A 57512-nucleotide genomic window follows, 5' to 3' on the forward strand; every position below is an offset into this window, starting at 1 on the left:
CGCTGTCGTGCAAGCCGCAACTCTTGATCGCCGACGAGCCGACGACGGCGCTGGATGTCACGATCCAGGCGCAGATCCTGCAACTCATCCGCCAGCTCCAGGAAGAGATGGACATGGGCGTGATCTTCATCACGCACGACATGGGGGTGGTGGCGGAAGTGGCCGACCGCGTGCTGGTGATGTACCGGGGCGACAAGGTCGAAGAGGGCGGTTCGGACGAGATCTTTGCGCGTCCGCAGCATGCCTACACGCGGGCGCTGCTGTCGGCGGTGCCGCGCCTGGGCGCGATGCAGGGCACGGACGAGCCGGCGCCGTTTCCGCTGTTGAAGGTGGACGAGGCCGCGCGCGTGCCGGATCCGGCCAAGTTGGTGGATACGCCGGTGGCCGCGCCATCGACGGTGCGGCGCGAGAACGGGCCGGTGCTGAAGGTGCGGGATCTGACGACCAGCTTTGACATTACCGGTGGCATTCTGGGCCGGGTGCAGAAGCGCGTGCATGCGGTCGAGAAGGTCAGCTTTGACCTGTATCCGGGCGAGACGCTGTCGCTGGTGGGCGAGTCGGGGTGCGGAAAGACGACGACTGGCCGTTCGCTGCTGCAACTGGTCAAGAGCAAGAGCGGGTCGATCGAATTCGACGGCAAGAATATCGGTGCACTGCGCGGCAGCGCCATGCAGACGCTGCGCCAGCATATCCAGTTCATTTTCCAGGATCCGTTCGCGTCGCTGGATCCGCGGATGACGGTGGGCTATTCGATCATGGAGCCGCTCTTGATCCACAAGGTGGCGCGCGGTAAAGCGGCGCAGGATCGGGTGCGGTGGTTGATGGACAAGTGCGGGTTGCTGCCGGAAATGATCGACCGCTATCCGCATGAGTTTTCAGGCGGGCAGCGTCAGCGGATCTGCATCGCGCGGGCGCTGGCGCTCAATCCCAAGGTGGTGATCGCGGATGAGTCGGTGTCGGCGCTGGATGTGTCGATTCAGGCGCAGATCGTGAATCTGCTGCTGGATCTGCAGCGTGAACTGGGTGTGTCGTTTTTGTTTATCTCGCACGATATGGCGGTGGTGGAGCGGGTGAGCCATCGAGTGGCCGTGATGTATCTGGGGCAGATCGTGGAGATCGGGCCTCGGCGGGCGATCTTTGAAAATCCGCAGCATCCTTATACGAAGAAGCTGATGGCGGCGGTGCCGATCGCGGATCCGCAGCGGCGGCATCGGGAGCGGTCGCTGCTGGTGGATGAGATTCCCAGCCCGATGCGCCGGGTGGGGGATGAGCCGCTGGTTGAGCCGTTGGTTGCCGTGGGTGAGGGGCATTTTGTGGCGCGGCATGCCATTGGGGTTTATTGAGGCGGTGTAGGCTGGTTTGCTGGTTTGCTGGTTTGCTGGTTTGCTGGGTTGCCTCTGGCTTTGTTTTTTGTTTGCTGTATTCGCTGTATTGGCTGGCGGTGCTGTCGATGCCGGTGGTGCTGTCGATGCCGGCGGTGCTGGCGGTGCTGGCGTCGGGCGGGGTTCTTGAGACGCGGCCGGCGCCGGGCCGGGTGCGAGCGCGGGGCCACGATTGCGGTCCGGAGCCTTCGCTCCGGACTTGCCCCTGCGTCATCCTCGTGGGCGCCCTTCGGCGCCTGCCTTCGGATTCCCTTGGGCGCATCGACGCCCCGCGCTCGCACCCGTCCCGTCACCAGCCGCTCCGTCAGTTGCTGGCGCGGGGCGGCGGGGCGAGTTGGGTTCTTGCGTTTTTGTCGCGGGTGGGGTGGGGCGGAAGATCTTGCGGGGCCGCCAAAATCGGCCGCGCGGGCGGCCTTCTTTGGCGTTTGGGTGTCTTGCGTCGTGGTGATGACGCTGCGCGCTGGTGACGCGGTATTTGATCGCCGTCGGGTCGCCGTCGGGTGTCTGAGACCCTTACGAGATGCGCGTGATAGTGCAGCCGGCCTTCCCGGGTGTCTGACACCCATCCTCCGTCAGGTGTCTGACACCCTTACGAGATGCGCGTGATAGTGCGGCCGGCCTTCCCGGGTGTCTGACACCCATCCAAGCGCGGGTGTTCAAACAACCCGCCATTCATCAGCGCTTTTCCAGCGCCAACCTCAATCCAAACGCGATAAACACCGCGCCGGTCACACGGTCCAGGCCGCGGGTGACTGCGGGCCGGGAAAGCCAGCGGGCCAGGGGGCGGGTGGCGGCTACCAGCAGGACGAACCAGAGCATGCCGACGATCGCGTGGACCGTGGCTAGCAACAGGCTGAAGCGCAGGACGTCGGCGCCGGCGGGGATGAACTGGGGCAGGAAGGTGATGTAGAAGACGCCTACCTTGGGATTCAAGGCGTTGGTGAGGCAGCCGCGGACGAACCAGGCGGTGGCGGTGCTGTCGGGGCGCGTGGCGGCGGCGATTCTGGAGGCGGGGGGCGCCGTACAGTTGCCGGCGCCGGTGCCGGTGCCGATGCCGATGCCAGTGCCGATGCCAGTGCGGGTGCCAGTGTCAATGTCAGCCTCCGTGCCCGTACCACTGATCTGCTTGGCGGCCTGGCCCGAGTTCTTGCGCACGGCGCGGGTGCTCCACAGCAGCTTGATGCCCAGATAGAACAGGTAGATCGCGGCGCAGATGCGTAGGGTGTCGTAGGCAAGCGTGGACACGGCCAGCAGCGATCCGAGTCCGAAGGCCGCAATCGCGCCCCATAGCAGGCAGCCTGCGCTGATGCCCAGGCCGGCCATGAGGGCGCGGCGGCTGCCTTCGACGGCGGCGGTGCGCAGCACCAGGGCGTTGTCCAGACCGGGGGTGATGGTCAGGATGGCGGCGGCCAGGGTGAAGGCGAGGAGGGCGGCGGTGGCTGTCATGGCGCGGGAATGGTGAGTGGCGCTGCCGGCAGGGTTGGCGCGGCGCAGGCCCGGCAAGTGTAACGCCGGGTCCAGCCGTGAGGCTTGAGCCTTGAGCCTTGAGCCGTGGCCTGTGGCGCTTGGCCTGCGGCTTCCGGCGGCGGCAATGCCTGCCGGCATGGGCGATTCACGAATGCTGAGGCGCGTGGCGCCCCGCAGCGGGCGGTTATCATGGCGGCCTTCCCGCAATTCGCTTTTGAACGGACCTACGCCATGGCCCTGCGCGCCACCATCTACAAGGCCGACCTGAACGTCGCCGATACCGATCGCCATTATTACGGCAGTCACGGGCTTACCGTGGCGCGTCATCCCTCGGAAACGGACGAGCGGATGATGGTGCGGCTGGCGGCGTTTGCGTTGCATGCGCAGGAGGAGCTCTCGTTCACGAAGGGGCTGAGCGATACCGATGAGCCGGACCTGTGGGTGAAGGACCTGACGGGCGAGATCAAGCTGTGGATCGAAGTGGGCCAGCCCGAAGAGCGCCGCATCCTGCGCGCCTGTGGCCGGGCCGACGAGGTGGTCGTGTACTGCTATGGCGGCTCGGCCAGCAAGATCTGGTGGGACGGCGTGCGCAACAAGCTGGAGCGTACGCGCAACCTGAAGGTGATCAACCTGCCGGCCGAGCAGAGCCGGGCGCTGGGCCAACTGGCCGAACGCACGATGCAGCTGAACGCCAATATCTCGGACGGCGTGGTGTATTTTTCGGCGGCCAAGGGCGAAGTCACCCTCGAACCCGAGGCGTGGCGCTGAAATAGGGGCCGGGGCTTGCGCTTTGGAACAGGGCGGGCTTAATATGACGATCATCATATTTCGGGCGTCCCGGTCATGTCTGCCTCCCGCAAGGAACAATCCCACGAACGCATTGTCGATGCGGCGGCGCGCGCGATCCGCCGCGCCGGGTATTCCGGGGTAGGCGTCGCGGACGTCATGAAGGAAGCCGGTCTGACGCACGGCGGCTTCTACGCGCATTTCCCTTCGCGCGACGCGTTGCTGGCGGCGGCGATGGAGCGTGCCGGGCAGGACGGCGCGGCGCGCCTGTCCCAGAACATGGCACGCCGCCGCGCCGAAGGCGCCAGCCCGTTGCGCGCCTGGGTCGAAGCCTATCTCAGCGACGCGCATCTGGCCGGCTGCGAGCGGGGTTGCCCCGTGGCGGCGTTGGCCTCGGAAATTCCCCGCCAGTCGGACGATGTGCGCGAGGTGGCGGCCAGCCGGGTGCAGCGGCTGATGGAAGCCGTGCAGCAGGTGCTGCCCGCCCAGGCGGGCGAACACGCGGCCGCGGCCGTGCTCAGCACGCTGGTCGGCGCGTTGCAACTGGCGCGGGCGTTGGGCGACAACCCGCGCGGACGCGCGGTGCTGGCCTCCGCCCGCCAAGCGGTGCTGGACCAGTACGACCACGAGGCTGCCGCAACGTCTCACTGATTCGATTTTCTCCGGCCGCATTGCGCGGCCGTTTTGCTGCCCTTAAATATGATGATCATCATATTTTGATTTGCCGAAGTCCCTACATCCACATCAATTCATCCTCAGGAATGCGCATCATGGAACTGAAAAACGCCGTTGTTTTCATCACGGGCGCCAATCGCGGCCTTGGTCTGACTTTTGCCCGCGAGGCGCTGGCCCGGGGCGCCCGCAAGGTCTACGCTGCCGCGCGCGATCCGTCGGCCATCACGCTGGAGGGCGTCGTGCCTGTCAAGCTGGACGTGACGCGCGCCGAAGATGTGGCCGCCGCCGCCGAACTGGCGGGCGACGTGACGCTGGTCATCAACAATGCTGGCATTGCGGACTTCGGCGGTTTTTTCGCGCCGGGTAGCGTGGAGTCGGCGCGCCGCCATCTGGACGTCAATCTCTTCGGGCCGCTACTGGTGTCGCAGGCCTTCGCGCCGGTGCTGGCCGCCAACGGCGGCGGCGCGATCCTGAATGTCCTGTCGATCGCCAGCTGGCTCAACAGGCCGATGCTGGGCGTGTACGCGATGAGCAAATCCGCCGCGTGGGCGCTGACGAACGGGCTGCGCCAAGAGCTGCAGGCCCAGAACACGCAGGTGCTGGGCCTGCACATGGGCTTCGTGGACACCGATCTGACCAAAGACATCGATGCGCCCAAGTCGTCGCCGCAGGCCATCGTGGCCCAGGCGCTGGACGCGCTGGAGGCAGGCGAGCGCGAAGTGCTGGCCGACGAGCTGACGCGCCAGGTCAAGCAGGGCCTGACCGCCAGCCCGGCCGTCTATCTGTAAGCGGAGACCGGACAGCCATGCGTATCCCCACAACTTCCGCCGGGTCCGCGGCCGGCCTGGGCGCCAACGACCCGGCCTACGTCGCGGCGGATACCGCCGGCGACAAGGCTGCGGCGGTCAGCCTGATCGCAACCGGCGTCGCCCCGTCGCAGCCCGCCGCGCCGCAAGCCTCGCCCTGGCCCGTCTTCTGGATCGCCAGTATCGCGGTCTTCCTGGTGTCGCTGGACAGCACGATGCTGTATGCCGCCTTCGGCGCGCTGCGCGAAGGATTCCCGACGGCCTCGGCCGCGGACATGTCCTGGGTCCTGAACGCCTATACGGTGGTCTTTGCCGCCATGCTGATCCCCTCGGGCGGACTGGCCGACACGCATGGCCGCAAGCGCATGTTCATGGGCGGGGTGCTGCTGTTTCTGGCGGCGTCGGCGGCCTGTGGGCTGGCCGCCACGGAACAGTGGCTCATCGCCGCGCGCGTGCTGCAGGCGGTCGGCGCGGCGCTTTTGACGCCGGCATCGCTGTCGATCGTGCTGGCGGCCTTTCCGGCGTCGCAGCGGTCCGTGGCGGTGAGCCTGTGGGGCGCGGTGGGCGGACTGGCGGCGGCCGTCGGGCCGAGCCTGGGCGCTTTTGTGGTGGACGTGGCCGGCTGGCCGTGGGCGTTCTACATCAACCTGCCGTTGGGCGCGGTGTCGCTGTGGTTCGGCGCGGGGATGCTCAAGGAGTCGGTCAGGCCCGACGCGCGGCGGCGCGTGGATGGGGTAGGCATGGCGTTGCTGATGGTGGGCGTGGGCGCGGTGGCCCTGGCCATCGTGCAGTCGGAGTCGCCAACGTGGCAGCGCGGCGAATTGACGGTTGCGGCCGCCGTGGGCGTGATGGCGCTGATCGCGTTCGTGGTCTGGGCGCGCGTGACGCCGCACCCGCTTGTCGATCTGGCGCTCTTCAAGCACCGGACGTATCGCTACGTGAATCTGGCGACGCTCAGCTTTGGCATTGCCTTTGCCATGATGTTCTTTGCGTTCTTTTTCTACATGACGGGTGTGTGGCACTACAGCCTGCCGCGCGCGGGGCTGGCGGTCACGCCCGGTCCGCTGCTGGTGATGCCGACGGCGATCATCACCGGCCGGCTGGCGGCGCGGATGGGGCACCGGCCCTTCCTCGTGGGCGGCGCGCTGGTGTATGCGGCCAGCGGGTTGTGGTTTCTGTTGGTGCCGGGCGCGGAACCGGCCTATGTGCGCGAATGGTTGCCCGGACTGCTGCTGAGCGGCATCGGGGTGGGCATGGTGCTGCCGTCGCTGTCCGGCGCGGCGGTGAACCGGCTGCCGGCGCAGCATTACGCGGTGGGCAGCGCGGTCAACCAGGCGACGCGCCAGATCGGCGGCGTGCTGGGTGTGGCGGTCACCGTGGTGCTGCTGGGGCATGGCGCCGCCAGCCACGCGGATTTCTCGCCCATCTACCTGGCGCATGTGGGTCTGGCCCTGCTGACCGCCTTGCTGTGCCTGCCGGTGGACACCCGGCCGAAAGCGGCCTGAGCGGGTGGGCGCAAGGGCGGGGGAACGACGCCGCAGTACGGAAAACGGGGACGCGATCTGCCTGATCAACCCGCCGAAATGATGCAATTTTGGTGCGGAACGTGACAGAATGTCAGCCACCACGCGCTGGCCGGCTGTACCGGTGAATTCCGTATTGATCAGGTTTCGAAATGCCCGCTTCCGGAGATGCGTCCCCCATCCCTCCGCCTGGCCCTAACGAGGCCGGCGCGCCACGCGAACCGGACGGTCCGCTGGACAGGTTGGCGCGGCTGGCCCGGCGCACGATAGGCGTGGACACGGTCATCATCGCGTGCACCGACGCCGACGGCGCGTGGCGGGCAGTGGCCGGCGCCGCGCCGGGGCCCGCGCCATGTCCCTGGTCCCTCGACCATCCGGTGCGCGCCGCCGATGGACGCCTGCTCGGCACGCTGCGCCTGCTGCACAGCCAGACACGCAATCTATCCCCCGACGATCAGCAAACCTTGCAGGATCTGACGGGCCTGGCGGCCACGGCCATTGAAAAGCGCCACGCGCTGGCCTGCGAGCGTGCCGACGAAGACACCTGGCGCGACGAAGCCCGCAAACTGTCGCTGGCCATTGCCGGCAGCGGCACCGGCGTGTGGGACCGCAACGTGGTGACCGGCGAGATCACCTATTCGCCGGGCTGGAAAGCGTTGCTCGGTTATAGCGAAGCCGAGCTCACAACGCGCATCGAAGACGCCTACACCCGCCTGCATCCGGACGACCGGGACTATGTCCAGGCCGCCATGCAGGCGCACTTCGATGGCAAGACCGACAGCTACGAAGTCGAGCACCGCATCCGCTGCAAGGACGGCAGCTACAAGTGGATCTGCAGCCGCGGCAAGGTGGTCAGCCGCGACGAAACGGGCCGCGCGCTGCGCATGATGGGCACGACCACCGACATCAGCACCCTGCGCGCCATGTCCGAAAGGCTCAAGCGCACCGCGGATCTGGTCGTGAACCTGACCGACGCCGTGCCCGGGCTGGTGTTCCAATGCCGGCCGGTGCCGGAGGGCGGATCGTGGTTCTCGTATGTCAGCGCGGGCATCTGGGACATGTTCGAACTGACCGCCGACGACGTGCGCGCGAGCACCACCGCCATCGAACAGCGCATCCATCCCGACGACCTGCCGGCCTACCGCGCGTCGCTGCAGGCAGCGGCCGCGGCGCAGATGCCTTGGCATCTGGAATTCCGCGTCTGCCTGCCGCTTCAGGGCGTGCGCTGGCGGCAGGGCGATGCCAGCCCGCGCCGCGACGCCGACAACGGCGTGGTCTGGCACGGCTTTGTCACCGACATCACCGATCGCAAGCGGGCGGAACTTGAATTGCGCGAACTGGCCGCGACCGACGCGCTGACCACCTTGCCCAACCGCCGCCACTTCATGTCGCGCATCGCCGCGGAGCTGACGCGAATAAAGGGGCAGGGCGGTCAGGGGGCGGCCGTGCTGATGTGCGACCTGGACCACTTCAAGCACATCAACGACACCTGGGGCCACGCCATCGGCGATGGTGTGTTGCAGCATTTCGCGAACATGCTGCGCGCCCAATTGCGCGAAATCGACCTGGTGGGCCGCATCGGGGGCGAGGAGTTCGCCGTCGTCCTTCCAGACACCGACTTCGAACGCGCGCACGTCTTTGCCCGCAACGTGCAGCGGCGGATCGCCGACACGCCGTATTCCACGGGCGGGTGCCCCATCCCGCTGACGGTCAGCATCGGGATTTCTGCGCTGCACAATAACGACGACGATGCGGGGCTGGCGCTCAGCCGCAGCGATCGCGCGCTGTATTACGCCAAGCAGCGGGGACGGAATCGGATCGAGTCGGTGTTTTCCCGATAGAACAACCGCCGGGACCCTTTGTTCCATTGACCGTACATTAGGACACCCCTAGAGTTCCCGTCATGGGAACCTCATTGCCACTTCCGAAATACCACCAGATCTATCTCGTCCTGCGCGAACAACTGCAGGAGGGGCGGTTCGACCAGGACGGCGTGCCGGGCGAGCATGCGCTGGCGGACCAGTTCGACGTCGCGCGCATCACCATTCGCAAGGCGATGGAAATGCTGGTCGCCGACGGCCTGGTGTCGCGGCGCCCCGGCCTGGGCACCTGGCCCCTGCGCGGCGCAGCCGCCGCGCACAGTGCGCCGGCGCCCGATTCGCAGCAGAAGGCGCACCTGACCGGCCTGCTGGAAAACATCGTCAACATGGGCTTGCGCACGTCGGTGCAGGTGCTGGACAGCACGCTCGTCTGTGCGCCGCCGTCCGTGGCCGACGCCTTGCATATCCCGCCCGGCACCCCCGTGCACAAAAGCCTGCGCGTGCGCAGCACCGAGGCCGGGCCGCTCTCGCATATCACCACCTACGTGCCGCAGTCCGTGGCCGATTTCACGCGCGAAGACCTGGAACGCGAACCCCTCCTGATGCTGCTGGAAGCCGCGGGGGTGGAGTTCGGCGGCGCCACGCAGACGATTTCCGCGCGCCTGGCCGATGCGCAGGTCGCGCGGCTGCTGGACGTCGCGGTCGGTTCGGCGTTGCTGGCCGTCACGCGTCTGGTGCGCGACGTGGGCGACCGGCCGGTGCAATTGCTGCAGGGCCTGTACCGGCCCGACCGCTACCAATATCAGTTGCAGCTATCGCGCGTCGGCAGCATCGACGCCAAGGTCTGGGTCAGCGAAGAGCTGTCGGCCCAATTTCATTGAACCCCTCGGAGATCCGCCCATGAATTCGCGCCGCACTTTCCTCTATCAATCCGCCGCCGCGGCGGCCCTCGTGTCCGCCCCGTGGGTGGCCGGGTCGCAGGGCGCCGCGCCCATCAAGGTGGGCGTGCTGCACCCGGTGACGGGCGCGCTGGCGTATTCGGGCCAGCAATGCCGCCTGGGTGCGCTGCTGGCCATCGAGGACATCAACAAGGCGGGCGGCATCAAGTCGCTGGGCGGCGCGCCGCTGCAGGCGGTGCTGGGCGATGCGCAATCGCGTCCCGAGGCGGGCTCGGCCGAAGTCGAGAAGATGAACGAGGCGGGGGTGTCGGCGATCGTGGGGGCGTATGCCTCGGCGATCTGCCTGGCCACGACGCAGACGGCCGCCAAGTACAACCTGCCGCACGTCGTGGACGTGGGTGTGGCCGACCAGATCGTCGAGCGTGGCCTGAAGAACACCTTCCGTTTCGGTCCGGGCTACCGTGCCTGTAGCGAACGCGCCATCCTGGACCTGGCCGCGCTGAACGACGCCGCCGGCAAGCCGGCCAAGACCGTGATGATCGTGCACGAGGACTCGCTGTTCGGCACGGGCACCGCTGCGCTCCTGTCCAAGGCGCTGCCGGAGCACGGCTTCGAGGTCAAGGAAGTCGTCAAGCATCCGAACCCGACGCGCGACTTCAACAACATCGTGCTGCGCATGCGGTCGGTGAATCCCGACATCGTGATCCCGGCCAACTACTACAACGAATACGCCTTGCTGCTGCGCGCCATGAAGCAGCAGAAGGTGCAGCCCAAGGCCATCTATTCGGTGCTGGGCGGCGCGGCCTCCAGCTACAAATTCCTGAAGGAATTTCCGGACATCGCCAACGGCATCATCGACTGCAACCACTGGTTCAACCCGAAGGATGCGCGCGTCGCGCCGCTGAAGGCCCGGGTGGAAGAGAAGGGCGCGTACTTCAGTTACGAGGTCTTCATGACCTACACCGCGATGCTGCTGCTGGCCGATGCGCTGGAGCGTGCCAAGTCCGCCGACCGCGCCGCGATCATCGAGGCACTGGCGTCCAGCACCTTCCAGGACAACCTGATGCCCTATGGCCCGACCAAGTTCGTCAATGGCCAGAACACCGGGGCGCAGCCGCTGCTCACGCAGGTGATCGGCGGCGACATCAAGGTGATCTTTCCGGCCGAATACCGCCAGGCCGATGCCGTGTTCCCGCTGAAGGCCTGACAAGACCCATGCTCGATCCCGCCATCCTCTTTTCCTCGGTGCTGAACGGCCTGACGACGGGCGCGGTGTACGCGCTCATCGCCCTGGGCCTGACCCTGATCTACGGGGTGCTGCACATCATCAACTTTGCCCACGGCGCGGCGCTCATGGTGGCGCTGTACGCCGTGTATCTGCTCAAGGACCGGCTGGGCATCGACCCCTATGCCGCCTTGCCGCTGGTCGTGCCCGGCATGTTCGTGCTGGGCTACGCCTTGCAACGCGTCGTCATCAACCGCGCCAGCCACGGCAAGGACGAGAACATCCTGCTCGTGACGCTGGGCCTGGCGATCGTGCTGGAGAACCTGGCGCTGGTCTGGTTCAAGTCCGACACGCGCAGCATCGACACCGCGTACACGCTGTCCACGGTCGAGATCGGCCCGGCCATGATCGCGCTGCCCAAGGTCATCGCCTTCTGCGGCGCGCTGGCGGTGGCGGCGGTGCTGTTCTGGATCATCCGCAGCACCGACCTGGGCCGCGCCATCCGCGCCGTCGCCCGCGAAAAGCAGGGCGCCAAGCTGATGGGCATCGACGTGGAAAAGGTCTACGCGGTGTCGTTCGGCATCGGCATGGCCTGCCTGGGCGCGGCGGCGTGCTTTCTGCTGCCGGCCTACTACGTCAATCCGCAGGTGGGCAGCGGCTTCGTGGTGGTCGCCTTCACCATCGTGGTGCTGGGCGGCATGGGCAGTTTCGTGGGGGCGCTGGTGGGCGGACTGCTCATTGGCGTGGTGGAGTCCATCGGCGGCCTGTTCCTGGGCGACTCGCTGGGACAGATGGGCATCTTCGCGATCTTCATCGCGGTGCTGCTGTTTCGCCCGCAGGGGCTGTTCGGGGCGAGGGGCTGAGCATGAAACGGGATCTTTTCGCTATCGCGCTATTCGGGGTGGTGCTCGTGGCCTTGGCCGCGCTGGCCCAGTCGGGCGTGCTGCTGACGTTCGTGATGATGTCGCTCTACGCGGCGCTGCTGTCGCAGGCCTGGAACATCCTGGGTGGATACGGCGGCCAGCTGTCGTTCGGGCATGCGCTCTTTTTTGGCGTGGGCGCGTACGCGCAGGCGCTGGGCCAGTTGAACCTGGGCCTGAACCCGTGGCTGGTGCTGCCCATGGCGATTGCGCTAGGCGCGCTGGTCGGCGTGGCGGTGGGCGGGCTGACGTTCCGCTACGGGCTCAAGGGCTCGTATTTTGCGCTGGTGACGCTGGCATTCGCTGAAGTCTTTCGCATCCTGGCGCTGTCGGCCTCGTTTACCGGCGGCGGCGTCGGGCTGATGGTGCCGCTGCAGGAAGGCGTGGCCAACATGCAGTTCGGCTCGCGCCGCGGCTACATCTACCTGCTGCTTGCGTTCGTGCTGCTGGCCCTGCTGGTGACCGCGTGGCTGCGCCATTCGCGCTTCGGCGCCTACCTGCAGGCCGTGCGCGACAACGAGGACGCGGCGCGCGCCATCGGCGTGAATCCGCTGCGCGTCAAGCTGGGCGGCATTGCGCTGTCGGCCGCCTTCATGAGCGTGGCCGGCGCCTTCTACGTGCAGGTCTTCCAGTACATCGACCCCGGCATCGCCTTTGGCTCGGCCGTATCGGTGGAGGCGCTGGTGGGCGCCATCGTGGGCGGCATGGGGACCCTGTGGGGACCGCTGCTGGGCGCGGTGACGCTGCATGCGCTGGCCGACCTGACCCGCAACCTCTTCGGCGAGCTGCCGGGCATCAGCATGGTGATCTACGGCGTGGTGCTGATCCTGATCGTGATGTTCATGCCGCGCGGCATCACCGGCGGCGGGCAGTCGCTTGGCCGCCTGTTTGGAATGAAGGAGCGCGCCCGTGTCTGACATCCTGCTTCAAGCGCGCAATTTGTCCATCACGTTCGGCGGCCTGAAGGCCGTGCAGGACGTGAGCCTGGATGTGCGGGAAGGCTCGCTGACCGCGCTGGTCGGCCCCAACGGCGCGGGCAAGACCACGCTGTTCGGCCTGCTGTCGGGTTTTCTGAAGCCCGGGTCGGGTTCGGTGCACTTCGCCGGCCAAGACATCACCGGGCAGGCGCCGCACGAATCCGCGCGGCTCGGCCTGACCCGCACTTTCCAGATCGTGCAGCCATTCGGCGCGCAGACCGTGCGCCAGAACATCGCCGTGGGGGCGCATCTGCGCCTGGCGGACCGCGACGAGGCGCTTGCCGCGGCCGAGGCCGTGGCCGCGCGCGTCAACCTGCAGGCCTCGCTGGATAAGCCCGCCGCGGATCTGACGGTGGCCGGACGCAAGCGCCTGGAGCTGGCGCGCGCGCTGGCCACGCGGCCGCGCCTCCTGCTGCTGGACGAGGTGCTGGCGGGCCTGAATCCCAGTGAGATCGACGAGATGATTCCGGTGGTGAAAAAACTGGTGGACGATGGCGTCACCGTGCTGATGATCGAACACGTGATGCGGGCGGTGATGAGCCTGGCCGAGCATGTGTGGGTGCTGGCGCAGGGACGCCTGATCGCCTCGGGCACGCCCGGCGAGGTCACGCGCGACCCGAAGGTCGTGGAGGCCTATCTGGGCCACGGCGCGGCGGCGCGGCTTGCCGCGCAGGGAGCGCCGGCATGAGCGCGCTGCTGGAGGTCAAAGGCTTGCGCGCGGGCTACGGGCGCATGGAAGTGCTGCGCGGCGTCGACCTGGACGTGGGCGCGGGCGAGATCGTGGTGCTGCTGGGCAGCAACGGCGCGGGCAAATCCACCCTGAACAACACGGTGTGCGGCCTGTGCCGGCCGTGGGGCGGCACGGTGCGCTTCGAAGGCCAGGACCTGACCGGCCGCCACTACCGTCAGGTGGTGCAGGCGGGCCTGATCCAGGTGCCCGAAGGCCGGCGCGTGTTCCCGAACCTGAGCGTGCGCGAGAACCTGGAACTGGGCTCGTTCACCCGGGCGCGCGAGCGCCGCGCGCAGAACCTGGACAAGGTGCTGGACATTTTTCCGCGGCTGCGCGAACGCCTGGATCAGCTGGCCGGCACGATGTCGGGCGGGGAACAGCAGATGCTGGCCATCGGCCGCGGCCTCATGGCCGAGCCGCGCCTCTTGATCCTGGACGAACCCTCGCTTGGCCTGTCGCCGTTGATGGTCGAGGAACTGTTCGGCCTCATCAAGCGGTTGCATGGCGACGGACTTGCGATTTTGCTGGTCGAGCAGAACGTGGGCCAGTCCCTCGAAACCGGGCAGCGTGCCTATGTGCTGGAAAACGGCGCCGTGCGCTACAGCGGCAGCTGTCCCGACCTTTTGGCCAGCGACGACGTGCGCCGCGCCTATCTGGGGATGTAATCATGGCCCAGCCTCAAACCCTGGCCCAGAAGCTGATCGCCGCCGCCTGCGGGCGTGAGACGGTGGCCGAGGGCGAAATCGTGACCTGTGCGGTCGACCTGGCGATGTTCCACGATTCCAGCGGTCCCCGGCGCCTGCAGCCCATGCTGCAAGAGCTGGGCGCCACGTTGTGGGATCCGTCCCGCATCGTGCTGGTCATCGACCACTACGTGCCGGAATCGGACGACGAATCGCGCCGCATCGTGCGCATCGCGCGCGACTGGGCCGCGGAGCAGCAACTGCCCAACGTGTATGACTCGGTCGGCATCTGTCACGTGGTGGTGCCGCAGCACGGCCACATCCGCCCCGGCATGTTCTGTGTGGGCGGCGATTCGCATTCGCCGACCGGCGGCGCGTTCGGCGCGTATATGTTCGGCATCGGCAGCACCGAAATGCTGGGCGTGGCGGTCACCGGCCAGATCTGGGTCAAGGTGCCCAAGACGCTGATGATGCACTGGCGCGGCCGGCTGGCGGCCGGCGTCACCGCCAAGGACATGATGCTGCACATGATTGGCCGCTACGGCATGAACGGCGGACGCTACCAGGCGGTGGAATTCTGCGGCGAGGCCGTGCGCGCGCTGTCCATGCAAGAGCGCATGACGCTGTCGAACATGAGCGCCGAGCTGGGCTCGCAGGTGGGCCTGATCGCCCCGGACGAGACCACCGCGGCCTATCTGCGCGAGGCGGGCGTGACGGCGGACCTGGACCTGGCGCGTTGGCAGAGCGACCCGCAGGCCGACGCCGAATGGCACGAGTTCGATGCCGCGGCGCTGGCCCCGCAGGTTGCCGCGCCGCACAGCCCGGCCAACGCGCGCGGCGTGGACCAATACAACGACGTGCCGGTGCAGGTGGCCTACATCGGCGCCTGCACCGGCGCGAAGCTGGACGACCTGCGCGCCGCCGCCAGCGTGCTGCGCGGCCGCCGGCTGGCGGACGGCATGCAATTGATGGTGGCGCCGGCCAGCCGGGTGGATCAGGAACAGGCCGACCGCGAAGGCGTCATGCAGGTGCTGCGCGACGCCGGGGCCCAGGTGCTGGCCACGTCCTGCGGCGCCTGTGCGGGCTATGGCGGGTCCATTCCGGACGGCGCCAGCGTCATTTCCACCACCGCGCGCAATTTCAAGGGGCGCATGGGCTCGGAGACCGCGCAGGTTTACCTGGCTTCGCCCTACACCGTCGCGGCCTCGGCCGTGGCAGGCCGCGTGGCCGATCCCCGGGAGTTCCTGGCATGAACGCAGACACCACGACGCACCGCGTCTGGCGCGTGGGCGCGGACATCGACACCGATGCGCTGGCGCCGGGCGCCTACATGAAATTCGGCATCGACGAGATCGCGCGCCACTGCCTGCAGCGGGTCCGGCCCGACTTTGCCGGCCAGGTCCAGCCCGGCGACGTGCTGGTGGCCGGCCCCAACTTCGGCATCGGCTCGTCGCGCGAGCAGGCGGCTGCGGCGCTCGTGCGCCTGGGCGTGGCCGCCGTGATCGCGCCGTCCTTCAACGGCCTGTATTTCCGCAACGCGTTCAACGTGGGGCTGCTGCTCCTGACGTGCAGCCAGGCCGACACCCTTGCCGAGGGCGAAGGCATCACGTTCGACCCGGCCGCCGGCCGCATCGGCCGTCCCGGCGGTACGCCCGCCGAATTGCACTGCGAGCCCGTGCCCGGCTTCCTGCTTGACATGGTGCAGGCCGGCGGACTGCTGAATCTGCTGAAACAGCGTCAAACCTCTTAGGAACAACATCATGCTTGACCCCGTTACCCTGGCGGTCCTGAAGGGCCGCCTGGAACAGATCGCCGACGAAATGGACGCGACGCTGTACCGCAGCGCGTTCAATCCCATCATCGCCGAGGCCCATGACGCCTGCCACGGCATGTACGACGCCGCCACCGGCGCCACGCTGATCCAGGGCAAGTCGGGCCTGCCCGTCTTCGTGGGCGCGATGGCGTTCGCGGTGAAGGCGGCCGCCAAGGCGGCGGCCGGCCGTGGCGGCATGGTGGATGGCGACGTGTGGCTGTTCAACGATCCGTACGAAGGCGGCACGCACGCCAACGACTTCAAGCTGGTCAAGCCGGTGTTCCGCGGCGGCAAGCTGTTCTGCTTCCTGGCGTCGGCAGCCCATTGGCATGACGTGGGCGGCGCGGTGCCCGGCAACTACAACCCGGCCGCCACCGAATGCTGGCAGGAAGCGGTGCAGATCCCGCCCGTGCGCATCGTGCGCGCCGGCGTGCTGGACCAGGACGTGCTGGCCATCCTGAAGGCCAACACCCGTCTGCCCGACAGCCTGTGGGGCGACCTGAACGGCCAGCTCGCGGCGCTGGAACTGGGCGCGCGCCGGCTGGACGGCCTGCTGGACGAGTACGGCGATGCGACGGTGCTGGAGTCCCTGGACACCCTGCGCGAACGCGCGCGCCGCCTGATGCGCGATCACATCGCCCGCCTGCCTGATGGCGAGTACGCCTTCGAGGACATGCTGGACAACGACGGTGTGCGCGACGCGCCGTTGCGCATCGCGCTCAAGCTCACCATCGCCGGTGACCGCCTGGGGCTGGACTTCACCGGCACGTCGCCGGCCTGCGCGGGTCCGGTCAACATCTCGCGCGCCACCGCCATCGCGGCCTGCTATGTGGCGCTCAAGCACCTGTTCCCGGATGTCCCAGCCAACGCGGGCGTGCTGGACGCGGTGGAGGTGACGCTGCCGGACGGCCTGGTGATCTCGGCCGACCGTCCGCGTCCGGTGGGCGGCTACACCGAGACCATCCTGCGCATGATCGACGTGATCTTCTGCGCGATGTCCCAGGCCGCGCCGGACCGCGCCATGGCGCAGGCCTACGGCACCATCAACGCGCTGTCGATCGCCGGCTACCGCAGCGACGCCGCCCGCAAGGGCCAGCGCTGGGTGATGTTCAGCTTCTTTGGCGGCGGCCACGGCGGGCATTCGGACGGCGACGGCCTGAGCCACGGCAACGCGCCGATCTCCACCGCCACCATTCCGCCGCTGGAAATCCTGGAAGCGGCGTATCCGGTGCGCTTCACGCAATGGGCGCTGCGTCCGGATTCGGCGGGCGATGGCGCGCATCGCGGTGGCCTGGGCGCCATCTATGAAATTGAATTACTGGAAGACAGCGCCGAGGCCTTCATCTTCGGCGAGCGCGGCCGCAGCGCGCCCAAGGGCATCGCGGGCGGCGGCCAGGCCGCGCTCAACGTCTTTCGCTATCAGCAGGACGGCCAGTGGCTGTCCCCGCCCATGAGTTCGAAGATGCTGGGCATCCGGCTGCAGCGCGGCGACCGCGTGCGCCTGGAAACCCCGGGCGGAGGCGGCTATGGCGATCCCGCGCGGCGTGACCCCGCGGCGCGCGAGCACGACCGCAAGATGGGCTATGTGAGCGACATTCAGAAGGAGCAGTCGGCATGAGCGCGGCGCAAGGTTTGGTGGTGGGCGTGGACGTGGGCGGCACGTTCACGGATCTGTTCGTGCTGGACGAGGCGGGCGGCAGCGCCCGCGTGGTCAAGGTGCCGTCGACCCGCGGCGAGGAAGCGCGCGGCTTCATGAACGGCATCGCCCGCGTGGCTGACGGCGCCGGCGACATCGCGACGATCGTGCACGGCACCACCGTGGGCACCAACGCACTGCTGGAGCGCAAGGTCGCGCGCACCGGCATCATCACGACCGAGGGCTTTCGCGACGTGCTGGAAATGCGCCGCCGCGACCGGCCGCAGACCTGGGGCCTGCGCGGCAACTATGAACCCGTCGTGCCGCGCGATCTGCGCCTGGAAGTGCGCGAGCGCGTGCTGGCCGATGGCGCGCTGCACACGCCCGTGGACCTGGACCAGGTCGAAGCCGCGGCGCGCACGCTGCTGGCGCAAGGCTGCGAGGCGGTCTGCGTGTTCTTCGTGAACGCCTACGCCAATCCCGTCAACGAGGCCCAGGCTGCCGCCCGCGTGCGGTCCATCTGGCCCAACGGCAACGTCACCGCCGCCACCGAGGTGCTGCCCGAGATCCGCGAGTTCGAGCGGTGCTCGACGGCGGTGCTGAACGCCGCGCTGCAGCCCGTGGTGGGCAGCTACCTGACGCGCCTGGAATCCGATCTGCAGCAGCACGGCTTCCAAGGCGAACTGCTGGTGGTGCAGAGCAATGGCGGCGTGATGTCGCGCCAGACGGCGTGCGACGTGCCCGTGCGCACCGCCTTGTCGGGGCCGGCGGCCGGCGTCATCGCGTGCGCGGCCATTGCCCGCGCCGCAGGCTTTCCCAATGTGGTCACGGGCGACATGGGCGGCACCTCGTTCGACGTGTCGCTGGTGGCCGAGGGCGAGGCCTCGCTGTCGGCGCAGACCGCCATCGACTTCGGCATGGTCGTGCGCGCGCCGATGATCCAGATCGAAACCATTGGCGCGGGCGGCGGCTCGATCGCCAGCGTCGACGCCGGCGGGCTGCTGCAAGTCGGCCCTGAATCCGCAGGCAGCATCCCCGGCCCGGCCTGCTATGGCCGCGGCAATACCCGGCCCACCGTCACGGACGCCAACGTGCTGCTGGGCCGCATTGCCGCGGACCGCCCGTTGGGCGGCGGTCTTTTGGCCAAGATGGACGTCAATCTGGCGCGCGCCGCCATCGAGGAACACGTGGCGCGTCCGCTGGGCCTGGACGTCCATGCGGCCGCGGAAGCCATCCTGACGGTTGCCAACGCCAAGATGGCGGGCGCGATCCGCGTCGTGTCCATCGAGCGCGGCCACGATCCGCGCAAGTTTGCCTACATGCCGTTCGGCGGCGGCGGCGCGCTGCACGTCTGCGCCATGATGAACGAGGTGGACGCCGCCCACGGCATTGTGCCGCGCTATCCGGGCGTGACGTCGGCGCTGGGCTGCGTCATGGCCGACATGCGCCATGACGGCGTGCAGACCCTGAACGTGGCGCTGGATGCGCTGGACGCGGCCGACCTGCTGGCCCGCATCGACGGACTGGCAGACGCCTGCCAGCAGCGCCTGGATTCGGCGGGTGTGTCGTTCGAGGGCGTCCGCGAAAGCATTGAACTGGACATGCTGTACGTGGGCCAGAGCCACACCGTGCGCGTCGAGGTGGGCCGCGCGGACCTCAGCCGCGAAGGCATTGCCGCCGCATTCGACCGCGCCTACCAGGCCGCCTTCGGCCGCAGCCTCACCGGCATTGCGGTCCGCATCCTGAACCTGCGCTACGCGCGGATCGGCCAGCGTCCCAAGTTCGATCTGGCCCTCTTGGCGCCCACCAGCACAGCCATGCCCGCCGCGCTGGGCACGCAGGCCGTCTTTCATGCCGGGCAATGGCACGATGCGGTGCGCTACGCGCGCCTGGACCTGCCGGTCGGCGCCGAGGTGGCGGGCCCCGCCATCCTGGAACAGCCCGACACCACCATCTGGATCGAGCCCGGCTTTGCGGGCCGGGTCGATTCCCTGGGCAATCTGCTGATCGCCCGGACTGCATCGTAGGAGCCCGCCATGCACGCCTTCGATCCCCGCACGACCGCGCTGGTCATCATCGACTTGCAGAACGACTTCCTGGCGCCGGGCGGCGCCTATGACCGCGGCGGCGCGGTCAGCCCGCAGGCCAGGGCCTTGCCCGCGCGGGTCGCGCCCGTGGCCCGCGCGCTCAAGGGACAGGGCGGTTTCGTGGCCGCCAGCCAGTTCACGCTGTGGCCCGATGCGCATGGCGAACCCATGATCTCGCCGCATCTCAAGCAACTGCGCCCGTTCCTGCGCCGTGGCGATTTCGTGGCCGGCTCACCCGGGCAGGCCAACGTGGCCGAGCTGGACGGGCTGGTCGACGTCTCGGTCTGGAAGGTCGCGTATTCCGCCTTCTTCAACACGCAGCTCGATTGGGTGCTGCGGCGCGCGGGCATCTCCAGCGTGGTGGTGGCCGGCATCGTCACCAATGGCGGGGTCGCCAGCACGGTGCGCGATGCCCACATGCGCGACTATCACGTGACAGTGCTGGCCGATGGCTGCGCCGCGCCGACCCCCGCCATGCACGAGGCCGCGCTGGCGGACCTGCGCACGGTGGCCGAGGTGGTGTCGTGCCAGGACCTGCTGGACAGGCTGGCATCGTGAGCGCACCCGTCGTCAGAAGGGGCGAGGCGCCCGGCGCGGATGCGATGCACGTGCCGGTGGCCATCATCGGCGCGGGCGCCTGCGGCCTGACCGCCGCGCTGCGTCTGGCCAGCGCCGGCATCGAGACGGTGCTGATCGAACGCGATGCCGTGCCCACCGGATCCACGGCGCTGTCTTCCGGTTTCATTCCCGCGGCAGGCTCTGCCGTGCAGCGCGCCGCAGGCATCGAGGACGACGCGCAGCGCTTTGCCGCCGACATCCAGGCCAAGGCCAACGGCACGGCCTCGCCAGCCTTGGTGGCTGCCTACACCGGCGCGGCCGCCGCCGCCATGGACGCATTGGCCGCGCACGGGCTGCGCTTCGAGGTGCTGGACGGCTTCCTGTATCCGGGACACACGGCGCGGCGCATGCACACGCTGCCCGAGCGCACCGGCGCGGCGCTGGTCGCCGCCCTGGAACGCGCCGCCACCGGGGCAGGCGCCTACCTGCTGACGCGTGCGCTGGCCCGCGAAATCTGGACGGACGACGAAGGCCGAGTCTCGGCCGTGGGCTGCGAACGCCCGGACGGCTCGGTCGACGTGATCGGCTGCGATGTCCTGATCCTGGCCTGCAACGGCTTTGGCGGCAACGCCGCGATGGTGGGCGAGTACCTGCCCGCCATGCGCGAGGCCGTCTACGGCGGCCATGCGGGCAACGACGGCAGCGCCATCCAGTGGGGCACGCAGCTGGGCGCGCGCCTGGCGGACCTGGGCGGCTACCAGGGCCACGGCTCCTGGGCCACCCCACAAGGCGCGCTGATTTCCTGGGCCGTGATGATGGACGGCGGCGTGCAGATCAACGGCGAGGGCCGGCGCTTTCACGACGAGACGCACGGCTATTCCGAGGCCGCGGTCCACGTGCTGGCGCAGCCGGACTCGGTCGCCTGGAACGTCTTCGACGACCGCACGCTTGCGCTGGCGCGCGGGTTTCCCGACTTTGTGCAGGCCGAGCAAGGGCAGGCGCTCAAGACGTGCGCCGGCGTGCCAGAGCTGGCCGCGCTGATCGGCTGCGATCCGCTCGTGCTGGGCCAGACGCTGGATGCGGTCCGCCCCGGCGCGCCGGATCCGCTGGGACGCCGCTTTGAACGGACCCTGCAAGCGCCGTACCACGCGGTCAAGGTAACCGGCGCACTCTTTCACACGCAAGGCGGACTGGACATCGACGCGCAATGCCGCGTCCTGGACAACGCCGGCCAGGCGCTGCCCAATCTCTTGGCCGCGGGCGGCGCCGCCCGGGGCGTTTCGGGCAACGACGTGTCGGGCTATCTGTCCGGCAACGGCTTGCTCAGCGCGGTTGCGGGCGGCCATATCGCCGCGGCCACGGCGGCGGCGCTGCTCGGGCGCCGCCTGGATTAGGAACCCAAGATGCAAACACAGAACCTGAAAGCGCAATTGGCGGCCGGCACCGTGCTGGCTCCCGGCGTCTACGACGCCTTGTCGGCGCTGATCGCCGAGCAGGCGGGCTTTTCCGCGCTGTACCTGTCGGGCGCGTCCATCGCTTACTCGCGGCTGGGCCGCTCGGACATCGGCCTGACCACGTACACCGAGGTCGAGGAGACGCTGGCGCGCATCGCCGAGCGCGTGTCGGCGGCCGTGATCGTGGATGCCGACACGGGATTCGGCAACGCGCTGAACACCCAGCGCACCGTGCGCGGCTTCGAGCGCGCGGGCGCGGCCATGATCCAGCTCGAAGACCAGACCTTTCCCAAGCGCTGCGGCCACCTGGACGGCAAGAGCGTGATCCCCGCTGCCGAGATGTGCAACAAGCTACGCGCCGCCGTGGACGCACGCGTCAATGCGTCGACGCTGATCCTGGCGCGCACCGACGCGCTGGCGTCCGAGGGCCTGGATTCGGCGCTGGACCGCGCCGAATCCTATCTGGAAGCCGGTGCGGACGCGCTCTTCATCGAAGCGCTGCGCACGCCGGAGCAGATGCGCGCAGCCTGCGACCGCTTCGCGGCGCGCGTGCCGCTCTTGGCCAACATGGTGGAGGGCGGCAAGACGCCGGTGCAGGACGCCGGCGCGCTCGCTGCGGTGGGGTTTCGCATCGTGATCTTCCCGGGCGGCACCGCGCGCGCCGTCGCGCATACGCTGCAGGGCTATTACGGCAGCCTGCGCCAGCACGGCACGACGGGGCCGTGGAAGGACAGCATGCTGGATTTCGACGGGCTCAATGACGTGATCGGCACGCCGGAACTGCTGGAGCAAGGGCGGCGGTACGAAGGCTGAACCCGCTTACAGCGGGGGGCAGGGTTCCTGAATCGGGGCGGTGTGCGCGGTTGCGACAGCAGCGGGGGCGCCGCGTGGGCTGAACGTTTTCGCTGCGGCCCGCACTCCGCCGCCTCAGCGGGGCGTGCGCTGGTGCGGCACGAGCGGCGGCACGGGCTGGCCGGCGATCAATTCCCAGAAGTCCGGCAGAAAGCACTCGGCCACCAGCAGCGGCTGGCCCTGGCGCCAGAACACCGAGCGGCGCGCCCAGATCCGGCCGGCCTGCAGCGCGCGGGCTTCGGGCGGCAGCACGTTCGAGGCGGTGGCATGGAACGGCACGGGCGACGCCAGACGGCGGCACGCAAAGGGTGACCGGATCACCGTGCTGTCGTGATACAGCATGTCGGCGAGCGGCCGGGTCAACAGGCGCCGCATGCCTTGCCAGGCCCCGTGCGAGGCCGTCAGCGGCGTCAGGCTGCGCGCCGGGACGCTGTCCACACCGTTCACGGACATCAATACCTCGCGGATCCACACCGGTGCGCCCGGCGCAATGCGCATCGCACGCGCCTCGTCGGCCGGCGCGCCATCGGCATACTCGGCCAACACCCGCAGACGCACCTGCCCGACCTGGCGCAAGCCAGCGGTAAGTGCGCCGGGCCGGAACAGCCAGTGGCGTTGGGCGGGGGACAGAAGGGCCGGGGCTTGCGCCAGCCAGCCGGCGGCGAGAGGGGGGCAATGGGCTGCGGGTTTCGTCATGGCTGCGTATTATGCCAAGCCCCGCCCGAAGGCCGTCTGCGTCGCAATGCCGCAGGGCAGGGGGGCACCGGCCGTCCGCATACAATACCGCCCATGGAAAAAGTACGTATCTCCAAGCTCATGTCCGAGCGCGGACTCTGTTCCCGCCGCGAGGCGGACAGCTATATCGAGCGCGGCTGGGTCCGCGTCGACGGCGTCGTCGTGTCCGAATTGGGCGCGCGCGCCTATCCCGACCAGGTCATCACGCTGGAACGCGCCGCGCACGCGCGCCAGACCTCCCGCGTCACCATCCTGATCAACAAGCCCGTGGGCTATGTGTCCGGCCAGGCCGAAAAAGGCTACACGCCCGCCGTGGCGCTGATCGATTCACGCTCGCGCTTTGCCGGCGACCGCGCCCCGCAGCGCTTCGAACGCGCCCACCTGGACGGTCTGGCCGTCGCTGGCCGCCTGGACATCGATTCGCAAGGGCTGCTCGTCCTGACGCAGGACGGCCGCGTCGCCAAGCAACTGATTGGCGAAGACTCCACCATCGACAAGGAATATCTGGTGCGTGTGCAGGGCGAGCTCTCCGACAACGGGTTGGCCTTGCTGAACCACGGCCTGACGCTGGACGGCAAGCCGCTCAAGCGCGCTCAGGTGCGCTGGCAGAACCACGACCAACTGCGTTTCGTGCTGCGCGAAGGCAAAAAACGCCAGATCCGCCGCATGTGCGAAATGGTGGGCTTGAAAGTGATCGGCCTGAAACGCGTGCGCATCGGCCGTGTTGCGCTGGGCGACCTGCCGCTGGGCCAATGGCGCTATTTGCGCGACGACGAGTCCTTCTGACACTCGCTCCCTGATTAGTCACCCGTCCCGACATCTGCTGTCGGCGTACTAAGGATTTTTCAGTCTGTTTCGGCCTTAGCCGCGTTTCATGAAAGCAGGCGTATCCTTCGCTTGCCAGTGGCTGCCCAGCCGCTCCATCAGGAACTCGATGAAGATCCGGGTCTTGGCGGGCAGCAGGCGCGTCTCGGTGACGGCGTGGACCGGAAACGGGCCAAGCTGCCAGTCGGGCAGCACGCGCTGCAACTGGCCGGACTGCTGTTCCGCCAACTGACCTCCCACCAGCACCGCAATGCCCGCGCCCAGCATGGCCAGGCGGCGGGCCATGGCGACGCCGTTGACGGAAAACCGGTTGCCCGGCGTGAACTCGATGTGCTGTTCGCCGTTGGTGAGCGGCCAGCGCGTCACGCGGCCGGCGCCTTCCGCGCGGAACTCAATGCACTCGTGCCGGGTCAAGTCGCTGGGATGCTTCGGTTCGCCGTGCTTCTCCAGGTATTCGCGCGAGGCATACAGGTAGGCAGGCAGCATGCCCAGCAATCTTGCAATCTGGGTCGAGTCGGGCAGGTCGCCGATTTCGATCGACACGTCGCAGGTCTGGAACACGCGCGATGCGTGGTCCGGGTTCGCGAGGTCCAGGAAAAACGTCACATCGGGATAGCGCCGGGAAAACTCCATGAACGATTCAGCCAGGAAGTCCGTGCCGAAGTCCGCGGGCATGTTCACCCGCAGCGGCCCGGCCGGCGTGTCCACCAGCTTCTGCAGTTCTTCATGGGCGATCTGCGCCTCGGCCACGATGCGCTGGCAGCGTTCGAAATACAGCCGCCCGGCGTCGGTCAGTTCCACCTTGCGCGTGGTGCGGCTCAGCAGCCGCAGCCCCACCGACCGCTCCAATTCGGCCACCTGGCGAGACAAGGTCGACTTCGGGACGCCCAGCGTTGCCGCGGCGCGGCTAAAACTGTTTGTCTTGGCGACCTCGACGAAGAGTTCCATTCCCTGTAGGCGTTTCATGACCGAATTTTGTCACAGTGCGGATCGGACAATTGTCCCATAAATGGAATGATGTTTTCTCTTCATGCCCCTTTGTTTCTAAAGCGGGATAACTCAGAATGCGAGTTCTGCAATGCAGCAATGCGATAAACGTCCAGCCTTGCGTGTTCCACGCGAATCCACCCAGGTCGAACGCCGCGGACCGCGCCAAGACGGTCTGACGGGCTGATGTTCTTCGCAGAATCGCCCCAGGCAAACCGGCCCCTTCAGGGCCAACCGGCACGCGGCGTTTGCGCGGCGCGGGGCTACCTTTATTGAAATCGGGAATGCAATCTATGAATAAGAAAAGCGCTATGTGGCGCGGCGCGGCGGTTTTCGCGCTGACGGCATCGGCTCTCACCCTGGCCGCTTGCGGCAAGAAGCAAGAGGCGCCCCAGGCGGGCAAGCCGCAGGTCACGGTCGTCACCCTGGCGACGCAGCCCGTTTCCCTTACCACCGAACTGCCTGGCCGCACGTCCCCGTTCCGCGTGGCCGAAGTCCGCCCGCAGGTCAACGGCATCGTCCAGAAGCGCCTCTTCACCGAGGGCGGCGAGGTCAAGGCCGGCGAACAGCTCTATCAGATCGATCCCGCCCTCTACCAGGCCAACGTCGACAGCCAGAAGGCGGCGCTGGCCCGCGCCCAGGCGCAGCAGAAGACGGCCGCGCTGCTGGCCGAGCGCTACAAGCCGCTGGTCGCCACCCGCGCGGTCAGCCAGCAGACCTACGACAACGCCGTGGCCTCGCGCGATCAGGCCGCCGCCGACGTGCTGTCGGCCAAGGCGGCGCTGGACACGGCCCGCATCAACCTCGTCTACACCAAGGTGCTGTCGCCCATCGACGGCATCATCGGCCGCTCCGCGGTCACCGAAGGCGCGCTCGTGACGGCCAACCAGACCAGCGCGCTCGCCGCAGTGCAGCAGATCGACCCCATCTACGTCGACCTCACGCAGTCCAGCGTGCAATTGCTGCGCCTGCAGGACGCCCTGGCCAGCGGCCAACTGCAAAAGGCGGACGGCGAGCAGGCCGCGCTGGTCACGCTGACGCTGGAAGACGGCTCGCAATACAAAGAGACCGGCAAGCTCCAGTTTTCGGAAGTGACCGTGGACCCGGGCACGGGCTCGATCACGCTGCGCGCTGTGTTCCCCAATCCCGACCGGCGCCTGTTGCCCGGCATGTTCGTGCGCGCGCGCCTGGCTGACGGCGTCGCGGCCGACGGCCTGCTGGTGCCGCAGCGCGGCGTGACGCGCAACCAGCGCGGCCAGCCGACCGCGCTCGTCGTCAACGCCAAGAACCAGGTCGAATTGCGTGACCTGAAGACCGACCGCGCCATCGGCGACAAGTGGCTCGTGACGGACGGCCTGTCCGCCGGCGACCGCGTGATCGTGGAAGGCCTGCAGATGGTGCGCCCCGGCGTTGAAGTGGTCGCCACCGAGGCCAGCGCCAAGGCGCCGCAGCCGCAGCAGCCGCAAGCTGCCGGCGCCGCGCCGGCCAAGCAGTAATCAGGGAGCCACGCATGGCAAAGTTTTTTATCGACAGGCCGGTATTTGCCTGGGTGATCGCGATCGTGCTGATGATGGCCGGCGCGCTGTCCATCCTGCAATTGCCGGTTGCCCAGTATCCCAACATCGCGCCGCCCGCCATCGGCATCGCGGTGACCTACCCGGGCGCGTCCGCGCAGACCGTGCAGGACACCGTCGTGCAGGTGATCGAGCAGCAGATGAACGGTCTTGACGGCCTGCAGTACATCTCCTCGGAAAGCAACTCCGACGGCAGCATGTCCATCACGCTGACCTTCAAGCAGGGCACCAACCCCGACACCGCGCAGGTGCAGGTCCAGAACAAGCTTGCGCTGGCGCAGCCGCTTCTGCCGCAGGAAGTGCAGCAGCAGGGCATCCGCGTCACCAAGGCCACCAAGAACTTCCTGATCGTGGCGGGCTTCGTGTCCACCGACGGCTCGATGACCAAGGACGACCTGGCCGACTACGTCGCCTCGTACGTGCAGGATCCCATCAGCCGCACGCAGGGCGTGGGCGACTTCCAGCTCTTCGGCTCGCAGTATGCGATGCGGATATGGCTGGACCCGGCCAAGCTCGTCAATTACGGACTGACCACGGTCGACATCACCACCGCGATCAAGGAACAGAACGTCCAGGTGTCGTCCGGCCAGCTGGGCGGCCTGCCGTCCGTGCGCGGCCAGCAACTTAACGCCACCATCATCGGCCCGTCGCGCCTGCAGACGCCCGAGGACTTCGGCGAGATCCTGCTCAAGGTCAATGCCGACGGTTCGCAGGTGCGCCTGCGCGATGTCTCGCGCATCGAACTGGGCGGCCAGACGTACGCCATCGACAGCTTCTACAACGGCAATCCGGCTTCGGGCCTGGCCATCAAGCTGGCGCCGGGCGCCAACGCGCTGGACACGGCGCAGGCGGTGCGCGACACCATCAACAACCTCAAGCCGTATTTCCCACCGGGCATGGACGTCGTCTATCCGTACGACACGACGCCGTTCGTCAGCCTGTCGATCCATGAAGTGTTCAAGACGCTGGTCGAGGCCATCATCCTGGTGTTTCTGGTGATGTATCTCTTCCTGCAGAACTTCCGCGCCACCATCATTCCCACGCTGGCCGTGCCGGTGGTGCTGCTGGGCACGTTCGGCGTGCTGGCCGCCTTCGGTTATTCCATCAACACCTTGACCATGTTCGGCATGGTGCTGGCCATTGGCCTGCTGGTCGACGACGCCATCGTGGTCGTGGAAAACGTCGAGCGGGTGATGGCCGAAGAGGGCCTCACGCCCAAGCAGGCCACGCGCAAGTCCATGAGCCAGATCACCGGCGCGCTGATCGGCATTGCGATGGTGCTGGCCGCCGTGTTCATCCCGATGGCGTTCTTCGGTGGCTCCACGGGCGTCATCTACCGGCAGTTCTCGATCACGATCGTGTCCTCGATGGTGCTGTCCGTGATCGTGGCCATCGTCTTCACCCCGGCCTTGTGCGCGACGCTGCTCAAGCCCATTCCCAAGGGCCATCATGGCGCCAAGAGGGGCTTTTTCGGGTGGTTCAACCGCACGTTCGAACGCAGCAGCAACGGCTACGCCAACACCGTCGCGCGCGGCCTGAACCGCACCAAGCGCCTGATGGTCGTGTATCTGGCGCTGGTCATCGCGATGGGCTGGCTGTTCACCCGCATCCCGACCGCGTTCCTGCCGGCCGAGGATCAGGGCATCCTGTTCGCCCAGATCCAGACGCCCGCCGGCGCCACCGCCGAGGCCACCAAGGCTGTCATCGACGACGCCACCAAGTACCTGCTGACCGAAGAAAAGGACGCCGTCACCTCGGTGTTCGCGGTCAACGGCTTTAACTTCGGCGGCCGCGGCCAGAACGCGTCCATCCTGTTCATCAAGCTGCGCGACTGGGAAGAGCGCGGCGACGCCAGCCTGAAGGCCGCCGCCGTGGCGGGGCGCGCCAACGCGCATTTCGCCCAGACGGAACGCCGAGCGAAATTGTTCGTCGTGCCGCCGCCGTCCGTGATGGAACTGGGCAACGTCACCGGCTTTGACTTCCAGCTCATGGACCGCGCCGGCGTGGGCCACGAGAAGCTGCTTGCCGCGCGCAACCAGCTGCTGGGCGAGGCCGCTCAGAGCCCGGTGCTGGTGGGCGTGCGTCCCAACGGCATCGAGGACGCGCCGCAGTACCAGCTGGATATCGACCGCGAAAAGGCCCGCGCCCTGGGCGTGGCCGTGTCGGACATCAACAGCACGCTGGCCACCGCGTGGGGCTCGTCGTACGTCAACGACTTCATCGACCGCGGCCGCGTGAAGAAGGTGTTCGCGCAGGGCGAGGCGTCCTCGCGCATGCTGCCGGAAGACCTGAACAAGTGGTACGTGCGCAACAAGGATGGCGACATGGTGCCGTTCTCGGCGTTCTCCAGCGCGACGTGGAGCTTCGGCCCGCAGAAGCTGAACCGCTACAACGGCGTGCCGTCGTACAACATCCAGGGCCAGGCGGCGCCGGGCTACAGCTCGGGCGCAGCCATGGAAGAAATGGAGCGCCTGGCGGCCAAGCTGCCGGTGGGTGTCGGCTTTGAATGGACCGGCCTGTCGTTCGAAGAACGCCTGTCCGGCGCCCAGGCGCCCGCGCTGTACGCGATCTCGCTCATCGTGGTGTTCCTGTGTTTGGCGGCGCTCTATGAAAGCTGGACCATTCCGTCCGCGGTCATGCTGGTGGTGCCGCTGGGGATCATCGGCGCGCTGCTGGCCACGCTGATGCGCGGCCTGTCCAACGACGTGTACTTCCAGGTGGGTCTGCTGACGACCATCGGGCTGGCGGCCAAAAACGCCATCCTGATCGTGGAGTTCGCCAAGGAGCACTATGAATCGGGCGCCAGCCTGACGGAATCGGCCATCCACGCCGCCCGCCAGCGTCTGCGTCCCATCCTGATGACGTCCCTGGCGTTCATCCTGGGCGTGACCCCGCTGGCGATTTCCAGCGGCGCGGGCTCGGGCAGCCAGAACGCCATCGGCACGGGCGTGATCGGCGGCATGCTGACCGGCACGTTCCTGGCCATCTTCTTCGTACCGGCTTTCTTCGTCATCATGCTGCGCGTGTTCAAGGTCAAGCGCATGAGCGAAAACGTCGACAAGCACGACACCAGCGCCAAGGGGCCGCAGGACGTGCCGGCGGAGGGTCAACCGTAATGACATTCCCGATGAGAACCTTGCTGTCTGTATCCCTGGCGGCGGCCCTGGCGGGCTGCTCGCTGGCCCCCACCTACGAGCGTCCCGATGCGCCCGTCGACGCGGCTTACCCCACGGGGCCGGCCTACAACGCCGCCCAGACGGCCGCACCGGCCGGCATGGCCGTGGCCGACATCGGCTGGCGCGACTTCTTCGGCGATCCGCTGTTGCAACAGCTGATCGAACAGTCGCTGACCAACAACCGCGACCTGCGCGTGGCCGCGCTGAACGTCGAGGCGGCGCGCGCGCAGTACCGCATCCAGCGCGCCGACCTGGCGCCCAGCATCGGCGTGGCGGGCCAGGGCTCGGCCCAGCGCACGCCGGCAGACCTGTCGCCCAGCGGCCGGGCCACCACCAGCCACAGCTATCAGGTCGGCGCCGCCATGTCCGCCTGGGAGCTGGACCTCTTTGGCCGCATCCGCAGCCTGAGCGACAAGGCGCTGGAGTCGTATCTGGCGCTGGACGAAACCCGCACCGCCACGCAGCTCACGCTGATCGCCGAAGTTGCGAACGCTTACCTTACGCTGCGCGCGGACCAGGAACTGCTCAGCCTGACGCGCGACACGCTCAAGAGCCAGCAAGACTCCTACAACCTGACCAAGCAGAGCTACGACCAGGGCCTGTCCACCGCGCTGGACCTGAGTCAGGCCGAAGTGTCGCTGCGCACGGCGGAGCGCAACCTGTCGCAATACACGCGCCAGGCCGCGCAGGACCGCAATGCGCTGGTGCTGCTGGTGGGCCAGCCGTTGTCGCCCGAGATGGCGGCGGCGCTGGACAACGCGGTCAAGCTGGACGACAGCATGCTGCCGACCACGCTGCCCGCCGGCCTGCCGTCCGATCTGCTGGCCCGGCGCCCGGACATCCGTGCCGCCGAGCATCAGTTGAAGGGCGCCAACGCCAATATCGGCGCGGCGCGCGCCGCGTTCTTCCCCACCATCAGCCTGACGGGCTCGGCCGGCACCGCCAGCGCCAGCCTGGGCGGCCTGTTCGACGGCGGCTCCGGGGCCTGGAGCTTCGTGCCCCAGATCACCGTGCCGATCTTCGCGGGCGGCTCGCTGCTGGCGGGGCTGGATCTGGCGAAGGTGCAGAAGAACATCCAGGTGGCGCAGTACGAGAAATCCATCCAGACGGGATTTCGCGAAGTGGCCGATGCGTTGGCCGGCCGCGGCACGCTGGACGAGCAGATCCAGGCGCAGCGGTTGCTGGTGGACGCCAACCAGCGCGCGTATGACGCGTCCGAGCAACGTTTCCGGCAGGGGATCGACGATTACCTGAGCGTGCTGGATTCGCAGCGCTCGCTGTACACCTCGCAGCAGGCGCTGGTCGACACGCGTCTGGCGCGGCTGACCAATCTGGTCACGCTGTACAAGGTGCTGGGCGGCGGCTGGACGGAGCGCACGGTTGCCGCACCGGCCGCGCCCGCGGGCTGATTGCCTGGCGCGCGTTTGGCGGTTTGCCATGCAAAACGGGCCGATCTTGCGATCGGCCCGTTTTTTTTGCCTGTCGGACGCGCGGACGTCAGGTGCGCTTTCTGGCGATCAGGCCCACCACGAACAGCACGATGATCGCGCCGACGACGGATCCGATCCATCCCGCGGGTTCGCCGGGGGCGTACCAGCCCAGCGATTGGCCCAGGAAGCCGGCCACGACCGCGCCGATGATGCCCAGAATGGTGGTCATGATGATCCCCATGTTCTGGTCCCCGGGCATGATGGCGCGGGCGATCAGGCCCACGATGAACCCGACGATGATCATGATGATGATGCTCATGCGCGTACTCCTTACTAGGGAAAAGGGGGCAATGTGGACTGATGATACCCACGGATACCCGCGCCCCGCGCGCCACCGTTGTAACAACTGGTGTGCGGACCCCGCCCGTCGGGTCAGGAGGTCAAGTCGATGAGCTGGCGCACGTCCTTGGTCAGCGCCTCGATGCTGTCGGTGTCAGATGCCAGCAGGCGCGCCTTTCCGTCCTTGTCGAAAATGTACACGCCGCGGCTGTGCGTCACTTCGTACATGTCGGCGTCGTCGCCAGGACGGGGCTTTTCGATCTGGTAGGCCACGCGGTAGCGGCGCGCCAGGTCCGCGATCTGCTTTTCGTTGCCCGTCACGCCGATGGCGTTGTTGTTGAAGGCGTTGACGTAGGCCTGCAGGATGTCTGGCGTGTCGCGGTGCGGGTCCACGCTGACAAAGAGAATCCGCACGTCCTTGGCCTTGTCGCCCAGGTTTTGCAACACCGCGGTCAACTGCGCCATGGTGGTGGGGCAGATGTCCGGGCAGCTGGCATACCCGAAAAAGAGCAGCACGGTGTTGCCCTTCAGGTCGTCGCTGCTGACCGTCTTGCCGCCCGCGCCCGGTAGCGAGAACTTCAGGTCCGGCAGGTGCCCCTTGACGTTGTAAAGCGTCCAGTCGACGTTCCTGTCGCCGCAGGCGGCAAGAAACACACACAAAGCCATCAGCAGTCCGCCAAAGAAGCGGCCGGTAATCGAGTGTCGCATGGGTCCAGTAGCCGGAAGGGGGTAAACCTTTCGGATTCTACCTGCTGGATCCGAGGAGAGTTTGCGCGGCCGCAATGCCCTGTGCCGGCGCAGGCTGAAATCAAAAAAATGGCCCGCTCGATGGCGGCCATCTTCCGGAGAGGCGAAATGTGCTGCAGGCGCTCAAGGTGTCAGACACCCGATGAAGGCCGCCGCAAGGTGCGGCGGTGCCTCAGGGGTGTCAGACACCGTCATCAACTGACCGTCATTCCGCTATGGCGCAGCAACGCATCGATACGCGGCGCGCGGCCGCGGAACGCGGCAAACGAATCGGCCGCCGGGCGCGAGCCGCCCACGGCCAGTACTTCGCGGCGAAAGCGCGCGCCGGTTTCCGGATCCAGCGTGCCCAGCGCATTGCCCGCCTGTTTGGCAGCCGCTTCCTCGAAGGCCTCGTACGCGTCCGCCGACAGCACTTCGGCCCACTTGTAGCTGTAATAGCCCGCGCCGTAACCGCCCGCGAACAGGTGCGAGAAGGCGTGCGGCAGGCGATGCCATTGCGGCGGGAACAGCACCGCCACTTCCTGGCGCACTTCCTGCAGCAACGCCAGCACTTCGGAAATCGACGCGCCCTTGCTGCGGTCGTGCATCAGCATGTCGAAGAGCGCAAATTCGATCTGGCGCACCGTCTGCATGCCGCTCTGGTAGTTGCGGGCGGCGACCAGGCGGTCGTAGAGTGCGCGGGGCAGGGGCTCGCCGGTGTCCACATGCGCCGACAGCTTCTGCACCACGGCCCATTCCCAGCAGAAGTTCTCCATGAACTGCGAAGGCAGCTCGATGGCGTCCCATTCGACGCTGGCGAACGCCGCGGCGCCGGGCTCGTCGACTTCGGACAACAGCGCGTGCAGCGCGTGGCCGGTTTCATGGAAGAGGGTGATGACGTCGTCGTGCGTCAGCACGGCGGGACGATCGCCGTTGGGGCGCGAGAAATTGCAGGTCAGGTAGGCAATGGGCGTCTGCACCTTGCCGGCCACGACGCGGCGCGTGCGCTCGCTGTCGACCCAGGCGCCATTCTGCTTGCCGGCGCGGGCGTACAGGTCCAGGTACAGATGGCCGATCAGCGCGCCTTCGGGGCTTTCGACGCGCACGCCGCGCACGTCGCCGTGCCACGACGACACTGGCGTTTCGGTCAGGCGCACGCCGAACAGGGTCTGGATCACGTCGAACAGGCCGGCCAGCACGCGCGGTTCGGTGAAGTACTGTTTGACCTCGTCTTCCGAGTACGCATAGCGCGATTCGCGCAGGCGTTCCGAGGCGTAAGCCACGTCCCACGGTTGCAGGCTGTCCAGGCCCAGTTCGCCGGTGGCATAGGCCGTGAGTTCGGCCAGGTCACGCTGCGCGAAAGGCTTGGCGCGCGCGGCCAGGTCGCGCAGGAATCCGGTCACTTCCTTGGCGTCGCGGGCCATGCGCGTCTGCAAGCGCAGCGCGGCAAACGTGCCCAGGCCCAGCAGGCCCGATTCTTCGGCGCGCAGCGCCAGCAGTTCTTCGATCAGCGGCGAGTTGTCGAATTTGGCGTCGCCCTGCTCGGACGCCACCGTGCCGTAGCCGCGATACAGCGCCTCGCGCAGCGAGCGGTCCTTGGCGTACTGCATGACGGGCAGGTAGCAGGGCATCTTCAGCGTGAGCTTCCAGCCGGCCTTGCCGTCTTCCTGGGCGGCGGCGCGCGCGGCGGCGATCACGTCCGCCGGAATGCCGGCCAGGCGGCTTTCGTCTTCCACGATCAGCGACCACGCGTCGATGGAATCGAGCACGTTTTCCGAGAACTTCTGCGAGGCCTGCGCCTCGCGATCGGAGATCTGGGCATAGCGTTCGCGGTCCGCGCCTTGCAGTTCGACGCCGCTCAGGCGGAAATCGCGCAGGGCCATTTCCACGATGCGGCGGCGCACCGGCGTCCAGGACGCGAAGTCGGGCGCGGCGGCCAGCCGCTGATATTGCTTGTACAGGCCTTCGTGCAGGCCCACCCAGGTCGAAAACTCGGTGACCAGCGGCAGCGCGGCGTTATAGGCCTCGCGCAGCTCCGGCGTATTGACGACTGCATTCAGGTGGCCGGCCACCGACCAGGCGCGCCACAGGCGCTCGGACGCGGTGTCCAAGGGCTCGACCACGGCCTCCCAGGTGGGCACGAGCGCGGGGTCGGCAGCCTGGTCGACGGCCTTGCGGGCGATACCCAGCAGCTCTTCGACGGCAGGCACGATATGCGCGGGTTTGACGGCCGCGTAGTCGACCAGTTCGGACACGGGAGCGAGCAGGGGGTTCTGAGTCATGGGGTTACCGGCTTATTGAGTGGCGGACGACGCGCGCGGCGCGCCGGCGATAAGGATCAGGTGAGGGCGATCGTCCCGAACGCAAGGCCCGCCGGCGGACGGGGAGGGTGTCTGCCCCCCAAGTTGCGGCTGGTGTGCGGCAGATGTCTGACACCCCAGAGACGCCTGCTCAAGCTGAAGCGCCTCTCACACGGGTGTCAGACACCGAGGTCTACGCAGTCAGCCTGCAGCGCGTTCCGCCGCTTCGACCGTGTTGACCAGCAGCATGGCGATGGTCATGGGGCCGACGCCGCCGGGGACCGGCGTGATGGCGCCGGCCACTTCCTTGGCGGACGCGAAATCCACGTCGCCGCACAGCTTGCCGTCGGCGCCGCGGTTGATGCCCACGTCGATGACGACGGCGCCCGGCTTGATCATCGAGCCGTCGATCATGCCCGGCTTGCCGGTGGCCACGACCAGCACGTCGGCGCGGCGGGTCTGGGCCGCCAGGTCGCGCGTTTTGGAGTTGCAGATCGTGATGGTGGCGCCGGCCTGCAGCAGCAGCATGGCCATCGGCTTGCCCACGATGTTGCTGGCGCCCACGATGACGGCCTCGGCACCGCGCAGGTTCACGCCTTCCGATTCCAGCATCTTCATCACGCCATACGGCGTGCAGGGACGGAACAGCGGCTGGCCGGTCATGAGCAGGCCCGCGTTGCTGATATGGAAGCCGTCCACGTCCTTTTCGGCCGCGATGGCCTCGATGACCTTGTGGGCGTCCATGTGCTTGGGCAGGGGCAGCTGCACCAGGATGCCGTGGATGCTGGGATCCTGGTTCAGGACCTGGATGCGGGCCAGCAGTTCGGCCTCGGTCATCTCGGCCGGGTATTGCTCTTTCACGGAATGCAGTCCGGCCTTTTCGCAGGCCGCGACCTTGTTGCGCACATACACCTGCGACGCGGGATCCGCGCCGACAAGCACAACGGCCAGGCCGGGGCGGGTGCCCTTGGCGGCCAGGGCCGAGACACGCTCGGCGACTTCTTCGCGAATGCGCTGCGAGAGCGCGGCGCCGTCAATAATCCTTGCGGTCATGCGTGTGCCTCGGGTTTGGCCAGAGCCACTTTCATCAAATCTGCAACGGTGGTCACTTCAAGTTTTTCCATGATGTTGGCGCGGTGCGCCTCGACGGTCTTGATGCTGATGCCCAGGTCGTCGGCGATCTGCTTGTTCAAGCGGCCCGCAACGATGCGCTCCAGCACCTGTTGCTCGCGCGCGGTCAGGCGCGCCAGCATGGCTTCGTGGTCCTTCTGGGCCTGGTGCTTGCTCACGCGCTGCGTGGCCTGCTCCAGCATGCGCGCCACGATCTCGCGCAGGTCGGATTCGTTGAACGGCTTTTCCAGGAAGTCGACGGCGCCCTTCTTCATGGTGGACACCGCCATGGGCACGTCGCCGTGGCCGGTGATGAACACGATGGGCAGCGGGGCATTGCGCGCGATCAGCTGTTCCTGAAGTTCCAGGCCGCTCATGCCGGGCATCCGCACGTCGGCGATCAGCACGCCGATCTGGCTGGCGTCGTAGTCTTCCAGGAACGATTCGCCGCTGGCGTAGGCGCGAACGCGGTATCCATTGGCTTCAAGCAGCCAACGCAGCGAATCGCGGACCGCTTCGTCGTCGTCGACAATGAATACCGTGCTCGACAGGTGGGGCGTGTTCATGCGTGCAACTCCTCGGACTGATCGTTCTGGGCCTGCGTCTGGGTCGCAGCGCAGGGCAGGGTGAAGCGGAAGATAGTACCGCCGGCCGGGTTGGGGTCAGCCCATAGGCGGCCGTGATGCGATTCGATAATGGTACGGCAGATATTCAGCCCCATGCCCAGGCCCTGGGACTTGGTGCTGAAGAACGGTTCGAACAGGCGCTCGGGTTCGGCCAAGCCGTGGCCGCGGTCCACCACGGCCACCTCGATATGCTGGTCGTGAAGAATTACGGCAACCTTAAGCTCGTCGGACTCGCTCTTTTCCATGGCTTCCAGCCCGTTTTTGAGCAGGTTCAGCAGCACCTGTTCAATAAGGATGGGGTCGGCCAGGACGTCGGGCGCGTTGGACGGCACGAAGCTGTCGATCCGGATGCGGCGCTTGCGGGCGTCGATCTCGGCAAAACCGATAGCGTTGTCGACAATGCGGCCGATCGCCACGCGCTGGCGGCGCGGCTCGCTGCGCTTCACGAATTCGCGGATGCGGCTGATGATCTTGCCGGCGCGCTCGGCCTGCGAGGCGGCTTTTTCCAGCGCGGGCAGCAGCATGTTGGGGCTGGTGTGGCCGGCCTTGACCAGCGCCACCGCGCCCATGCTGTAGTTGGCAATGGCCGTCAGCGGCTGGTTCAGTTCGTGCGCCAGCGACGAGGCCATTTCGCCCATGGTGGTCAGGCGGCTGGTGAGCTGGATCTTTTCCTGCTGCACGCGCGACGCCTCCTCGTGGCCCCGGCGCTCGGTGATGTCGCGCGCCACCTGCATGCGCACGCGGCGCCCGTCGGTCCAGGCCAGCATGCGGTGGTGCACTTCAAACCAGCGCTGCACGGACGGCGCGAAGACTTCGACCGATTCGTCGGTGAAGCGGCCGCGGCGGCCGGCCAGCAGTTCGTCGTGTCCGCCCGTCTGCGCGCCGAACACGCGGCGATAGGTGCGGTTGGCAAACAGCAGCTCCAGCCCGTCATGCGTGTCGGCAGTGACCGAGATGGCGTCGTCCAGGCCTTCCAGCACGGTCATGAATCGTTCGTGGGCGGCCGTCAGGGCCTCGCGGATGCGCTTGGGCTCGGTGATGTCCGTCATGGACGTCATCCAGCCGATCTGGTTGCCGTTGGGGTCCAGCAAGGGCGACACGTACATGCGCGCCGTGAAGCGCGATCCGTCGCGCCGCTGGGCCTCGACCTCCAGGCCGCTGCTGGGCGTCTTGCCCGACATCAGCACGTCCAGCGTGTGCTGGTGCTGTTCGTGGCGGCCCGGCACCCAATAGGGGAAGGGCGGGCTGCGGCCGATCAGGTCGGCCTCGTTCCAGCCGATCATCCGGCAGAAGGCCGGGTTCACATAGGCGATGCGGCCCTCCATGTCGAGCACGCGCATGCCCGTGGACATGGAGTTTTCCATGGCGCGCCGGAACCCGGTCTCGGCAATGAGCGCGGCTTCGGCGGTGGACCGGAAGCGCGTATAGCGCCACAGCATCAGCAGGCTGATGACGATGACGCAGGACAGGGCAAGCACGACCCAGATCAGGCGTTGCTGGCGTAGTTCCTGGTCAATGGTGACAAACATGACGCTGTCGTCATGGATGCGCTGCAACCAGAAGAACACCCCCATCACACAGATATAGAGGATCAGCACCATGGCGGGCGTGACCCAGTACACCCCGCGCCGCCGGGTGCGGGCGTGATCGTGGAAAGGCGTAGGTATGTTGGACTTGGGCGCGCTGGACATGGAATTCGGGGCCGGTAGACCGCGCATTTTAGTGCGTGTTGGAACGGAATTGCCGAGAATCAAGTCCACCATTCGTCCTAGCCCATAAAAACGAGGGTGTTCAGCAATTCAGGTTCTGTTCAATTTTCCGCATTATGAAATGCCGTACCGCAACATGAAATTTTCCTTGCGACCGGTTAATCTTCTTTCTTAGAATGCCGCCTGACAGGGAAACCGCCCCTGGCAGGTCCTTAGAACGCCCCGACCCCATTCATCACATGGTAGCCCGGATGATCCCGGCTACCATGCAATGTCCGCGAGCAGATCAATAAGCGGTTTGTGGTCACGAACGAACCCCAACAGGAGACACACGATGTCCTCTAACGCCCAGGCTGGCGCCGTGCAGGCCGCCAACGACGAAGACACCCTTGAAACCCAGGAGTGGCTCGAAGCCCTGGCAGCCGTCCTTGATCGCGAAGGACCGCAGCGCGCCCATTACCTGCTGGAACGCCTGATCGACGAAGCCCGTCGCTCCGGCGCTCACATTCCGTTCTCCCCCAATACCGCTTACGTCAACACGATTCCCCCCGGCCTGGAGCCGGCGCACCCGGGCAACCTGGAACTGGAATCGCGCATCCGTTCGTACGTGCGCTGGAACGCCATGGCCATGGTGGTCAAGGCCAACAAGCACAACCCGCCCGACGGCGGCGACCTGGGCGGCCACATCGCGTCGTTCGCCTCGCTGGCCACCATGATCGGCTGCGGTCAGAACCACTTCTGGCACGCTGAAGACGAAGGCCACGGCGGCGACCTGGTCTACTTCCAGGGCCACACCTCGCCCGGCATGTATGGCCGCGCCTACCTCGAAGGCCGCCTGACCGAAGACCAGCTGAACCATTTCCGCCAGGAAGTGGACGGCAAGGGCCTGTCCTCGTACCCGCATCCCAAGCTGATGCCGGACTTCTGGCAGTTCCCGACGGTGTCGATGGGCCTGGGCCCGCTGATGGCCATCTACCAGGCCCGTTTCCTGAAGTACCTGCACGCCCGCGGCATTGCCGACACCAGCAACCGCAAGGTCTGGGTGTTCTGCGGCGACGGCGAAATGGACGAACCCGAGTCGCTGGGCGCCATCGCCCTGGCGGCCCGCGAAAAGCTCGACAACCTGATCTTCGTCATCAACTGCAACCTGCAGCGCCTGGACGGCCCGGTGCGCGGCAACGGCAAGATCATCCAGGAACTGGAAGGCGACTTCCGCGGTTCGGGCTGGAACGTCATCAAGCTGATCTGGGGCGGCTACTGGGATCCGCTGCTTGCGCACGACAAGGAAGGCATCCTGCGCCAGATCATGGAAGAAACCGTTGACGGCGAGTACCAGGCGTACAAGGCCAACGACGGCAAGTTCGTGCGCGAACACTTCTTTGGCAAGCACCCCAAGCTGCTGGAAGCCGTGTCGCGCATGAGCGACGAGGACATCTGGCGCCTGAACCGTGGCGGCCACGATCCCCACAAGGTGTACGCGGCCTTCAAGTCGGCCAGCGACCACACCGGCCAGCCCACCGTCATCCTGGCCAAGACCATCAAGGGCTACGGCATGGGCCACGTCGGCCAGGCCAAGAACCCGACCCACCAGCAAAAGAAGCTGGAACTCGACTCCATCCGCGAATTCCGCGACCGCTTCGGCATCCCCATCCCGGACGACAAGCTGGCGGACCTGCCGTACTTCAAGCCGGCCGAAGACTCGCCCGAAATGAAGTACCTGCACGAGCGCCGTGCCGCGCTGGGCGGCTACCTGCCGCGCCGCCGCGCCAAGGCCGACGAACAGCTCAAGGCCCCCGCGCTGGACGCGTTCAAGGCCGTGCTGGAGCCCACCGCGGAAGGCCGTGAAATCTCGACCACCCAGGCCTTCGTGCGCATCCTGAACCAGGTCCTGCGCGACAAGGAACTGGGCCCGCGCGTCGTGCCGATCCTGGCCGACGAATCGCGCACCTTCGGCATGGAAGGCCTGTTCCGCCAAATCGGTATTTACGCGCCGGAAGGCCAGAAGTACACCCCGGTCGACAAAGACCAGGTCATGTACTACAAGGAATCGGCCGACGGACAGCTCCTGCAGGAAGGCATCAACGAAGCGGGCGCGATGAGCTCGTGGATTGCGGCGGCCACGTCGTACTCCTCGAACAACCGCATCATGATCCCGTTCTTCATCTATTACTCGATGTTCGGGTTCCAGCGCATCGGCGACCTGGCCTGGGCCGCTGGCGACATGCAGGCGCGCGGCTTCCTCCTGGGCGGCACCGCCGGCCGCACGACGCTGAACGGCGAAGGCCTGCAGCACGAAGACGGCCACAGCCACATCCTGGCCTCGACCATCCCGAACTGCGTCTCGTACGACCCGACGTTCGGCCACGAGCTGGCCGTGATCATCCAGCATGGCTTGAAGCGCATGGTGGAAGACCAGGAAAACGTCTACTACTACCTGACGGTGATGAACGAAAACTACCCGCAGCCCGGTCTGACCAAGGGCGACGAGGAAGGCATCATCAAGGGCATGTACAAGCTCAAGTCGCACGGCAAGGGCAAGAACCGCGTGCAGCTCATGGGTTCGGGCACGATCCTGCGCGAAGTCATGGCCGCGCAGGAACTCCTGGCCGCCGATTGGGACGTCGCCTCGGACCTCTGGAGCGTCACCAGCTTCACCGAGCTGCGCCGCAACGGTCTGGACGCCGAACGCCATAACATGCTGCACCCCGACGAGAAGAAGCCGCAGGTCGCTTACGTCACGGAACAGCTGGCCAAGACGGAAGGCCCGATCATCGCGTCGACCGACTACATGAAGCTCTTTGCGGACCAGATCCGTCCGTTCGTGCCCAAGGGCCGCGAATACAAGGTGCTGGGCACCGATGGTTTCGGCCGCTCGGATTTCCGCGCCAAGCTGCGCGAGCACTTCGAGGTGGATCGCCACTTCGTCGTCGTGGCCGCCCTGCGCGCGCTGGCCGACGAAGGCAAGGTGCCGGTCGCCAAGGTGGCCGAAGCCATCAAGAAGTACGGCATCAATCCGAACAAAGCCAACCCGCAATACGCCTGAGGGTAAAGAGACATGAGCAACATCGTGCAAATCAAGGTTCCCGACATCGGCGACTTCAAGGAAGTGGAAGTCATTGAAGTGCTGGTTGCCGTGGGCGACACGATCAAGGCGGAACAAAGCCTGATCACGGTCGAATCCGACAAGGCCTCGATGGAGATCCCCGCGTCGCAGGGCGGCGTGGTGAAGTCCATTTCCGTGAAGGTCGGCGACAAGGTCGCCGAAGGCGCGGTCGTGCTGGAAGTGGAAGCGGCCGAGGCGGACGCTGGCGCCGCCAAGGAAGCGGCCCCCAAGGCCGAGTCCAAGCCGGCTGCCAAGGAAGAACCCAAGCAGGCGGCCGCTGCTGCGCCCAAGGCCGAGGCCTCGGCCCCGGCTGCCGCAAGCGGCCCGGTCGAGATCGAAGTGCCGGACATCGGCGACTTCAAGGAAGTTGAAGTCATCGAAGTCATGGTCGCGGTCGGCGACACCATCAAGGCCGAGCAAAGCCTGATCACCGTCGAGTCCGACAAGGCCTCGATGGAGATCCCGGCCTCGCAAGGCGGCGTGGTCAAGGAAGTGAAGGTCAAGGTGGGCGACAAGGTCGCCAAGGGTTCGGTCGTGGTGGTGGTGGAAGGCGGTGCGCAAGCTGCCGCGCCGGCTGCTAAGTCCGAAGCCGCGACCCCAGCCGCCCAGTCGGAAGCGAAGGCCGAGGCCAAGCCCGAGGCCGCAGCGTCGTCGGCCCCGGCCGCGCGCCCGGCGCCCGCCGCCGCGCTGGAAGACGCCAACCTCAAGCCCGGCCAGTTGCCCCATGCCTCGCCGTCCGTGCGCAAGTTTGCGCGCGAACTGGGCGTGAACCTCTCCAAGGTCAAGGGCACCGGCCCCAAGGAACGCATCACTGCCGACGACGTGCGCGGCTTCGTCAAGCAGGCCCTGTCGGCTGCCCCGGCGGCCGCCGCTGCCGGCGGCTCCGCCGATGGCGCCGCGCTGGGCCTCTTGCCGTGGCCGAAGGTCGACTTCACCAAGTTCGGTCCGATCGAAGCCAAGCCGCTGTCGCGCATCAAGAAGATCTCGGGCGCAAACCTGCACCGCAACTGGGTCATGATCCCGCACGTCACCAACAATGACGAAGCGGACATCACCGACCTGGAAGCGCTGCGCGTCACGCTGAACAAGGAAAACGAGAAGTCGGGCATCAAGGTCACGATGCTGGCCTTCCTGATCAAGGCCGTGGTTGCGGCCCTGAAGAAATTCCCCGAGTTCAACGCCTCGCTGGACGGCGACAACCTGGTGCTCAAGCAGTACTACCACATCGGTTTTGCGGCCGACACGCCCAACGGGCTGGTGGTGCCGGTGATCCGCGATGCCGACAAGAAGGGCATCCTGCAGATCGCCCAGGAAATGACCGAGCTGTCCAAGAAGGCGCGTGACGGCAAGATCTCGCCCGCCGAAATGCAGGGCGGCTGCTTCTCGATCTCGTCGCTGGGCGGCATCGGCGGCACCTCGTTCACGCCCATCATCAACGCGCCGGAAGTGGCGATCCTGGGCGTGTCGCGTTCCTCGCACAAGCCCGTCTGGGACGGCAAGCAGTTCGTGCCGCGCCTGATGGTGCCGCTGTCGCTGTCCTACGACCACCGCGTCATCGACGGCGCCTCGGCCGCGCGCTTCAACGCCTATCTGGGTGCGTTGCTGGCCGACTTCCGCCGCATCGCGCTGTAAACGGGGAGCCCTATGAGCAATACCGTTCAAATCAAAGTGCCGGACATCGGCGACTTCAAGGAAGTGGAAGTCATCGAGGTGCTGGTTGCCGTGGGCGACACGATCAAGGCGGAACAGAGCCTGATCACGGTTGAGTCCGACAAGGCCTCGATGGAAATCCCGGCGTCGCAAGGCGGCGTGGTCAAGTCCATCGCCGTCAAGGTCGGCGACAAGGTCGCCGAAGGCGCGGTCGTGCTGGAAGTGGAAGCGGCCTCGGGTGCTGACGCTGGCTCCGCTAAGCAAGAGGCTCCCAAGGCTGAATCCAAGCCGGCCGCCAAGGACGCTTCCAAGCCGGAAGCCCCCAAGGCCGACGCGCCTGCCGCCAAGGCTGCAGCGCCCGCCGCCGCCACCTACAGCGGTTCGGCCGACGGCGAATACGACATGCTGGTGCTGGGCGCGGGCCCTGGCGGCTATTCCGCCGCCTTCCGCGCTGCCGACCTGGGTCTGTCCGTGGTCCTGGTCGAACGCTACAGCACGCTGGGCGGCGTCTGCCTGAACGTGGGCTGCATCCCGTCCAAGGCGCTCCTGCACAACGCCGCCATCATCGACGAAGCGCGCGAACTGGCTGCCCACGGCATCAGCTTCGGCGAGCCCAAGATCGACCTGGACAAGCTGCGCGGCTACAAGGACAGCGTGGTCGCCAAGCTGACCGGCGGCCTGGCCGGCATGGCCAAGGCGCGCAAGGTCACCGTGGTGACGGGCGTGGGCGAGTTCGCCGACGCCAACCACCTGACGGTCAAGGGCGCCGACGGCAAGTCGCAGACCTTGCGCTTCAAGCAGGCCATCATCGCCGCCGGCAGCCAGTCGGTGAAGCTGCCGTTCCTGCCCCAGGACGAGCGCATCGTCGATTCCACCGGCGCCTTGCTGCTGCGTGAAGTGCCCAAGAAGATGCTCATCATCGGCGGCGGCATCATCGGCCTGGAAATGGGCACGGTGTACTCCACGCTGGGCGCGCGCCTGGATGTCGTGGAAATGCTGGACGGCCTGATGCAGGGCGCCGACCGCGACCTGGTCAAGGTGTGGCAGAAGAAGAACGCCTACCGCTTCGACAACATCATGTTGAAGACCAAGACGGTGGGCGCCGAGGCCAAGAAGGACGGCATCTACGTCTCCTTCGAAGGCGAGGGCGCGCCCAAGGAGCCGCAGCGCTACGACCTGGTGCTCCAGGCCGTGGGCCGCAGCCCCAACGGCAAGAAGATCGGCGCCGACAAGGCGGGCATCGCCGTGACCGACCGCGGGTTCATCGAGGTCGATCGCCAGATGCGCACCAACGTGCCGCACATCTTCGCCATCGGCGACATCGTCGGCCAACCCATGCTCGCCCACAAGGCCGTGCATGAAGGCCACGTCGCCGCCGAAGCCGCCGCCGGCCAGAAGTCCTTCTTCGACGCGCGCGTCATCCCGTCGGTGGCCTACACCGATCCGGAAGTGGCGTGGGTCGGCCTGACCGAAGACGAAGCCAAGAAGCAGGGCATCAAGATCGAGAAGGGCGTGTTCCCGTGGGCCGCCTCCGGCCGCGCCATCGCCAACGGCCGCGACGAGGGCTTCACCAAGCTCATCTTCGACGCCGAGACGCATCGCATCCTGGGCGGCAGCATCGTGGGCACCCACGCGGGTGACCTGATCAGCGAACTGGCCCTGGCCGTGGAAATGGGCGCCGACGTCGTCGACATCGCCAAGACCATCCACCCGCACCCGACCCTGGGCGAATCGGTGGGCATGGCCGCGGAAGTCGCCGAAGGCGTCTGCACCGATCTGCCGCCGATGAAAAAGAAGTAACGCGCCGCGGCTTGCCGCGGTCGCAACAAAAAGCGCCGCCCCTTTTTGAGGGGACGGCGCTTTTTTTCGTGTGTTCGTTGTGGATGTGCGCGCTGTGGATGTGTGCGTTGTTTATCCGGCGTCGATCCGCCGATACGAGGCGGGCGAAAACCGCAGGGCCAGCGCCAGCAGCACGACCGCGCCGGCCAGCATCACGATCCATGCCTCGGTCAAACTTGCAAACCGATCGCGCAGGACGCCCGCCAGCAACGGCATGAAGCTTGCAATCAAGTAGCCTCCGCCTTGCACGAAAGCCGCCAGCATTCCCGCTTGCGCGGGATCGTCCAGGTGGTCCATCGCCACGATCAGCGACAACGGAAAGAGCGCGCCGATGCCGATGCCCAGGAGCAGGCACGCCAGCAGCGCCAGCTTGAGGGGGGCCAGGATCAGGCATATCAGTCCGCCGATCAGAAGGGTCAACACGGCGGCCAGCGGCTTGCGGCGATCCGCAAACCTGCCGATCCATGCCGACACGGCCAGACCCGCCATCACTTCGGCCAGCGTCATGCCGCCCAGCAGAAAGCCCGCGGCGGCAGGTTCCCAGCCGAGACTGGTATAGAACGGCGGCAGCCACGCCAGCACCAGCGTGTAGGCCCCGGTGCCGATGCCAAAGAACAGCATCAGCTCCCACGCCCGCAGATTGCGCCAGAAGCTTCGCGGCGCCACGCGAGCCGGGCGGTGAAGGGGCAATGTCGCCTCGGCTCGACCTTGCGCGGCCTTGAGCCACAGCGGCAGTGCGAGCAGGGCGGGTACGCTCCAGAAGGCCAATGCGGCGGGCCACCCGAAGCTGCCTGCAAGTCCCGCAGCGCTGGCCGCCGCCACGGCCGCGCCCGCCATGATGCCGGTGGTGTACAAGCCAAACACGCGTCCCATGTCATGCGCAAAATTGCGCTTGATGAAGGCAGGCAGCAAGGTCTGCACCAGCGCAATGCCGACCCCCGCCAGCACCGCCGTCAGCAGCAGCCCGTAGGTCTGCGTCCCGACGAAGCGCGCCGCGCAAGCAACGGCCACCAGCGCCACGCCCAGCGCGATCCCGATCCGCTCATTCAACCACCCCGAAATGCGTGCACCCGCCAGCGCGCAGACGCCCATGACGAACACGGGCAAGGTGGTCAACAGGCTGGCCTGCGTATTGGTTGCGCCGGTGGCCGCCTGGATCATGTCCAGCAACGGCCCGATGGCGGCCAGGGCGGGCCGCAGGTTCAGCGCTACGGCCACGATGGCGGCGATGGCAAACAATGGACGTAACCTCACGCGCGTCATGGATATCTCGACATCAAGTTATTTGATGTCGAAGTATATAGACGGCATGGTGCGTTCAGCAACGGGATATCATTGCTGCCAACGCAAATAGCTTCACGCAGAGACAATCATGAATGACCGAGCAAGGCGTGCGCAGGAAGAATGGCAGCGCGAGCGGCCCGACATCGACGCCAACGTGATGGCGCTGGTGGGGCGTCTGCTGCAAGCCACGCATCTGCTGGAGCGCAACTGGTTCCTGCCCCTGGCCGCGCAATTCGAACTGCATCAAGGCGAATTCGACGTCATCGCCACGCTGCGGCGGTCGGGCAACCCCTACGCCATGACGCCCACCGACCTGCATGAAGGCCTGATGCTGTCGTCAGGCGCCATGACCAGCCGCCTGGACCGCCTGGAGCGCAAGGGCCTCATCGAACGCGTGCCATCACCCAACGACCGGCGCAGCACGCTCGTGCGGCTTACCCCGGCCGGCCTGGCGCTCATCGACAAGCTGCTGCCGCTGCACGTGGCGAATGAGCAGCAGGCACTGGCGTCGTTGACGCAGAAGGAGCAGGCGCAGCTGGATGGGTTGCTGGCGAAGCTGCTTGTGGGGTTGGGGCGCAAGCCGGGGGATTGAACGGTCACCGGAGGGTAAGCGACGCAGCGTCCACGGCTATCGAAAACGAGCTTTGGCGCAGATGTCTGAATCCCCGGCCCGTCCTGTCCGGCCACGAAAAAGCCGCCCGTGGGCGGCTGATCTTCGTTCAGTGCGTTGCGGCCGATTGCCGCGCGGCAGGGATTCAGGCGTGGGTGTTGATGCGCGAACCCAGCGTGCCGTCGATGGCCAGCACCGGCAGCGATTGGAGCAGCGTGGCGACCGAGTCGGCTTGCGCGTTGATCGCTTTTTTCGTGACCGATGCCTGCACTTCCATCATGAGATTCGCGTCGCGCAGGGCCAGGGCGGAATTGACGGTGTTGTTGACGGAAGCATCCATGGTCTAGGTGTCCTGGTGAGGTGAGGCCGGGTCAACGGCCGAAGCAAGTCGCATTATGGGGCACGCTGTTCGAATGATGCAAAACATTTCGCAATGATCGCGGGCCGTGTTGCATTGTGATGCGCGTACGTGGCGGGCATGTGACATGCCCGATTTCAGCGGGTTATGGGCGCGCCGCGCCATTAGCGGCCTTGGCGCACTACGGTTGCGCCGGACATTCCTTCACTTTGCCCCACCCTTGATTGGGTTCGCAGAATTGCTTGCGCGCTGCCCATGCACATTCAGGACGCTCGAAGAACCCCAGTTCCGCGCACCGTTCCAGTTCGCCATCCAGCGCGGCGACCCACGCCATCGGGTCCGGCGCGGGGATCACGGTGATGCGCAGCGACGGCTGCGGGCCGGTGGGCGCGTGTTCGGCAGATGATGGGGAGGCCGCAGCGCGAGCCGGTTCGGCGGAAGCGGCCGCCGAACCGGCATGATCCGCCGCTGAAGAAGCCCCGTCGGCATGATCCGGCGCTGAAGAAGCCGGCGCGGCCTGATTCGACGCGGAAGCAGCAGCGTCCGTCTCAGGCCGATCTGCCGCGGAAGAGGAGGCGTCCGGCGCCGGCCGATCCGACGCGGAATCAGTCGCCTTGTCTTCTTGGCGTCCCTCCGGCGACGGCGCGGCGCGCTTGTTGGCCGCTTCCGATTCAGGCGGCTGGGTCGGCTGCGGAGTCAGGGGCACGCGCACCGGACTGGCGGCTGTCGAGCCCGACGTTGCCGTGTTGGGCGAATTCCACGACACGACGAGCAGCACCAGTGCGCCATAAATGGCCAGCGTATAGATCACGGTCACCGCCGCACACCCCACGCTGCGGCGCGTGATGGGTTCGCCATCGTCACGCCCGAAGAGGCTGCGCCACCCGACAAGCGCCGCGCCGGGCGCCGAGATCAGCCACCAGCCCAGGCGCCGGACCCAGCCCGGGTCCTGCCGCGGCAGCGACGCGTGCACCTGCGCGGCCAGCAGTTCGCGCAGGGCGCGGTTTTCTTCCTGCAGGCGCTGGGTCCGCGTGTCCGCCGGCCCCTGGCCGTCTGGATCCGGAGTGCCGTCGTGCTGCGTAGCGAGTGGATCTGGAGGCGTGGCGGTCATCGGGTGAAAAATATGGATACAAAGGCGTGCGAGCGCAATTATGAAGTAAGGAAGAAGCGGGGCAAAGGGAGAATTGGGGGATAAAAGTCACGTTAGGACCGTGTGTCCCATTCCCTTAAGGCAAGATGTGGGCATCCGAGCAAGAGGGCGGCCAGACCGGAGGCCGCCGCCGCGCAATGGCAGGCGCTTGTTTTTGAAGCCGTGGCCGTGAGCAGGCCGTGCACAGGGAGAAGGGACGCCTATTCCAGAATGGCGTAGCTGATGTGCGGCTCGTAGGTGAAACGTTGAATTCGCAGCTTGTTCAATCCGAGCTTTTCCATGACGGCGAGGGTTTCGCCTGGCCAAGTGCGATTGTTCAATTCGTCGAACACGATCACGGCCCCTTTGGGCATGCGGGGCACAAAGTGCTCCAGGCAAATCTTCGTTGGCTCGTACAGGTCAAGGTCCAGGTGTAGCAGCGAGACCACCGTCTGCGGTTCGCGTTCGAGGTAGCGGGGCACGCTTTCGGCCACGTCGCCCTTCACCAATTCAACTTTTTGTATATGCCCGATAAAGCGGTTTGCATCAAACAGTTCGATGGCGCGGTGAAGGTCGGAGTAGCTGTCCGCTTCGTATCCGTGTACGCGCCGCTCGGTGGTTTGAATCACGGCGTGCTGGTCCTGCTCGGAGATGCCGGAAAAGCCCGAGAACGTATCGAACCCGACGATGCGCCGCTGCAGATTCACAGGTTCGAGCGTGGCGCTGAGTTGGGCAAACGTCATCAATCCCCCGCCCCAATTGACGCCGCACTCCATGATGTCGCCCTGCACGTGCAACGCCATTTTGAACAGTTCCGATAGACACAGGAATCGCGCGATGGTTTGGCGTGGGACAAAGCAAGCAAAGTTCTCTAGCTTCTCCACGGCATTGCCGCGGGCGCCGTTGAAGAAGTCACCCAGGTCGGCGCGGTAGTTAACTTCGCGGCCAGTGCTGCGGCCATCCTGGCGAAAGCGCGAAGGGTCGATGGTGTCGTTCATGCTGCTGTATTTTCCGTTTCGGCCTGGCGTCGCTTTTCGGCATCATGGCTCGGGTAGTCGACGTAGAAGATGTTGGTCCGGTCGCCGGTGGGAAACCGCTGGCGGCGATACTCTGGATCGGCCAGATCGGTGACGCGAAGTTGGGTCGTCCAGCGAATTTGCTTGCCCAGATTGGGAGTACTGCGATGCAACAGCATCTGTTTGAAAATCACCACGTCGCCTCGGCTTGCCGTGATGGTTTCAGGCGCCTCGGTCACGTCCCAATCCAGACTCAGATCCCGCTGCAGGAAGGGCACGTAGGGCGCGATTACCTTGTCGCTAATCCGTTTGAACGGATAGATGCCGCGCTTGTGGCTGCCCGGGATCACCTGGATCGTACCGGATTGCAGATTGACGTCCTGAAAGGGTACCCAGAGCGTCACGGCGTTCGCGGATCCTAGCAGGTAAAGCGAATCTTGGTGCCAGGCAAAGAGGTGGCGCGAGTCGGCTGGTTTGTCCAGACGCATGTTGCAGCAGCCCATCAACGACGGGTGTGCCAAGCCAAGCTCCCGACATAGTTCATGCACTGCAGGGCTGCCGGACATGCGCGACAACGCGGGCAAATATTTCAGCCTGTCGTACAGGAGCGATTGCGTGGCGGGTTCCAAGTCGTATCGCTCGTAGTCCCGTGCATCGAACCGGGGGCCGACAATGCGTTGGCCCAGTTCCGTCAGCTGGTTCTCCAGTTCGATCAATTCGCCATGTTTCCAAAAGTCCTTCAAGACCAGATAGCCTTCGGATTCAAAGCGATCGCGCAGGGTGGTGCTCATGATGTTGTTACCGTTGTCTGAGTTCTTCTGGCGTCTTCAAGCGCCGGTTTCTTCCCGCCAGCCCAGCACCTTCATCGGATTGCCGCCCTGGATGGAAAATGCCGCCACCTCGCCGCGTACGACGGTGCCGGCGGCGACCACGCATCCTTCGCGCAGAATTGCGCCATCCAGCAGCACGCAATTGGCCCCAATCCAGACATCGTCCTCAATGACGATCCCGCCCTTGCTGGGACGAAATCCCTGTTCACGAATGGGCTGGTCGCGGCGACGGAATTCGTGGTTTGCGGGCGCGAATGTGCAGTTCGCAGCGACAGCCACGCGCGCGCCCATGCGGATGCCGTGGCCCGTGTAAAGGACGCAGCCAGCGTTGATGACGCAATCTGGCCCGATCTCGACGTCGCCGGATCCGCCTGCAGGCTTGATCTTCACGAAAGCGTCGATCACTGCATTCGGCCCGATCAGGATGCGCGTGCCGCGTGTGGAATCTTCGATGTCGGCAAGCCGAGATACACGGGCGGTGGGATCGATGTGAATCATGGCGCTATCGGTGTGTCAGGCCACGCGGCGCAGGAAGCCGTCCGGCGCCGACGTGACGAGCAGGCGGTCTTCGACCGAGCGGTCGATCTCGAACTCGGGGTGCTGCTTGATCCATTCCCACACGGCCGTCTTGGGGTTGTTGCCCTTGCCCCAGTGGCGGCCGGGCCACTCGTAGTCGGCCGGCATGTCTTCCACGAAGGTGTCGAACACGACGCAGTAGCTACCCACGCTGACGAGATCCGCGTACGCGTTCAATTCAGCCAGCACGTGGTCGTGGGTGTGGTTCGAGTCCAGGCACACCATGATGTTCTTCTTGCCTTCGGCATGCGCGCGCACTTGCGCAATCGTTGCCGGGTCGATGCTGGAGCCCTCGATGAGATGAATGCGCTTGGCCAGCGGATGGGCCTCGATGGCCTTGCGGTTGTGCTCGCGGATTTCGATATCCACGCCGACCACGTCGCCGGCGCCCAGCAGTTGCAGCATGGATGCCGACAGCATCAGCGAACCGCCGTGGGCAATGCCCGTCTCGATGATGAGGTCCGGCTTCACGGCCCAGATCAGTTCCTGCATCGCCATGGCGTCCATCGGCAGCTGGATGAGCGGCCGGCCAGCCCACGAGAAGTTGTTCATGTACTTGCGCTCCAGCGCCATCTGGCGCCAGGCGATGGACAGCTCGCGGAACTCCTGGTCTTTGGCGAAGCCGGCAATGCGGGCTTCCTTCTCCTGGCGGTATTCCGGGTGCGCGTCGGGCGTGGTTTCAAGGTAGGACATTCAGATTCCTTTGTGCAGGCGGTACTGCGCTAGAAAATTCGGGAAAAATTCGGAAAACGGACGCGGGGGGCGGCGGACAAGCGCTTGCGTGCGTTGCACGTCGATGTCATCGAACGCCCACGCCGGCGCATCGGGCGCCACCGAGACGGGGTAGCCCAGCACCTCCCGCACACAAGCGGCGACCTCGCGGTTCTCCACGCCGGCGCCGTGCGCGACGTTGAAGATGCCGGCCGCGTCGGACAGGGCGATGGCCATGATCTGCGACACGGCGTCGTCGATGTGCAGATAGTCCTTGCGGGATTCCAGCGCGGTGCGCAGCGTGATGCGGCCGTCGCGCGCCCCTTCCTCCAGCAGTTGGTCGATGAAGCTGTCCGGCGTGTCGCGCAGGCCGACGATGTTGGACAGGCGCGCCACCTTGGCCGGCCGTCCGCCATGCAGGCAAAGCGATTCGCCCATCAGCTTGGACAGGTTGTACAGGTCGCTCGGGTCGTTCGGATTGACGCGCAGCGTGGCGTCTTCGCGCGTGCTGGCGGCGCCCGAATACACGCGCGTGCTGGACAGGTAGGTCAGGCTGTCGAAATCCCCGTGCGCGAGCAGGCTGCGCAACAGGCAGACGTGGGCCTCCACGGTATCCAGCGGACGGCTGCGAAAGTCCGAGGTCAGGCCGATGGCGTAGATCACGTGTCCCAGCGGCCGGCTGAAAAGGCCCGCGTCCTGGCGCGGCGGCGCGTCGCAGGCGACGCCATCGGCGCGCAGGCGCGCGACCAGGTGGCGGCCGATGAAGCCCGAGGCGCCCAGAACGGTGACCGGCCGGTGATTCATGCGTGCGGACCGCTGTCGATGGAGAGCGACGGGATCGCCGTGACCAGCTTGGCGCTCCAATCATGGCGGGCGTAGGCAAGCTGCTCCGACACTTCGGTCTTCAGGTTCCAGGGCAGGATCAGGATGTACTCGGGCCGGTCCTCGCGCAGCCGGGTTTCGGCGACGATGGGAATATGGCTGCCGGGCAGGTGCTTGCCCTGCTTGGCGGGGTTCAGGTCCACCACGTACGGCAAGAGGTCGGGGCGCACGCCGGCAAAGTTCAGCAGCGTGTTGCCCTTGGCCGCCGCGCCGTAGGCGGCGATGCGCTTACCGCCGCGGCGCAGCTCGACCAGGAACGCCAGAAGGTCGTTCTTGACCCGCTCGGCATGCTGCTGGAAACACGCGTAGAAATCCGGTGTGGCGACGCCAGCCCGCTGCTCTTCGTCCAGGGTGCGCGCGACTTCGGCGCTTGCCTCGTGTTTGCCCGTGTCCAGCCGCTGCGCAAAAACACGCAGGCTGCCGCCGTGCGTGCTCAGGTGCTCGACGTCGAACACAGACAGGCCGTTGGCCGTGAAGATGCGCGATACCGCCGTGAGCGACAGGTAGGAATAGTGTTCGTGATAGACCGTGTCGAACTGGCCTTCCTGCACCATGCGCAGCAGGTGCGGGAATTCGAACGTCGCCACGCCTTGCGGCTTGAGCAGCGCGGCAAAGCCCGACACGAAGTCGTTGATGTCCGGGACATGCGCCAATACGTTATTGGCGGCGATCAGGTCCGCGGCGCGTCCCGATTCGGTGAGTTCGTCGCCCAGCTCCACGCCAAAGAAACGTTGCACGATGTCGATGCCGCGGTCGCGTGCGGCTTGCGCGGTGCTGGCCGTGGGTTCCACGCCGTAGCAGGCAATGCCGGCGTCCTTGACGTACTGCAGCAGATAGCCGTCGTTGGCCGCGATCTCGGCGACCATGCTGTCCTTGCCCAGGCCGAAGCGGCCGATCATCGCGTCCACGTAGCGGCGCGAATGCGCCAGCCACGACGACGAGAAGGAGCTGAAGTAGGCGTAGTCGTCGGTGAACAGGGCTTCGCGGCCCGCGTGGTCTTCCGTCTGGACCAGCCAGCAGGATTCACACACGAGAATGCGCAGGGGAAACCAGGTCTCCGGACCACGCAGCGCCGCTTCGCTCAGGTAGGCATTGGACGGCGGGGCGTGGCCCAGATCGAGAAAAGGCAGGCGCAGTTCGGCCTGGCAATGGCGGCACTTCACAGTGCGACTCCAGAGTAAGCCGCGTCCAGGCGCGGGTGTTGCTGATCGCGCTCGGACACGAGGGTAGGGGGGGCGGGCCAGGAGATGCCGACGCGGGCCTCCTGGAAATGCAGGCCGGCCTCGGCCTGCGGGGCATAGGGGGCGGAGTGGCAGTACAGCATTTCCACGTCGTCGCTCAGCGTCTGAAAGCCGTGAGCGAAGCCTTCGGGAATCAGCAGCGCGCGGCCGTTGTCCGCTGACAGGCGTTCCGCATGCCACTGCAGGAACGTGGGTGAACCCTGCCGCAGATCGATGGCGACGTCCCAGACCACGCCCCGGATGCAGCTCACGAGCTTCATCTCTGCAAAGGGCGGCAACTGGTAGTGCATGCCACGGAGGGTGCCGGCCTGCGCGGTGTAGGTGTGGTTGACCTGGGCGACTGGCCCCGTCCAGCCGCACGCGGCCAGATCGGATGCATCGAAGAGCCGCGCCAGAAATCCGCGGGTATCGCCGCGCGGATGGCGCTGCACGACCTTCAGGCCCGAAATCGGGGTGTCGAGAACGCCCAGGCTCATGGATGCGCCTCGTACTGGTCGATATCGGCATGGCAGAGCGGCAGCGCGTCCTCGCCCGCGTCAAAGCGCCGGTACCAGTCCATGCTGCGCGAGACCGCCTGCGCCAGCGGCCATCGGGGCGCCACTTTCAGCACGGCGCGCGCCTTGGACGTGTCCAGCGTCAGCAGCCCCGCTTCATGGGGGCCTTCGATCTGCTCGGCATAGACCACGCGGCCCTTGCCATACGCGGCCTGAGCCAGATCCACCACGGTGCGCACGGACGCTGCTTCGGCCGCATCGGGCCCGAAGTTATAGGCATCCGCGAGGTCAGGCGCGTTCCACAACGATTCCGCCAGGGTCAGGTAGCCGGCAAGCGGTTCCAGCACGTGCTGCCACGGGCGCACCGATTGGGGCCGCCGCACATGAAGATCGCGGCCGCCTTGCCAGGCGCGCACGGCATCGGGCAGCAGGCGGTCAGCCGACCAGTCGCCGCCGCCGATCACGTTGCCCGCGCGCGCGCTGGCCACGGCCAGGCCCTGCTCGCGCAGGAAGGCATCGCGATAGGACGCAATGACCAGCTCGCTGGCGGCCTTGCTCGCGCTGTAAGGGTCGTGTCCGCCCAATGCGTCGTTCTCGCGGTACGGGTAGGGCCATTCGTTGTTGCGGTAGACCTTGTCGGTCGTGACCATGACCGCGACCCGGGCCGAGGGCGTGGCGCGCAGGGCATCCAGCAGATGGGCGGTGCCCATGATGTTGGCGGCAAACGTCTCCACAGGCTGCGCATAGCTCGGGCGCACCAGCGCCTGCGCGGCCAGATGCAGCACGATCTCCGGACGGGCGGCGAGCACCTGCTCGCGCAATGCAGCGGCGTCGCGGATGTCGCAACGGCGGCTGTCGATCAGGTCGCCGATGCGGGCGGCTTCGTACAAGCTGGGTTGCGTGCACGGCGGCAGGGCAATGCCGGTCACCTGCGCGCCCAGCCGCTGCAGCCAGATCGCCAGCCAGCCGCCCTTGAAGCCGGTGTGACCGGTCACCAGCACGCGTTTGCCGCGCCAGAATCCTGCGCTGGGCGTTACCAGACTTTCCATGGCGCCTTGCCCGTGCTCCAGAGGGATTCCAGCAGGTTCTTTTCGCGCAGCGTGTCCATGGGCTGCCAAAAGCCCAGGTGTTCAAACGCGTGCAATTCGCCTTCCCGGCTAAGCGTTTCCAAGGGGCCAGCTTCCCAGGTCGTGTCGTCGTCGTCGATAAGCGATAGCACGCGGGGCGACAGCACGAAGAAGCCGCCGTTGATCAGGCCGCCGTCGCCGCGCGGCTTTTCGGTAAAACCTGCCACTCTGTCGCCTTCGCGGCGCAACGCGCCATAGCGCCCCGGCGGCTGCACGGCCGTGACCGTCGCGGCCTTGCCATGCTTGCGGTGAAACGCGAGCAGGGCGGTGATGTCGATATCGGCCACGCCGTCGCCGTACGTGAAGCAGAACGCCTCGTCTTCCTTCACATAGTCGGCCACGCGCTTTAAGCGTCCGCCCGTCATCGTGCTCTCGCCGGTGTCCACCAGGGTCACGCGCCACGGTTCGGCCTTGCGCTGATGCACTTCCATGCGGTTGTCGGCCATGTCGAACGTGACGTCGGACATATGCAGGAAGTAGTTGGCGAAGTACTCCTTGATCATGTAGCCCTTGTATCCGCAGCAGATCACGAAATCGTTCACGCCGTGGGCGGAATAGGTCTTCATGATGTGCCACAGGATGGGCCTCCCGCCGATTTCGATCATCGGCTTGGGACGCGTGTGGGTCTCTTCGGAAATCCGGGTGCCAAGGCCGCCGGCCAGGATGATTGCTTTCATGCTTGGGTTTCGCACCAGTTCTTGAACATTTCGCGCAGCGCGCCTTCGAACTTGCGCGCGAAGGCGGGTTCGTCCATCAGCGGGCTGGCATGCATTTCGTCGCGCAGGCCGGCGCGTATCTTTGCGAGGGCGGGCAGGTCGCTGGCCAGGGCGACGACCTTCTCCACATAGTCCGCCTCGGTTTGCGCAATCCATTCGGGGCGCCCCACCGCGGAAAGCACGGAGCTTCCGATGCGGCCCACGCTAGGCCTGTCGGCCAGGGTCACGTAGGGGACGCCCATGTACAGCGTCTCGACCAGCGTCACGCCGGAATTGTGAGGAAAGCAGTCCAGACCGATATCGATGCCGCGCAGGACATCCCAGGGAGGGGTGTGGTATCCGATGGACAACTGTTGAGGGCCGATGCCATGTGCCGCGAAGCGTGCAGCCAGCGACTCGCACATGTGACGATCGCGATAACTGTTGCTGTCAACCACAAGGCGGGCGTTCGGCAGGCGGCGCAATATTTCGCTCCATACCCCTATCGTCCGGTGGTTCATGCGGATGGCCCGGCTGAGCGTGCCCAACGTGACAACGCCGTTGCGAAGTGCGGGCAGGTCGCCGGGCGGCCCCATGTCTTGACCCGCGCGGTAAACGAAATTGCTCTGTTCGAGCCGCCAGGGCTTTTCGGCAAACAAGGCCTCGCTGCCAATAGGCGCCATATCCTCGTCCGTCATGATGTAGTCGATGGCGGACAAGCCCGTGGTGTAGCCAAAGCCTAGCCAGGTGAGTGATACCGGGGCGGGCTTGCGGGCAAACACGCCCAGGCGATTTCCCTGGGTGTGGCCGGCGACGTCGATCAGGACATCGATGCCGTCAGCACGGATGCGTTCAGCCAGATCGGCATCGGTCAGGCGGGAAGTCGGAACCCAGTGATCGAAGTACGACTTCATGCGCGCCGTCACCTGGTCTTCGGATGCAAGCTCGGCATAGGCAGTGATTTCGAAGCGGCTCCGATCATGATTCGCGAACAACGGCTCGATGAAATGGTTGCCGGAATGCTTCTTGAGATCCGGAGATACGTACCCGATCTTCAAGCGTCGATTCCAATCTGCAGGGTTGGAATGCTTGCGCCATTTTTCCTTGAGATGGCTGAACAACCGGCGGTCGCACTCTTGGTACGCCTGAAACACCTCGCTGGCCGATTTGTCGGGCGCATAGTTGGTCGCGAACAACAAGTTGCTGTAACCGGTCGTGGAATCCGGATAGGCCGCGACGGAGTCGCGAGCTGCTTTCTCGGCAGCAACGATATCTCCGGAATCGATCAACACCTTTGTCAGGTTCAGTCGCGATTTTCGGTGGGCCGGATCCCTCGTCAACGCATTTTCATAAGCGATGCGGGCTTCCTTGTAGCGGCGTTCAGCGCTCAGCGAATCGCCTAAGGCGGAATGGGCATGCGCACTGGCCGGCGCAAGTTCCACCGCCCGGCGGCTTGCATTGATGGCTTCCGAGGTGCGCTCCATGCGAGCCAGGCATATGCCTATCAGTACATAGCCACGCATGTCCGCGGGCGCTCGTTGCAGCATTTGCATGGCCGCCAACATCGCTGCTTCCAACTGGTTTGTGTTGAACAGGCATGCTGTCAGCACCTCCCAGGCGTCAATGAACCCCGGCATGGCTTGGGTGAGCTTGCGGGCAATCGTCTCGGCCTGCTGATACGCGTTCTCCCGCATGAGTTCCTGCATGCGGTTGGCTTGATTGAGCAGCGCATTCGGTGGTGGCGGGCTGTTGTCGTTGCCGCACAGCACGCCGGCCTCGAGACACGTCCTGGCCAACGCGCTTACATAAAGCCCGAAATAGGGCGCCTGGCCGTTGGCGGCTGCCAATCCGTCGCGCAACCACACTAGCCATGCGTTGGCGGGCGATTGGAGCAGGCCAAAGCGTTTCAGGAGGTGCAGAAACTCTGCGACGTCGGGCGTACCCGCGCTTAGCCCGAATGCGGAGGCATTATTTCCCTGGGACGTCGCCAGCGTGGCGAGCGCAGCCAACGGCATTTGCGCAGCCAGGGCGGATCCAAGCGCTTGCTGGACTTCGGTGATTTGAAGCTTGACGGGTTCGTGCCAGAAATTGAAGCCAACTTTCAAATTTTCGCCTGGCTGGCTCAGGGTCTTGAGCG

The 57512-nt window shown here is 66.4% G+C and carries 49 protein-coding genes (2 of these 49 only partly in view); 27 read left to right on the forward strand and 22 right to left on the reverse strand.

Annotated features, from left to right (window positions below; genetic code table 11):
• Positions 1-1343, forward strand: the 3' portion of a protein-coding gene (locus H4P35_RS10420; RefSeq protein ID WP_152385475.1) for a dipeptide ABC transporter ATP-binding protein. The gene continues 526 nt to the left of window position 1, outside the view; 1343 of the gene's 1869 nt are visible here — the last part of the coding sequence; its start codon lies off the left edge, out of view; it ends in the stop codon at positions 1341-1343.
• Between the two features lie 714 nt (positions 1344-2057).
• On the opposite strand, the gene H4P35_RS10425 is transcribed toward H4P35_RS10420, so the two are convergent.
• Positions 2058-2828 carry a LysE family translocator gene (locus H4P35_RS10425; protein ID WP_226848940.1) on the reverse strand — a complete coding sequence of 257 codons (771 nt, stop codon included), beginning with the start codon at positions 2826-2828 and terminating at the stop codon, positions 2058-2060.
• A gap of 252 nt (positions 2829-3080) precedes the next feature.
• Between H4P35_RS10425 and H4P35_RS10430 the strand changes: the two genes are divergently transcribed.
• The 18 genes from H4P35_RS10430 (at position 3081) to H4P35_RS10515 (ending at position 22254) form a co-directional block, all read left to right on the forward strand.
• The gene (locus tag H4P35_RS10430; protein ID WP_226848943.1) at positions 3081-3617 is read left to right on the forward strand and encodes a YaeQ family protein; all 537 of its coding nucleotides are present in this window, start codon (positions 3081-3083) and stop codon (positions 3615-3617) included.
• Between the two features lie 75 nt (positions 3618-3692).
• The gene (locus H4P35_RS10435) at positions 3693-4286 is read left to right on the forward strand and encodes a TetR/AcrR family transcriptional regulator (RefSeq protein ID WP_056316442.1); all 594 of its coding nucleotides are present in this window, start codon (positions 3693-3695) and stop codon (positions 4284-4286) included.
• A gap of 119 nt (positions 4287-4405) precedes the next feature.
• On the forward strand, positions 4406-5098 hold the full coding sequence (locus H4P35_RS10440; RefSeq protein WP_226848945.1) for an SDR family oxidoreductase: 693 nt from the start codon (positions 4406-4408) through the stop codon (positions 5096-5098).
• A gap of 17 nt (positions 5099-5115) precedes the next feature.
• Complete coding sequence (locus H4P35_RS10445) at positions 5116-6621, forward strand: DHA2 family efflux MFS transporter permease subunit (RefSeq protein WP_226848947.1); 1506 nt, start codon at positions 5116-5118, stop codon at positions 6619-6621.
• A gap of 170 nt (positions 6622-6791) precedes the next feature.
• Positions 6792-8480 (forward strand): sensor domain-containing diguanylate cyclase, encoded by a 1689-nt coding sequence (locus H4P35_RS10450; protein ID WP_226848948.1) that lies wholly within the window; start codon positions 6792-6794, stop codon positions 8478-8480.
• A 62-nt stretch (positions 8481-8542) separates the two neighbouring features.
• Entirely contained in the window at positions 8543-9340 is a 798-nt protein-coding gene (locus H4P35_RS10455; protein ID WP_226848949.1) for a GntR family transcriptional regulator, read from the forward strand.
• 19 nt (positions 9341-9359) lie between these two features.
• Positions 9360-10565 carry an ABC transporter substrate-binding protein gene (locus tag H4P35_RS10460; protein WP_226848950.1) on the forward strand — a complete coding sequence of 402 codons (1206 nt, stop codon included), beginning with the start codon at positions 9360-9362 and terminating at the stop codon, positions 10563-10565.
• A gap of 8 nt (positions 10566-10573) precedes the next feature.
• Positions 10574-11446 carry a branched-chain amino acid ABC transporter permease gene (locus H4P35_RS10465; RefSeq protein ID WP_226848951.1) on the forward strand — a complete coding sequence of 291 codons (873 nt, stop codon included), beginning with the start codon at positions 10574-10576 and terminating at the stop codon, positions 11444-11446.
• A 2-nt stretch (positions 11447-11448) separates the two neighbouring features.
• Positions 11449-12420, forward strand: coding sequence for a branched-chain amino acid ABC transporter permease (locus H4P35_RS10470; protein ID WP_226848952.1), 972 nt, complete (start codon positions 11449-11451; stop codon positions 12418-12420).
• Positions 12413-13168: an ABC transporter ATP-binding protein gene (locus H4P35_RS10475; RefSeq protein WP_062840874.1), complete on the forward strand. Its 756-nt coding sequence runs from the start codon at positions 12413-12415 to the stop codon at positions 13166-13168. The genes H4P35_RS10470 and H4P35_RS10475 overlap by 8 nt, the downstream gene beginning before the upstream one ends.
• Positions 13165-13875 (forward strand): ABC transporter ATP-binding protein, encoded by a 711-nt coding sequence (locus H4P35_RS10480; protein ID WP_062840875.1) that lies wholly within the window; start codon positions 13165-13167, stop codon positions 13873-13875. The genes H4P35_RS10475 and H4P35_RS10480 overlap by 4 nt, the downstream gene beginning before the upstream one ends.
• A gap of 2 nt (positions 13876-13877) precedes the next feature.
• Positions 13878-15146 carry a 3-isopropylmalate dehydratase large subunit gene (locus tag H4P35_RS10485; protein WP_226848954.1) on the forward strand — a complete coding sequence of 423 codons (1269 nt, stop codon included), beginning with the start codon at positions 13878-13880 and terminating at the stop codon, positions 15144-15146.
• Positions 15143-15643, forward strand: a complete 501-nt coding sequence (locus tag H4P35_RS10490) for a 3-isopropylmalate dehydratase (RefSeq protein ID WP_175157294.1) — start codon at positions 15143-15145, stop codon at positions 15641-15643. Before H4P35_RS10485 ends, H4P35_RS10490 begins: the two co-directional genes overlap by 4 nt.
• Before the next feature lie 10 nt (positions 15644-15653).
• Positions 15654-17324 carry a hydantoinase B/oxoprolinase family protein gene (locus H4P35_RS10495; protein ID WP_226848956.1) on the forward strand — a complete coding sequence of 557 codons (1671 nt, stop codon included), beginning with the start codon at positions 15654-15656 and terminating at the stop codon, positions 17322-17324.
• The gene (locus H4P35_RS10500) at positions 17321-19369 is read left to right on the forward strand and encodes a hydantoinase/oxoprolinase family protein (RefSeq protein ID WP_226848958.1); all 2049 of its coding nucleotides are present in this window, start codon (positions 17321-17323) and stop codon (positions 19367-19369) included. Before H4P35_RS10495 ends, H4P35_RS10500 begins: the two co-directional genes overlap by 4 nt.
• 9 nt (positions 19370-19378) lie before the next feature.
• A complete protein-coding gene (locus tag H4P35_RS10505) occupies positions 19379-19987 on the forward strand; it encodes a cysteine hydrolase family protein (RefSeq protein WP_152384151.1) in 609 nt (202 codons plus the stop codon).
• Positions 19984-21381 carry an FAD-dependent oxidoreductase gene (locus H4P35_RS10510; RefSeq protein ID WP_226848960.1) on the forward strand — a complete coding sequence of 466 codons (1398 nt, stop codon included), beginning with the start codon at positions 19984-19986 and terminating at the stop codon, positions 21379-21381. The genes H4P35_RS10505 and H4P35_RS10510 overlap by 4 nt, the downstream gene beginning before the upstream one ends.
• 9 nt (positions 21382-21390) lie before the next feature.
• Positions 21391-22254: an oxaloacetate decarboxylase gene (locus tag H4P35_RS10515; RefSeq protein WP_226848962.1), complete on the forward strand. Its 864-nt coding sequence runs from the start codon at positions 21391-21393 to the stop codon at positions 22252-22254.
• Positions 22255-22368: 114 nt separating this feature from the next.
• On the opposite strand, the gene H4P35_RS10520 is transcribed toward H4P35_RS10515, so the two are convergent.
• Positions 22369-22989 (reverse strand): chorismate lyase, encoded by a 621-nt coding sequence (locus H4P35_RS10520; protein WP_226848964.1) that lies wholly within the window; start codon positions 22987-22989, stop codon positions 22369-22371.
• A gap of 93 nt (positions 22990-23082) precedes the next feature.
• Here H4P35_RS10520 and H4P35_RS10525 point away from each other — a divergent pair, with 93 nt between their 5' ends.
• Positions 23083-23814 (forward strand): pseudouridine synthase, encoded by a 732-nt coding sequence (locus H4P35_RS10525; RefSeq protein WP_226848966.1) that lies wholly within the window; start codon positions 23083-23085, stop codon positions 23812-23814.
• A gap of 75 nt (positions 23815-23889) precedes the next feature.
• On the opposite strand, the gene H4P35_RS10530 is transcribed toward H4P35_RS10525, so the two are convergent.
• On the reverse strand, positions 23890-24801 hold the full coding sequence (locus H4P35_RS10530; RefSeq protein WP_062840885.1) for a LysR family transcriptional regulator: 912 nt from the start codon (positions 24799-24801) through the stop codon (positions 23890-23892).
• A gap of 332 nt (positions 24802-25133) precedes the next feature.
• On the opposite strand from H4P35_RS10530, the gene H4P35_RS10535 reads away from it, so the two are divergent.
• Genes H4P35_RS10535 through adeC form a run of 3 tightly spaced genes read left to right on the forward strand, consistent with a single transcriptional unit; the run spans position 25134 to position 30999 of the window.
• On the forward strand, positions 25134-26336 hold the full coding sequence (locus tag H4P35_RS10535; RefSeq protein WP_062840886.1) for an efflux RND transporter periplasmic adaptor subunit: 1203 nt from the start codon (positions 25134-25136) through the stop codon (positions 26334-26336).
• A 14-nt stretch (positions 26337-26350) separates the two neighbouring features.
• On the forward strand, positions 26351-29530 hold the full coding sequence (locus H4P35_RS10540; protein WP_152384155.1) for an efflux RND transporter permease subunit: 3180 nt from the start codon (positions 26351-26353) through the stop codon (positions 29528-29530).
• On the forward strand, positions 29530-30999 hold the full coding sequence (gene adeC, locus H4P35_RS10545) for an AdeC/AdeK/OprM family multidrug efflux complex outer membrane factor (protein WP_304518376.1): 1470 nt from the start codon (positions 29530-29532) through the stop codon (positions 30997-30999). The genes H4P35_RS10540 and adeC overlap by 1 nt, the downstream gene beginning before the upstream one ends.
• 88 nt (positions 31000-31087) lie before the next feature.
• Here the strand turns inward: adeC and H4P35_RS10550 are convergent, their stop codons facing one another.
• The 6 genes from H4P35_RS10550 to H4P35_RS10575 form a co-directional block, all read right to left on the reverse strand.
• A complete protein-coding gene (locus H4P35_RS10550; protein WP_056316497.1) occupies positions 31088-31339 on the reverse strand; it encodes a GlsB/YeaQ/YmgE family stress response membrane protein in 252 nt (83 codons plus the stop codon).
• A 113-nt stretch (positions 31340-31452) separates the two neighbouring features.
• Positions 31453-32067: an SCO family protein gene (locus H4P35_RS10555; protein ID WP_226848970.1), complete on the reverse strand. Its 615-nt coding sequence runs from the start codon at positions 32065-32067 to the stop codon at positions 31453-31455.
• Between the two features lie 233 nt (positions 32068-32300).
• Positions 32301-34367, reverse strand: coding sequence for a M3 family metallopeptidase (locus H4P35_RS10560; RefSeq protein ID WP_226848972.1), 2067 nt, complete (start codon positions 34365-34367; stop codon positions 32301-32303).
• Between the two features lie 219 nt (positions 34368-34586).
• Positions 34587-35438 carry a bifunctional methylenetetrahydrofolate dehydrogenase/methenyltetrahydrofolate cyclohydrolase FolD gene (gene folD / locus H4P35_RS10565; protein ID WP_056316504.1) on the reverse strand — a complete coding sequence of 284 codons (852 nt, stop codon included), beginning with the start codon at positions 35436-35438 and terminating at the stop codon, positions 34587-34589.
• On the reverse strand, positions 35435-36061 hold the full coding sequence (locus tag H4P35_RS10570; protein WP_006219003.1) for a response regulator transcription factor: 627 nt from the start codon (positions 36059-36061) through the stop codon (positions 35435-35437). The genes folD and H4P35_RS10570 overlap by 4 nt, the downstream gene beginning before the upstream one ends.
• Positions 36058-37812 carry a PAS domain S-box protein gene (locus H4P35_RS10575; RefSeq protein ID WP_056316505.1) on the reverse strand — a complete coding sequence of 585 codons (1755 nt, stop codon included), beginning with the start codon at positions 37810-37812 and terminating at the stop codon, positions 36058-36060. The genes H4P35_RS10570 and H4P35_RS10575 overlap by 4 nt, the downstream gene beginning before the upstream one ends.
• 352 nt (positions 37813-38164) lie before the next feature.
• Between H4P35_RS10575 and aceE the strand changes: the two genes are divergently transcribed.
• The 3 genes from aceE to lpdA are packed head-to-tail and all read left to right on the forward strand — an operon-like array spanning position 38165 to position 44383.
• Positions 38165-40873 carry a pyruvate dehydrogenase (acetyl-transferring), homodimeric type gene (gene aceE / locus H4P35_RS10580; RefSeq protein ID WP_056316508.1) on the forward strand — a complete coding sequence of 903 codons (2709 nt, stop codon included), beginning with the start codon at positions 38165-38167 and terminating at the stop codon, positions 40871-40873.
• Between the two features lie 12 nt (positions 40874-40885).
• On the forward strand, positions 40886-42565 hold the full coding sequence (gene aceF / locus H4P35_RS10585) for a dihydrolipoyllysine-residue acetyltransferase (protein WP_226848973.1): 1680 nt from the start codon (positions 40886-40888) through the stop codon (positions 42563-42565).
• A gap of 12 nt (positions 42566-42577) precedes the next feature.
• A complete protein-coding gene (gene lpdA, locus H4P35_RS10590; RefSeq protein WP_226848974.1) occupies positions 42578-44383 on the forward strand; it encodes a dihydrolipoyl dehydrogenase in 1806 nt (601 codons plus the stop codon).
• Positions 44384-44494: 111 nt separating this feature from the next.
• On the opposite strand, the gene H4P35_RS10595 is transcribed toward lpdA, so the two are convergent.
• Positions 44495-45685, reverse strand: coding sequence for an MFS transporter (locus H4P35_RS10595; RefSeq protein WP_226848975.1), 1191 nt, complete (start codon positions 45683-45685; stop codon positions 44495-44497).
• Positions 45686-45794: 109 nt separating this feature from the next.
• Here H4P35_RS10595 and H4P35_RS10600 point away from each other — a divergent pair, with 109 nt between their 5' ends.
• Positions 45795-46298, forward strand: a complete 504-nt coding sequence (locus tag H4P35_RS10600; protein ID WP_226848976.1) for a MarR family winged helix-turn-helix transcriptional regulator — start codon at positions 45795-45797, stop codon at positions 46296-46298.
• Positions 46299-46461: 163 nt separating this feature from the next.
• On the opposite strand, the gene H4P35_RS10605 is transcribed toward H4P35_RS10600, so the two are convergent.
• The 12 genes from H4P35_RS10605 to H4P35_RS10660 all read right to left on the reverse strand — a co-directional run.
• Positions 46462-46656, reverse strand: coding sequence for a putative motility protein (locus H4P35_RS10605; protein WP_056316520.1), 195 nt, complete (start codon positions 46654-46656; stop codon positions 46462-46464).
• A 199-nt stretch (positions 46657-46855) separates the two neighbouring features.
• Positions 46856-47785, reverse strand: coding sequence for a hypothetical protein (locus H4P35_RS10610; RefSeq protein WP_226848977.1), 930 nt, complete (start codon positions 47783-47785; stop codon positions 46856-46858).
• Between the two features lie 239 nt (positions 47786-48024).
• Entirely contained in the window at positions 48025-48801 is a 777-nt protein-coding gene (locus H4P35_RS10615) for a class I SAM-dependent methyltransferase (RefSeq protein ID WP_226848979.1), read from the reverse strand.
• Positions 48798-49610 (reverse strand): phytanoyl-CoA dioxygenase family protein, encoded by an 813-nt coding sequence (locus H4P35_RS10620; protein WP_226848981.1) that lies wholly within the window; start codon positions 49608-49610, stop codon positions 48798-48800. The genes H4P35_RS10615 and H4P35_RS10620 overlap by 4 nt, the downstream gene beginning before the upstream one ends.
• A gap of 36 nt (positions 49611-49646) precedes the next feature.
• A complete protein-coding gene (locus tag H4P35_RS10625; protein ID WP_226848984.1) occupies positions 49647-50147 on the reverse strand; it encodes a DapH/DapD/GlmU-related protein in 501 nt (166 codons plus the stop codon).
• A gap of 15 nt (positions 50148-50162) precedes the next feature.
• Positions 50163-50918 (reverse strand): cephalosporin hydroxylase family protein, encoded by a 756-nt coding sequence (locus H4P35_RS10630; protein ID WP_152384161.1) that lies wholly within the window; start codon positions 50916-50918, stop codon positions 50163-50165.
• Positions 50919-51740 (reverse strand): NAD(P)-dependent oxidoreductase, encoded by an 822-nt coding sequence (locus H4P35_RS10635; protein WP_226848986.1) that lies wholly within the window; start codon positions 51738-51740, stop codon positions 50919-50921. It lies immediately after the preceding gene.
• Entirely contained in the window at positions 51737-52981 is a 1245-nt protein-coding gene (locus tag H4P35_RS10640; RefSeq protein ID WP_226848988.1) for a class I SAM-dependent methyltransferase, read from the reverse strand. The genes H4P35_RS10635 and H4P35_RS10640 overlap by 4 nt, the downstream gene beginning before the upstream one ends.
• Positions 52978-53535, reverse strand: a complete 558-nt coding sequence (locus H4P35_RS10645; protein WP_152384164.1) for a dTDP-4-dehydrorhamnose 3,5-epimerase family protein — start codon at positions 53533-53535, stop codon at positions 52978-52980. Before H4P35_RS10645 ends, H4P35_RS10640 begins: the two co-directional genes overlap by 4 nt.
• Positions 53532-54602, reverse strand: coding sequence for a CDP-glucose 4,6-dehydratase (gene rfbG, locus H4P35_RS10650; RefSeq protein WP_226848990.1), 1071 nt, complete (start codon positions 54600-54602; stop codon positions 53532-53534). The genes H4P35_RS10645 and rfbG overlap by 4 nt, the downstream gene beginning before the upstream one ends.
• Positions 54587-55357: a glucose-1-phosphate cytidylyltransferase gene (gene rfbF, locus H4P35_RS10655; RefSeq protein WP_180099986.1), complete on the reverse strand. Its 771-nt coding sequence runs from the start codon at positions 55355-55357 to the stop codon at positions 54587-54589. Before rfbF ends, rfbG begins: the two co-directional genes overlap by 16 nt.
• On the reverse strand, positions 55354-57512 hold the 3' portion of the coding sequence (locus H4P35_RS10660; RefSeq protein WP_226848992.1) for a methyltransferase domain-containing protein. 1159 nt of this gene lie beyond the right edge of the window; only the last 2159 of its 3318 coding nucleotides appear in the window; its start codon lies beyond the right edge, outside the window; the stop codon is at positions 55354-55356. The genes rfbF and H4P35_RS10660 overlap by 4 nt, the downstream gene beginning before the upstream one ends.

It is taken from the genome of Achromobacter sp. 77 (assembly GCF_020541125.1).
GTDB lineage: Bacteria > Pseudomonadota > Gammaproteobacteria > Burkholderiales > Burkholderiaceae_B > Achromobacter > Achromobacter mucicolens.

Coding starts and splice junctions, on each gene's coding strand:
- H4P35_RS10550 (WP_056316497.1), bottom strand. CDS start 31,339: ATGAGCATCATCATCATGATCATCGTCGGGTTCATCGTGGGCCTGATC.
- H4P35_RS10460 (WP_226848950.1), top strand. CDS start 9,360: ATGAATTCGCGCCGCACTTTCCTCTATCAATCCGCCGCCGCGGCGGCC.
- H4P35_RS10490 (WP_175157294.1), top strand. CDS start 15,143: ATGAACGCAGACACCACGACGCACCGCGTCTGGCGCGTGGGCGCGGAC.
- H4P35_RS10635 (WP_226848986.1), bottom strand. CDS start 51,740: ATGAATCACCGGCCGGTCACCGTTCTGGGCGCCTCGGGCTTCATCGGC.
- H4P35_RS10495 (WP_226848956.1), top strand. CDS start 15,654: ATGCTTGACCCCGTTACCCTGGCGGTCCTGAAGGGCCGCCTGGAACAG.
- H4P35_RS10625 (WP_226848984.1), bottom strand. CDS start 50,147: ATGATTCACATCGATCCCACCGCCCGTGTATCTCGGCTTGCCGACATC.
- aceF (WP_226848973.1), top strand. CDS start 40,886: ATGAGCAACATCGTGCAAATCAAGGTTCCCGACATCGGCGACTTCAAG.
- H4P35_RS10560 (WP_226848972.1), bottom strand. CDS start 34,367: ATGACTCAGAACCCCCTGCTCGCTCCCGTGTCCGAACTGGTCGACTAC.
- H4P35_RS10485 (WP_226848954.1), top strand. CDS start 13,878: ATGGCCCAGCCTCAAACCCTGGCCCAGAAGCTGATCGCCGCCGCCTGC.
- H4P35_RS10535 (WP_062840886.1), top strand. CDS start 25,134: ATGAATAAGAAAAGCGCTATGTGGCGCGGCGCGGCGGTTTTCGCGCTG.
- adeC (WP_304518376.1), top strand. CDS start 29,530: ATGACATTCCCGATGAGAACCTTGCTGTCTGTATCCCTGGCGGCGGCC.
- H4P35_RS10555 (WP_226848970.1), bottom strand. CDS start 32,067: ATGCGACACTCGATTACCGGCCGCTTCTTTGGCGGACTGCTGATGGCT.
- aceE (WP_056316508.1), top strand. CDS start 38,165: ATGTCCTCTAACGCCCAGGCTGGCGCCGTGCAGGCCGCCAACGACGAA.
- H4P35_RS10430 (WP_226848943.1), top strand. CDS start 3,081: ATGGCCCTGCGCGCCACCATCTACAAGGCCGACCTGAACGTCGCCGAT.
- H4P35_RS10515 (WP_226848962.1), top strand. CDS start 21,391: ATGCAAACACAGAACCTGAAAGCGCAATTGGCGGCCGGCACCGTGCTG.
- H4P35_RS10630 (WP_152384161.1), bottom strand. CDS start 50,918: ATGTCCTACCTTGAAACCACGCCCGACGCGCACCCGGAATACCGCCAG.
- H4P35_RS10525 (WP_226848966.1), top strand. CDS start 23,083: ATGGAAAAAGTACGTATCTCCAAGCTCATGTCCGAGCGCGGACTCTGT.
- H4P35_RS10615 (WP_226848979.1), bottom strand. CDS start 48,801: ATGAACGACACCATCGACCCTTCGCGCTTTCGCCAGGATGGCCGCAGC.
- H4P35_RS10645 (WP_152384164.1), bottom strand. CDS start 53,535: ATGAGCCTGGGCGTTCTCGACACCCCGATTTCGGGCCTGAAGGTCGTG.
- H4P35_RS10600 (WP_226848976.1), top strand. CDS start 45,795: ATGAATGACCGAGCAAGGCGTGCGCAGGAAGAATGGCAGCGCGAGCGG.
- H4P35_RS10540 (WP_152384155.1), top strand. CDS start 26,351: ATGGCAAAGTTTTTTATCGACAGGCCGGTATTTGCCTGGGTGATCGCG.
- H4P35_RS10620 (WP_226848981.1), bottom strand. CDS start 49,610: ATGAGCACCACCCTGCGCGATCGCTTTGAATCCGAAGGCTATCTGGTC.
- H4P35_RS10605 (WP_056316520.1), bottom strand. CDS start 46,656: ATGGATGCTTCCGTCAACAACACCGTCAATTCCGCCCTGGCCCTGCGC.
- H4P35_RS10595 (WP_226848975.1), bottom strand. CDS start 45,685: ATGACGCGCGTGAGGTTACGTCCATTGTTTGCCATCGCCGCCATCGTG.
- H4P35_RS10610 (WP_226848977.1), bottom strand. CDS start 47,785: ATGACCGCCACGCCTCCAGATCCACTCGCTACGCAGCACGACGGCACT.
- H4P35_RS10480 (WP_062840875.1), top strand. CDS start 13,165: ATGAGCGCGCTGCTGGAGGTCAAAGGCTTGCGCGCGGGCTACGGGCGC.
- H4P35_RS10575 (WP_056316505.1), bottom strand. CDS start 37,812: ATGTCCAGCGCGCCCAAGTCCAACATACCTACGCCTTTCCACGATCAC.
- rfbF (WP_180099986.1), bottom strand. CDS start 55,357: ATGAAAGCAATCATCCTGGCCGGCGGCCTTGGCACCCGGATTTCCGAA.
- H4P35_RS10570 (WP_006219003.1), bottom strand. CDS start 36,061: ATGAACACGCCCCACCTGTCGAGCACGGTATTCATTGTCGACGACGAC.
- H4P35_RS10465 (WP_226848951.1), top strand. CDS start 10,574: ATGCTCGATCCCGCCATCCTCTTTTCCTCGGTGCTGAACGGCCTGACG.
- H4P35_RS10445 (WP_226848947.1), top strand. CDS start 5,116: ATGCGTATCCCCACAACTTCCGCCGGGTCCGCGGCCGGCCTGGGCGCC.
- H4P35_RS10435 (WP_056316442.1), top strand. CDS start 3,693: ATGTCTGCCTCCCGCAAGGAACAATCCCACGAACGCATTGTCGATGCG.
- H4P35_RS10450 (WP_226848948.1), top strand. CDS start 6,792: ATGCCCGCTTCCGGAGATGCGTCCCCCATCCCTCCGCCTGGCCCTAAC.
- H4P35_RS10505 (WP_152384151.1), top strand. CDS start 19,379: ATGCACGCCTTCGATCCCCGCACGACCGCGCTGGTCATCATCGACTTG.
- H4P35_RS10455 (WP_226848949.1), top strand. CDS start 8,543: ATGGGAACCTCATTGCCACTTCCGAAATACCACCAGATCTATCTCGTC.
- lpdA (WP_226848974.1), top strand. CDS start 42,578: ATGAGCAATACCGTTCAAATCAAAGTGCCGGACATCGGCGACTTCAAG.
- H4P35_RS10530 (WP_062840885.1), bottom strand. CDS start 24,801: ATGGAACTCTTCGTCGAGGTCGCCAAGACAAACAGTTTTAGCCGCGCC.
- rfbG (WP_226848990.1), bottom strand. CDS start 54,602: ATGGAAAGTCTGGTAACGCCCAGCGCAGGATTCTGGCGCGGCAAACGC.
- H4P35_RS10520 (WP_226848964.1), bottom strand. CDS start 22,989: ATGACGAAACCCGCAGCCCATTGCCCCCCTCTCGCCGCCGGCTGGCTG.
- H4P35_RS10470 (WP_226848952.1), top strand. CDS start 11,449: ATGAAACGGGATCTTTTCGCTATCGCGCTATTCGGGGTGGTGCTCGTG.
- H4P35_RS10440 (WP_226848945.1), top strand. CDS start 4,406: ATGGAACTGAAAAACGCCGTTGTTTTCATCACGGGCGCCAATCGCGGC.
- H4P35_RS10425 (WP_226848940.1), bottom strand. CDS start 2,828: ATGACAGCCACCGCCGCCCTCCTCGCCTTCACCCTGGCCGCCGCCATC.
- folD (WP_056316504.1), bottom strand. CDS start 35,438: ATGACCGCAAGGATTATTGACGGCGCCGCGCTCTCGCAGCGCATTCGC.
- H4P35_RS10500 (WP_226848958.1), top strand. CDS start 17,321: ATGAGCGCGGCGCAAGGTTTGGTGGTGGGCGTGGACGTGGGCGGCACG.